This window comes from Nonomuraea cypriaca, assembly GCF_015645445.1.
Classification (GTDB): Bacteria; Actinomycetota; Actinomycetes; order Streptosporangiales; family Streptosporangiaceae; genus Nonomuraea; species Nonomuraea cypriaca.
The window spans coordinates 1-56999 of record NZ_JADOGI010000001.1; the positions used below are offsets into that span (position 1 = coordinate 1).

Genomic DNA, 56999 nt, shown 5'->3' on the forward strand with positions numbered 1-56999 from the left:
GTGCCCGCCCGTGCCGCCGGAGCTGCGGGGAGACCACCCGGCGCCCGCCCGCCCAGGCACCGCCGTGGACGAGCTGGCCACGCGGCTGGCCAGGCTCGGGCACCGGCCACTCGTGGTGCCCCTCGACCACGACCCGGCCGTGCACGCGGTCCTGCCCTTCGTCGTCCAGGTGGTGTGTTGATGGTGTGCGTACCGGATAACGGGGAGTTGAGTGTTGCGGTCGGGGAGGGGCCGGTGCTTCCGGTTCGGACCGAGTTGGGGCGGGTGGTTGTCGGGCCGTTGGAACGGCCGGACGGGCCTGGGTGCCGCGCCTGCGTACGCATCAGGGCCGCGCGTGTCCAGCCCGACGCCCGCAAGGCCGAGGCCGTACGCGCCCGGCACACGCCCGGCCCGAGCCAGTGGCTCACCCCGCTCGCCGCAGACCTGGTCGAGTCCCTGGTGGCGAGCGAGACCGCCGCGCTCGCGGGCGACGCGGAACCCCGCACCGCGAACGCCGTCCTGGAGATCGACCTGGCCACGCTGGAGGTCACCAGGCACCGGTTCCTGCCCGAACCCCTCTGCCCCGAGTGCGGCGACCTGCCGCCCGACGGCCCATGGGAGCCCGACCTGCGATCCCGGCGCAAGCTCGGCGACAGCCCCAGGACACGGGAGATCGAGCTCGACGCGCTGCTCGAAACCTACGTGGACGGCAGGACCGGCATGATCCGGCCGCTGAAGTCGGGGACGCAGGGCGGCCTCACGGTGGCCAGCGCGATGTTGCCGATCCGCGCGGGCACCGGCCTCGAACCGGGCGTCGGCCGTACCCGCAGCTACACCGCAAGCAAGCGCACCGCCGTGCTGGAGGCGTTGGAGCGCTACGGCGGCGTGAGCCCCGGCGGTCGGCGCACGGTCGTCACGTCCGCGTACCGTGACGTCGCCGGGCACGCCGTTCACCCCGACAGCTTCGGCACGCACCCGGAGGAGAACTACGACCGTCCCGGCTTCGCGTTCCGCCGGTTCACCGAGGACACCGTGTGCCGGTGGGTCTGGGGGTACTCCTTCGCCAAGGCGCAGCCCGTGCTGGTGCCGGAGAACCAGGTCTACTACTACGCCCGGCACCTGCCTGGCGGCGAGCAGCCGTTCGTCTTCGAGGTGTCCAACGGCTGCGCGCTCGGCTCGTGCCTGGAGGAGGCGATCCTGCACGGCCTGCTCGAGGTCGTCGAGCGGGACGCGTTCCTGCTCACCTGGCACGCCAGGCGCGAGGTCCCGCTGCTGGACCCGGCGCTCGCCCGCGACCCGGCGCTCGCGTTGCAGGCCGCCGCGATCACCGCCGAGACCGGGCACCGCGTGCTGTGCTTCGACACCACCGCCGAGCACGGCATCCCGAGCGTGTGGGTCATGGCCGTCGACGCCGAGGGCCGCGCGGACCGGCCCGCCACCGCCCACGCCGCAGGCTCGGCGCTCACTCTGGAGCAGGCCACGATGAACGCGCTCAGCGAGCTGGGCCCGCTGCTGGCCGACGTGATCCGGCGTTACCCGGAGGAACGGGACCGGGCCGAGGCCATGGTCCGCGACCCCGAGCAGGTCCTCACCATGCACGACCACTCGCTGCTCTACGCGGCGCCGGGGGCCGCCGGGCGGCTGGAGTTCCTCACCGGGCGTGCCGACGGCCCGAAGAGCGGGTTCGGCGCGAGCCGGTTCACCGGCGACGACCTCACCGCGGACCTGCGCGTCATGGCGGATGCGGTCATCGAGGCCGGGATGGACGTCGTAGCCGTCGACCAGACCACGCCCGAGCACCTGGCCGGCGGGTTCAGCTGTGTGAAGGTGCTGGTGCCTGGGGCATTGCCGATGACGTTCGGGCACCAGTACCGGCGGCTGGACAACCTGCCGCGGCTGCCCGCCGCGCGCACCACCGACCCGCACCCGTTCCCGTGAAGAGCCCGCACCCGCCCGTGAAGAGGCCCGCGCCCGTTCCGGTGAAGAGCCCGCACCCGCCCGTGAAGAGGCCCGCAGCCGCCAGTGAACAAGCCCGCATCCCGTGAAGAGGAAGGAGCCGCCGTGTACGTGGTGATCGTCGCGTTCGACCTGAAGGAGTCCGGCATCGACTTCGCCGAGTTGCGCGCCTGGGTGCACGACCGGGCGGCCGACGACTATTCGAGGCTGCCAGGGATGCGTTTCAAGGCGTGGTTCTCCGACGAGCGCAAACGGCTCTGGGGCGCGGTGTACCTGGTGGAGTCGATGTCGTCGTTCGACCGGGACAAGATCCCGCTGCTGCCCGATGGCGCGACCGGGCCGGTCGGCACCCGGCCGACATCGATCATGTTCATGGAGCTGGAGGCGTTCGTGGCCGGGCCGGACGGGATGGACGGGATCGAGGAGCTCACCCGGCAGGGGCTGAGCATGGCGGGAGGGCTGTCATGACCACATTGCCCGTACCGGCCGGCAAGGTCGGCAAGGTCGGCAAGGTCGGCAAGCTCGACGAGCCGCTGCTGCTCTACGTCAACGTGCCGTTCTGCAACTCCAAGTGCCACTTCTGCGACTGGGTCGTGGACGTGCCGATCTCCGATCTGCGGCTCACGCCCGTGTCACAGGGCCGGGTCGACTACCTGGACGCGATGCGTACGCAGATCCGTACGCACGCGCCCGTCCTGCGCGAGGCCGGATACCGCGGCGAGGTCATGTACTGGGGCGGCGGCACCGCCACCGTCCTGACCGAGCAGGAGATCGAGCGGATCCACGCGTGCCTGGCGGCGGAGTTCGACCTGTCCTCGCTGGCCGAGACGACCATCGAGGGCAGCCCGGAGTCGGTCGACCTGGGCAAGCTGAAGCTGCTGCGCGGCCTCGGGTTCGACCGGGTGAGCCTGGGAGTGCAGTCGTTCGACGAGCGGCGGCTGCGCAGGATCGGCCGCGCGCACTCAGTCGGCCAGGCCGTGAGCAGCGTCGAGGCCGCGCGGGACGCCGGGTTCGACAACATCAACATCGATCTGATCGTCGGCTTCCCCGACCAGTCGCTGGAGGAGGTCGAGGACACGGTCAGGCAGGCGCTCGAACTGCCGGTGAACCACTTCTCCGTCTACTCCTACCGGGCGACCGAGGGCACCGTGATGCGCAAGCAGATCGAGCGCAGCGGCACCGAGATCGTGCTGGAGCATCAGCTGCGCTCGTACCGGCTCGCGGCGGACATGCTGGAAGCGGCGGGGCATCCCGAGTACGCCGTCTCCTACTTCGGCGCGCCCCGGTGCCTCGCGGACGAGGCGTACTACCGGCTCAGCATGGACTGGATCGGCTTCGGCACGGGCGCCAACTCCCTGATCAACCAGCGCTACCTGCTGAACGGACGCGGCCGGATGCGCGACTTCACCAGCGACCCAGGCCGGTTCGAGGTGAACCTGCCGGCCGCGGCCGAGTCGCTCACCGTGCAGTGGCTGCCCAGGGCGCTGGGCACCGCCGAGGGCATCGACGCGGCGACCTTCCTGCGGCGTACCGGGGTGTCGTTGCGCGCGGCCTGCGAGGAGCCCGCGCTGAACGCGTTCCTGCGGCAGGTCAACCAATTCGGCGACCTCGTGGTCGACCGCGACGGCATCCGGCTGGCGAACGACGACCGTTCCGACGTGTTGTCCCGTACGTTCGCCGCCATGGGCTGGGTGTCCTGAGTCATGGACCCGATGCGTACGATGCTGGCCGCCACCGACCTGGTGACGCCCATGGCGGTACGGGTGGCGGCGACGTTGCGGGTCGCCGACCACATGGCGGCGGGCACGACGTCCGCGGCCGGGCTCGCCGACGCGGCGGGAGCCGACGCGGCGGCGCTGACGCGGTTGCTGCGCTACCTGGTCGCGCGCGGCATCTTCAGCGAGCCCGCGCCTGGCCGCTTCGGCCTGAACCCGGCCGCCGAGTTGCTGCGTGACGGCCGCCCCGACCGGTTGCGCGACTGGCTCGACCTGACCGGCCCGATCGGCCGCGCGGACCTGGCGTTCGGGTCGCTGCTCGACGTGGTGCGCACCGGTAAGCCGGGCTACCCGATGACGCACGGGCAGGGCTTCTGGGACGACCTCGCCGCCGATCCCGCGCTGGCGGGCGCGTACGACACCATGATGGGCGGCAAACGCGACTGGGCCGCGACCAGGCTCGCCGCGCTCGACTGGGGTCGTTCCCGGCATGTGGTCGACGTCGGCGGCGGCAACGGCACCCTGCTGTCCTGTGTGCTGGCCGCGCACCCGCACCTGCGCGGCACCGTCGTGGACCGCCCGGCGTCCGCGGCGGCCGCCGGGGCGGTGCTGGCGGCGGGGGGTGTCGCCGACCGCGGCGAGTTCCGCGCCGGGGACTTCTTCGAGCCGCTGCCGGTACGCGGCGCCGACACCTACCTGCTGAGCTCGATCGTGCACGACTGGGACGACTCCGCGGCCGTGGCGATCCTGCGACGCTGCGCGGAGGCCGCCGGTCCCGGCGGCCGGGTCCTGCTGTGCGAGCTGGTGTCCGGCGGGGGACGGGACCAGCGGGCGGTGACACAGATGGACCTGTGCATGCTCGTGTACTTCGGCGGCAGGGAACGCACCGAGGCCGAGTTCGCCGCGCTGGCGGGGCAGGCCGGGCTGGAGCTTCGCTCGGTGACACCGCTGCCGCCCCGGGAGTGGGGCAACTCGCTCATCGAGTGCGTACCCGCCTCCGTCGAATGAGACTCAACGAGTGACGCGCAGGGCCTACTCGACCGAGTCGGGGGCCTGGGTGCGTACCGTGAGGGTCTTCCTCTGTCCGAGGTCGAGCCGATTCATGATGGGGCTGATCAGGTCGTCGAGGCAGATGAAGGGCAGGTTGATGCCCGGCTCCAGCCTGATCTCCGCCTTGCCCGCCCCCGGCAGTTGAACAGCCTCCAGAGTTCGTCGTCGCCCGGTGGGATGTCGCCGGAAATAATCAGAAACGTCCCGTTTCTGCCTGCGGTGGGCTCAGCCGCGCCCGTACGTCAGCCGCCGTAGTGCGACCTCGGCCGGTCCCCTTCGCCCGCCGGGCGCCAGCAGCGCGGCGAGCAGTACGGTGGCCAGCCAGGTCGCCACGGCGATGCCGGACGCCGTGGCGTCGCCGACGCGCGTGCCGAGCCCTCCCGCGTACGGCGCGAACACCGCCACGAAGACGACCGACTGGAGGAGGTAGCAGGTCAGCGACCACTGACCGCAGGCGGCGAGGGCTCTGATGGCCGGGCCGGGATGCCCGTGCCGCATGCGGCCGGTGACGAGCCCGATGACGGCCGCGTAGGCGAGTCCGCCGGCGATGCCGGTCACGCTGTGGAGCGCGTACGCCGATACGGCCACCATGTCCGACGGCTCCCAGATCTGGGTGTCGACCAGCGTCAGCGGCACTCCTCCGACGACAGCCAGCCCGGTGCCCAGGACGGCGACCCGCATGAGCAGGTCCCGATGCGACACGGGGTCCTCCAGCACGCGGCGCCGGGCTGCCCAGATCCCGAACAGGAACGCCGGCACCACGCTGGCGGCGAAGTACGTGGGCGTCATCCCGGACCACCCGATCAGCCGCATCACCGTCGCCTCGATCGGGTCGGCCATGGCGGCGGGCGTGTCGCCCTTGGGCGCGGAGATGGTGAGCAGCCCGAAGCCGACCAACACCACGACGTGCAGCACGAGCCCGGCGACGGCGGCCCGTAACACGGCCCGGTCTGTGCGCCGGATGAACCCGGCGAGTACGAGCCCGACCAGCCCGTACGCGCCGAGGATGTCCCCGAAGAACAGGAGAAGCGCGTGGCAGAACCCGAACGCCAGCAGCCACAGGCTCCGGCGGCGCAGCACCCTGCGCACCTGCGGCCAGCCCGTGCCTGTGGCGAGCTTCCGGTTGGCGAGTTGCACCAGGCCGTAGCCGAACAGGACGGCGAACATGGGCAGAGCGCGCCCGTCCACCAGCAGGATCTGCACTCCGGCGACCAGCCGGTCGAGAGCGCCGCCGTCGAGAGCGTAGCCGCGGAAGCCCGCCTCGTGGCCTGACAGGTACATGTGCGCGTGCGCCAACGCGATGAGCAGCAGCATCAGCCCGCGCGCGAGATCGGGCGCGAGCGCGCGCTGGGCGATGGGGGTGGCTCCGTGAACCGGGGCCGGTGGGGCGATGGACATGGCTGTCCCCTCGAATTTAGATACAAGAATGTAGCTAATGCTTCAAGGTAAACTACACCCGTGTAGCTAATCAAGGGGGCGTCCATGGGCAACCACAACCCCAGGACACGCCGTCGGGGCGAAGAGCTGATCAAGGCCATCCACGACGCCGTGCTCGAAGAGGTGGTGGAGGTCGGCGTAGGGCGGCTGACCATGGACGGCATCGGCCGGCGCGCGGCCACGCCCCGCACCACGCTCTACCGCCGCTGGTCGGACCCGATCGAGGTGCTCCTTGACGCGCTCTACCACCAGCACCCGGTGGAGGAGCCGACCCCCCAGGCCGACGACCTGCGCGGCGACCTCATCCGTGCCCTGCGCCTTATGGCCGAGTGGGCCCTCAGCCCGGCGGGCCGCGCTGTCGCGGCCATCCTCACCGACCCGAGGAGCGCCGCGCTGATGTCCGAGGCGCTCTTCGAGCGGGTCTTCGCCAACCGGGGTGGCACGTTCACCCGCACCGTGCTGCAGCACTACGCCGACCAGGGCCGCTTCCCTGCCGAACTGCTCACCCCCGTCGTGGCCGACATCGGCGAGGCACTCGTCACCAAGCGCCTGATCGACACCGGAACACCACCCACAGAAGAGGACCTCGCGGCGATCGTCGACCAGGCGATTCTGCCCGCGATCGGACTCGGCCCGCGAGCATGAGCTTCGCGCCTCGCGAACGCACCCCGCAGCGCCTCAGAAATGCTGGAGCCCGGCCACCCGCAGCATGTCGAGTGCTGTGGCTTCGGGGGTGCCAGGTTCGGCCGAGTACACCAGCACGGTCTGGTCGGTGTCCGGGAACACGAAGGTGTCGCAGTCGAGCATGAACGTGCCCAGCTCGGGATGGTTGATGCTCTTGGTCGCGGTACGCCAGGGTGCGGAACGTCCCTCCCGCCAGAGCTCGTCGAACCGCAGGCTGCCACGACGCAGTTCGTTGATCAATCGCGCCAGGTCGGGATCACCGGAATAGCGGGCCTGGGCGGCGCGCAGCGTGCCGACGGAGGCGCGCGTGGCCGCGTCGTCCTCATCCGGGGTCGCGGCGACCTGGCAGCGGCTACTGCCGAGGAAGCGTTGCCAGATGAGGTTCCGTCGCGATGGCGGCCACGCGGACATGTCGCCTTGAAGTGCCGCCGCGAGGGGATTCCAGGCCAGCACGTCGCCCTTGGCCGACAGCACCAGCACGGGCAGGTCCGCCATGCGGTCCAGGAGCCGGAGCACGCTCGGTCGTACGACCATCGCGATGCGTCCGGTCTGGGGCGGCTCGTGGCCGGCGAGCCGGAATGCCAGGTCGCGGTCGTCGTCGTTGAGCCGCAAGGCCTGGGTCAACGCGGCGATGACCTGGCGCGATGGCCGCGGGCCGCGCCCCTGCTCGAGCCGGACGACGTAATCGACGCTCAGCCCCGCGAGCATGGCCACTTCCTCCCGCCGAAGGCCCGGCACCTGGCGGCGCGTTCCCGACGGCAGCCCGACGTCCTGCGGTCGCACGCGCGCCCGGGCGCTCCGCAGCACTTCGGCCAATTCAGCGCGGTTCACCCCTCCATGATGTCGCACGGGTCGCGCCGGTCGGGTGGTACCGCACGTCCTATGCGCCACCGGTCCTGGCGGGGGCCGGACGCGTTCACCGACGATCGACCCATGGCAGACGTGCGGACGGTGGCGATGGTCACCGGAGCGAACAAAGGGCTGGGCCGGGAGACGGTACGCCGCCTGGCCGGCAGAGGATGGCGGGTCTTCCTGACCGCCCGGGACAGGGAACGTGGCATGCGGGCGGTGGACACGCTGGCAGGGGAGGGGCTCGACGTCGAGTTCGTCGAGATCGACGTCACCTCGGAGGAGTCCGTGCCCGCAGCCGTGAAGGCCGTGGCCGGGCGGGTGGATCATCTGGATGTGCTGGTGAACAACGCCGGAGTCGGCGGCCCGTTGGTGGATCCGGCCGACATGGACGTCGACACGCTACGGGAGTTGTACGAGGTCAACGTGTTCGGTCCGGTGCGGGTCACGCACGCGTGCCTGCCGTTGCTCCGGAAGTCCGTACAGCCTCGCATCGTCATGGTGTCCAGCGCTCTCGCCTCGCTGACACACGCCGGCGACCCCGCCCGCCCCGAGTCCGGCTTCCTGAGCCTGGGCTACGCCTCGTCGAAAACGGCGCTCAACATGATCGTGTCGCAGTACGCCCGAGCGCTGCCCGCCTTCAAGGTCAACGCCGTGGATCCGGGCTTCCCCGCCACCGACATGAACCAGCACACCGGCATCCACACCCTCGCCGAGGGCACCGACGCGATCGTCCGGCTGGCCTCACTGGACTCGGACGGACCGACCGGGGGGTTCTTCGACAGTAACGGTCCCGTCCCTTGGTAGGAGCGATGAAAATGACAAAGATTCTGACGATCGGGCTGCATCCGGGCGCGATCGACTACAGCCGGCATCCCGGCCTTGACGAGGCGACGATCGCCGCACGGATCGAGCAGGGCCATGCGGCCGTCCGGGCGGCGGGCTTCGACGCCGTTCAGTGCCTGGTCGGCGCCGATCCGGACACCGCCGAGAAGACGGTCCGTGAACGGCTGTCAGAAGGACCCTTCGTGGTGGCCATGATCGGAGGCGGTGTGCGGACGGCGTCCGAGCACACTCTCCTGTTCGAACGGCTGATCAACGTGCTGGTCGCGACGACACCCGGGATCCGGTTCTGTTTCAACACCACTCCTGAGACGACGATCGATGCCATCCGCCGTTGGATACAGCCGTCGCCGGGTGAAGTGACCGGGGACCGAGACTAGGGACGTCACGGATGCGAGTGGGGGTGTGCCGGACGACACTCGCAGGAGTTCTGACCAAGAGCTCGGAAGCGAGACGGCATGACCACAACGGACAGCGCGGCACACCCCTACGACGAGGCGGTCCCGCACGTGGAGGTCACGCTCCACGTCAACGGCGCCCCACACCGACTGCGGCTCGACGCCCGTGTCACCTTGCTGGACGCCCTGCGCGACCACCTGGCGCTCACCGGGGCGAAGAAGGGATGCGACCAGGGCGCCTGCGGCGCGTGCACCGTGTTGGTGGACGGCAAACGCGTGGTGTCGTGCCTGGTGCTCGCCGCGCAGTGTGAGGGCCGCGAGGTCACGACCGTCGAGTCGTTGTCCGAGGGAGGGACGCCGCACCCCGTGCAGGCGGCCTTTGCCAGGCACGACGCGTTCCAGTGCGGCTACTGTACGCCGGGGCAGATCATGTCGGCGGTGGCGTTGCTGGCCGAGGGCCGGGCGGGCTCGGATGAGGACATCTGCGAGTTCATGAGCGGCAACATCTGCCGCTGCGGCGCCTATCCGAACATTCGGAAGGCGATCCGCGAAGTGGCGGCGGAGGGCTGAGGGATGCGTCCATTCGAATACGTCCGGGCTGTCGACGCCGGGCAGGCCGTGGCCCTGGTCAGCGCCGACCCGGACACCTCCTATCTCGCGGGCGGCACCACGCAGTTGGACCTGATGAAGGACGGCGTGCTGGGCCCCGCCCGGCTCGTCGACATCACCCGGCTCCCGCTGGGCGGCATCACGCACACCGGCTCGGCGATCCGCGTCGGCGCGCTGACCACGATGGAGGAACTCGCCGCCGATCCCGTCGTGGCCGCGCGCCTGCCCTTCGTACGGGAGGCGCTCCTGCTCGGAGCCTCCACCCAGTTGCGTAACCTGGCCACCATCGGCGGCAACCTGCTGCAACGGGCCCGGTGCCGGTACTTCAGGGACCCCACCGTCGCCGCGTGCAACAAGCGAGAGCCCGGATCCGGATGCGCCGCCATCACCGGTGCTGCCCGGATGCACGCCATCCTGGGCACCAGCGACCACTGCATCGCCCTGCACGCCTCCGACGTCGTCGTCCCGCTGACCGCTCTGGACGCGGTCGTCCATGTTCAGGGCGTGGAAGGCCAACGCAGCATCCCGCTGACCGGGTTCTACCTCCCGCCGGGCGACACCCCGCACATCGAGAACGTGTTGCAGCGGGGCGAACTGATCACCGCGATCGAGGTGCCGCTGCTCCCGGAAGCGGCGCGGTCGCACTACCTGAAGGTCCGTGACCGCGTGTCGTACGAGTTCGCGCTGACCTCGGCCGGCGTGGCCCTGGAGGTGGAGGACGGCGTCGTCCGGCAGGCCCGGGTGGCGCTGGGCGGTGTCGGCACGATCCCCTGGCGGGCGTGGGCCGCCGAGGACGTCCTGCGCGGGGCGCCCGCGGGCCGGGGCGCCTTCCGCGCCGCTGCGGACGCCGCCCTGGCGGGAGCCAGGACGCTGCCGGGCACGGCGTTCAAGGTGGAGCTGGCCAGACGCACCCTGATCCGTACGCTGGAGACCGCCGCGGGAGCCGCATCATGACCACGGAAACGCTGCCGATCGTGGGGGCGGGGCTGGACCGCGTGGACGCCCCCGCGAAGGTGACCGGCACGGCGCACTACCCCAACGACTTCGACTACCCCGGCATGACGCACGCCGCCCTGGTACGCAGCACCGTCGCCGCCGGGCGGATCCTCGCCATCGACACCGCGCAGGCCGAGGCCGCCCCGGGGGTGCTGACCGTCATCACGCACCTGACCGCGCCGAAGCTGGACCGCGGGCCGATGACCCTGCTGGGCGGGTCCCCGCCGGCCCCGCTGCAGGACGACCGGATCCTGCACCACGGTCAGCACGTCGCCATCGTGGTGGCCGCCACCGCGGAGCAGGCCAGGCACGCCGCCTCGCTCGTCCAGGTCGAGTACGACCGCGCCAAGGCCGTGCTCGACCTCGACGACCCGCGGGCGGAGATCATCACCAACCCGTGGAACCTGGACACCGAGCGCGGCGACGTGGCCGCCGGGTTCGCGACCGCCGCCGTCGTGGTCGAGGGCACCTACACCACCCCCGACAACACCAACAACCCGCTCGGCCTGATGGCGACGATCGCCATGTGGAACGGCGACTCGCTCACGGTGCACGACTCCACCCAGTGGCCGCGCAACGTCCGTACCACCCTCGCGGCCGTCTTCAAGGTCCCCGAGAGCGGCATCAGGGTCCTCGCCCCCTACGTCGGCGGCGGTTTCGGCGCCGGGCTGCGCGTGTGGCAGCACGTCATCCTGACCGTGCTGGCCGCCCGCGCGACCGCTCGACCGGTGAAGCTCGTGCTCACCAGGCCCGAGATGTTCACCTCGGTGGGCCATCGGCCGAACAGCGTCCAGCACATCAGGATCGGGGCCACGTCCGCCGGCGACCTCGTCGCCATCGAACACGACGGCACCTCGTCGGTGGCGATGCAGGACGACGACTACGAACCGGTCTCCCTCTGCTCGGCCGTCTCCTACGCCTGCCCCAACGTCAGGACCCGCGACCGGCAGGTACGGCTGAACATCCCCTGTCCGGGGTCCATGCGGGCACCCGCGGAGGGGCAGGGCAACTTCGTCCTGGAGACGGCCATCGACGAGGTCGCCCACGCCCTCGGCATGGACCCGCTCGACTTCCGCCTGCGCAATCACGCGGCCGTGCACCCGCTGTCCGGCCTGCCCTGGTCGAGCAACGCGCTGCTGGCGTGCTACACGCTGGGGGCCGAGCGGTTCGGCTGGTCGCGGCGCACCCCCGAGCCGGGGAGCATGCGCGAAGGACGCTGGCTGGTCGGCTACGGCCTGGCCGGCGCCGCCTATCCCGCCTACCAGGTGCCGTGCCAGGCCCGCGCCTCGGTGCACCGCGACGGGTCGGCGTTCGTCCGCAGCGCGGCCACCGACATCGGCACCGGCACCTACACGGTCATGACCCAGCTGGCGGCCGAACTCCTGGGCCTGGACACCTCACGGGTGCGCTTCGACCTCGGCGACTCCGACATGCCGTACGCGCCGCAGGCCGGCGGGTCGGGTCTCACCGGAGCGCTCGGCAACGCCGTGCACGCCGCCTGCCGGCGTCTCCTGCGCGAGTTCCTCGACCTGGTCCGCGACGACCCGGACTCACCGCTGCGCGGGGCCGGACTCGACGACGTCACGGTCAGCGGAGGGCGCATCCACCGCACCGGCGCGCCCGATCAGGGCGAGTCCTACACCGACATCCTGGCCAGGCACGGTCTGGAGGAGCTGGGCGCCGACGGCCGGAGCACCCCACCCCAGGCCGAGGAGCTGGGAATGGCCGTCGCTGGCGCGTTCGGAGCCAAGTTCGTCGAGGTCCGCATCGACCCCGATCTGGGGCTGCTGCGGGTGACCCGGGTGGTCTCGGCGATCGACGGCGGCCGCATACTCAACGAGAAGACGGCCACCAGCCAGATCGTCGGCGGCACGGTCGGCGGCATCGGCCAGGCGATGTTCGAAGACACCATCTCCGACAAGGAGACCGGCCGCATCGCCAACGCGACGTTCGGCGACTACCTGGTACCCGTCAACGCCGACATCCCCGACATGGACGTGATCTTCGTCGGCGGGCCCGACCGGGCCACTGCGATCGGCACCAAGGGAGTCGGCGAGGTCGGCCTGGTCGGGGTGGCGGCGGCCATCGCCAACGCCGTCCACCACGCCACGGGCCGGCGCATGCGCTCCCTGCCGATCACCATCGATCAGCTGACGCTCTGAATATGCTAGCTTTATCCATGTCGCTTCGATTTTAGAAGTAAATAGCCTAGCTGAGCGACCGTGAAGGAGCATGATGAAGATCGGATTCACGCTGCCGCAGACCGGAGCGGTCGCCTGGCAGGCCCCCCAGGTCGCGAGGTACGCCCGTGAGGCGGAAAGGCTGGGAGCCGACAGCCTGTGGGTGATCGACCGGCTGCTGTCCCCGGTCGACCCCAAGGTCGGCTACAGCGGCGGTGACACGTTCCCCGAGGAGTTCCGTGCCATCCTCGATCCGTTCGTCCTGCTGGCCGTGGCCGCCACCGCGACCGAACGGGTGACGATCGGCAGCAACATCCTGAACACGCCGTGGTATCCGCCCGCGGTCCTCGCCCGGACCCTCACCACGCTCGACGTGCTCAGCGGCGGCAGGCTCGTCCCCGGGCTCGGGGCCGGGTGGTCGCCCGAGGAGTTCGAGGCCGTGGGAGTGCCGATGAACGAGCGCGGGGCGCGGTTCGACGAGACCCTCGACGCGCTCGACCAGCTGTGGACCGCCGACCCCGCCGAATACCACGGGAAGCACTGGCAGGTGCCCGCCACCCACTCCGCGTTGAAGCCCGTCCGGCGGCCCCCCGTCTACCTCGCCGGGTTCGCACCCGCCGCCATGCGGCGGGTGGCCCGTCGTGCCGACGGATGGCTGCCCGCGGTCGTCCTGCCGGCGATGACCGACCTCGACGCCGCGGTGAACCAGCCGCTGGCCGCGATCCGGGGCATGGCCGCCGAGGCCGGGCGGGACCCCGGATCGCTGGACGTGATCCTGCGCATCTACCCCACGGTACGCAGCGAGTCCGTCGTTGACGACGTCGCGAAGGTCATCAAGCGGGTCCAGGACGAGACCGACGTGCGGCACGTGCTCGTCGACCTGATGTACCAGGCGGATGACGTCGACCAGCTGCTTGAGCAGGTCGACGGGATCCTGTCGGCGGCCAAGTAGTCAGCCAAGTAGTCAGTACGAGGAGTACATCGTCACCTCGTCGATGGACCACCACTGGACGGCGGTGCCCGTCTGGGTGATTCTCACGAATCGGGCGGTCTGCGGGGTGACGGCGATCGGCCGCTTCCAGCCGAAGCCGATTCCGGTGGCGGCCGTCGTCCAGGTGCCGCCATCGGTGGAGAGCTCCAGCCGGAAGCCGCGCGGGTAGTCCTGGTCGGCGGTCGCCGGCGTCTGCACGGTCACCTGGGCGATCGTCCGCGGGGTGCCGAGGTCGATCTGGTACCACTGGCCCGGGGTCTGGGCCGCGCCGGTGTTCCAGCGGGTGGCGGCGTTGCGGCCGCTCGCGGCCGGGAAGCTGATGTTCGTGGCCTTGTACGTCCCCGCGCCGGCGGCCACCTGCGTCCACGCCGATCCGTCGTCGGACAACTGGACGGTGTAGCCGCGGGGATAGTCGTTCGGGGAGTTCGAGGTCTCGTCCACATGCCTGTCCGTGTCGAGTGAGACGTTGTTGATCGTCATCCGCGCGCCCAGGTCGAGCTGGACCCACTGGCCGGGCACCTGACCGGCGCCGGTGGTCCATCGGGTGCCGAGGTCGCCGTCGATGACGGCGGAGGCCGTGCCGCCCGGCGCCGACGCCGTCCACTGCGTGCGATCGAACGACCCCGCGCCGTTGAACACGTTGACCTCGCCGACCGACCACCAGACTCCGGCGGCGCTGCCGGTCTGCCTGACGCGGACGTACCGGGCGGTCACCGGGCTGAAGCCGGCGGTCGTGACCGTTCCGGTGCCGCTCCCCGCGCCGGTGAACACGGTCGTCCACGCCGAGTCGTCGGTGGAGACGTCGACCTTGAAGCCGCGGGGGAAGTCCCCCGCGAACTCGGTGTGGTTGACGGCGACCCGGTCGAAGCGCGACATGGCGCCCAGGTCCAGCCGCAGCCACTCGCCGCCGTTCATGGGGACGCTCGTGGTCCAGCGGGTGGCGTCGTCGCCGTCGAGGGCGAGCGCGGCGTCGCCCGCCGAGGCGGTGGCCGTCCAGCCGGTCCTGTCGAGCGCGAACTCCCCAAGAGGTGACATCCAGTCCTCCTGCGTGAGCCACCCGCCGAGGTTGGTGCCCCGCAGGTTGATCGTCGCTCCCGCGCCGGAGTCCTTCTTCAGTACGGATCCGCTGACCTTGAGGAAGTCGGCGGTGCCGAGAGCGGCGGCCGCGGGTTGGGCCGTCGCCACCAGGGTCGCGGCACTGATCACCATCGTTAAGGCGGCGGCGGGCCATCGGCGGTTCATCTTGACCTCCTCGAACATCGACAGTTGCGATGTTCCGTCCTCGGGGGTTACTTTGTCTACGGCTTAGGCTAAGTCAATTAGAAATCACTGGGCGGATCACTGGGAGGTGTCATGGGAGGGAAACCCGGGACGAAGGGCTGTCCGTACACGGTGTCGCCGCGCACGGAAACGTTCATGGCCTGGACTCCTCTCCCGCGGCCTGAGAGGGACCACCCAGATGAGAAGACTCGTCATCGCGTGCTTATTCGCGCTCGCCGCCTGCGCCGGCCCGGCGCCGGCCGCCGACAAGGAACTGACCGTCTGGATCATGGGCGACAGCTCCGCCCGTTTCCAGCGACTCGTCGAGCCGTTCACCGACCGGACCGGCATCAGGGTCGACACGGTCGCGATCCCATGGGACTCCGTCGACCAGAAGTTCACCACTGCCGTGGCCTCGGGCAACGGCCCCGACATTCTCCAGATCGGCCTGTCGAAGCTGCGCACCTTCACCGACTCCGGGGCCCTGCTCGAACTCGACGACCAGACGTTGAAGGACCACCCCGGCCTCGCCTCGGCCGGCTTCGTCGACGGCATCGCCGAACACTCCACCCCGGCGAGCGGCGCACCGGTGAGCGTCCCGTGGGTCAGCGACACCCGCGTGCTGTTCTATCGGAGCGACATCCTCGCCGCTCAGGGCATCACCAAGCCGCCGGTGACCTGGGACGAGCTCCGCGCCTACGCCAAGATCCTGGCCGCCCGAGGCGAAGGCCAGTACGGATTCCACCTCCCGCAGTGGGACAACGCGCTGCCCGTCATCATGACCTGGACCCAGGGCGGCACGATCGTCGACGACAGCGGCCAGGTCGACTTCGACACCCCCGCGTTCCACCAGGTCGTCGACATCTACACCGGCCTGTACGCCGACAAGAGCGTGCCGCCCAACGCCGACTTCGACCAGGTCCAGGGCTTCGTCTCCGGCGCCACCCCCATGCTGGTCTCCGGCCCCTACCTGGCCGGTGCGCTCACCTCGGCGGCGCCGCAACTCAACGGCAAGTGGTCGATCGCCCCGATCCCGGGCGACGCCACGCACACCTCTCTGCTGGCCGGCTCGAACCTCGGCGTGTGGGGCAGTAGCGACAACCCGGACGGTGCCCTGCGACTCCTCGACTACCTCTCCCAGCCACGGACACAGCTGACCTGGTACCAGCTCGACGGCCAGCTCCCGGTGACGAAGGCCGCGCTCAGCGATCCGAAGCTCACCTCCGACCCGCTCGTCTCGACGTACGCCAAGCAACTGAGCGACGCCAGACCCCTCCCGCCGGTGCCCGACTGGGACGGCGAGACAGGAAAGGCACTCCTCGACACCCTGAACTCCATCGTCCTGACCGGCGCGAACCGCGAAACCGCTCTCCAGAGCCTGTACGCGGCCACCAAGGGCACGTCCGTCAACTGACCAGCGAACCGCGCGGAGGAGCCGCTGTGAAACAGCCTCTCGCCCCCTACGCCTTCATCGCGCCCGCGATGCTGCTGCTGCTCGCCTTCGGAGTCCTGCCGATCCTGGTCGCCCTGCCGGTCAGCGTCACCGACATGAACCTCGCCGGCCTGGCCGACTGGTCCAGGATCGAGTTCGTCGGCCTGGAGAACTACCGCAGGCTGTTCGCCGATCCCGATTTCTGGCAGGCCCTCGCCAACACCGGGATCTTCGCCGTGCTCGGCGTCCCCGCCGTGATCGTCGTCTCGTTCGTGGTCGCGCTCCTCCTCCACCGGAGCGAGAACCGCTTCTACCGCGCGCTCAGGGCGTTCTACTTCGTCCCCGCCATCACCGCGATCGTCGCGGTCTCGCTCGTGTGGGGATATCTGCTCAACACGCAGTTCGGCCTGGTCAACCACCTGCTGTCGGCCGCGGGGCTGCCGCCGGCGCACTGGCTCAGCGATCCCGTGCTGGTGAAGTTCTCCGTCACGCTCGTCGCCGTGTGGCGCGGCACGGGACTGAACATCATCATCTTCCTCGCCGCACTGAAGGGCATCCCCCGGGAGTATCTCGAGGCCGCGGAGCTCGACGGCGCCTCCGGGCTGCGCAAGGTCGTCTCGATCGTCATCCCGCTGCTGCGGTTCGCGTTCTTCTTCGTCGCCGTCACCACGGTCATCGCCTGGCTGCAGTTCTTCGACGAGCCGTACGTGCTGACCAAGGGCGGGCCGCTCGGCGAGTCGACGAGCATCTCCCTGTTCCTCTACCAGAAGGGCTTCTCCGCCAGCCAGTTCGGCTACGCGGGCGCGGGGACCATCGTGCTCTTCCTGATCATCGCCGGAGTGACCCTCATCCAGCTGCGCGCGCGGAGGCCCGATGCGTACCGTTAGCCGCCGCGGCCTGACCCTGACCATCGGGGTGGCCCTGAGCGTCGGGGCGCTGCTGACGGCGTTCCCGTTCCTGTGGATGATCTTCGGCTCGGTGAAGCCGCTCTCCGAGTCGGTCGCCGACCCGCCCCGGATACTGCCGCAGGCTCCCACGTTCGAGCACTTCGCGCGGCTGTTCGGAGAGATGGACTTCGGCCGCTACCTGGTCAACACCATCATGGTCGTGCTGATCAGCCTGGCGGGGGTGGTCCTCATGGCGATGGCCGGGTACGGGTTCGCGAAGTTCCGCTTCCGTGGCCGCGGGCTCATGTTCTTCCTCGTGCTCGCCACGATGATGATCCCGGTGCAGGTGACCATGATCCCCACCTATCTCATCCTCAACGGCATGAAACTGACCGACACCCTGATCGGCATCGCGCTCCCCGGGCTGGTGTCCGGATTCGGCGTCTTCCTGTTCAGGCAGTTCATGTCGACCGTCCCCACCGAGACGATCGAGGCCGCCCGCATCGACGGGGCCGGCGAGGCGCGCATCTTCTGGCGGATCATCCTGCCGCTGTCCAGGCCGATCATCGCCGTCCAGATCATCCTGACCTTCATCACCGCCTGGAACAGCTTCCTCTGGCCGCTGATCATCGCCGGCGACGAGCGGCTCTACACCCTGTCGGTCGGGGTGTCGCTGCTGAACCGGCAGATCGCGACCAACCCGTCACTCCAGATGGCCGGGTCGACCCTCATGGTCGTGCCCATCCTGGTCGTCTTCGTCGTCTTCCAGCGTCACATCGTGCAGGGCTTCACCCTGTCCGGCCTCAAGTAAGAAAGCAAGGAAAGTTCATGAACGATCGCTTCACCGGCTTCGTCCGCGCCGGCGGCTCCCGACTCGTCGACGGCTCGGGCGCCCCACTGCTGCCGCGCGGCGTCGGCCTCGGCAACTGGCTGCTCGCCGAGGGCTACATGTGGAAGTTCGGTGACGAGATGAGCTCGGCCCGCCAGATCGAGCGACGCGTGGAATCCCTCGTCGGCCCGGAGCGGGCCGCCGAGTTCTGGGCGCGCTTCCGCGCCACCTACGTCGCGGAGGAGGATGTCGCCGCCATCGCCCGGCTGGGCTTCGACCACGTCAGGCTCCCGCTCAACTCCCGCGACCTCGTCGACGGGGACGGCGTCTTCCTCGACGGCTTCGCCCACATCGACGACCTCCTGTGCTGGTGCCGGACCCACAACCTGTGGGTGCTGCTCGACCTGCACGGAGCGCCGGGCGGGCAGACGGGGACCAACATCGACGACTCCCCGAACGGCAAGCCGGAACTGTTCATGGACGACCGCAACCGGCGGCTGACGATCCACCTGTGGGAGGAGATCGCCCGTCGCTATCGGGACAGCACCGTCGTGCTCGGCTACGACCTGCTGAACGAGCCGCTGCCGAACGAGTGGCAGCACGTCTACCCCGCCGAACTCACCGCCCTCTATCGCGACCTCACCACCGCGATCCGCGCGATCGACCCGTACCACCTGATCGTCTACGAGGGCTCGCACTGGGCGACGAACTGGTCCATCTTCACGGAGATCCTCGACCCCAACTCCGCGCTGCAGTTCCACCGCTACTGGTGTCCGCCCGACCGCTCCAGCATCCAGGAGTACCTTGACGTGCGGGAACGCCTCGGCGTACCCATCTACATGGGGGAAGGCGGGGAGAACACGCCGGAATGGATCTACGCCGCGCACCGGTTGTACGAGCAGCACGAGATCGGCTGGAACTTCTGGCCGTGGAAGAAGCTCGACACCCGCACCTCTCCCGTCTCCGCCGACCTCCCCGCCGGCTGGGCGCTGATCGCCGACCCGCACGCGACGGTCGAACCCGCCCGTGCCTGGAAGATCCTCGAGGACCTCCTCGACTCCGTCGCGTTGCGGGCCTGCGGGGAGCGTCCGGAGATCGTCCGTGCCATGTTCGGCCGGGCGCCGCTGCGGATCCCCGCGTGGGGGTTCGTCGACGAGTCCCCGGAGTTCCGCGATCGGTTCGCCGGTTACGACCATGACTGGCACCGTTCCTCCGGCCGGCCGTACGCGGACGCGGAGCTGATGCCCATGACCGTCCGCGCAGGGGAGGAGCTGCACTTCCCGCTCGAAAGCCCCCCGTCCGGCTGGCAGGCCGACTCCGACCCGCGCGACGCGTTCGAGATCTCCTGGCAGGAGGGCCGGCTGGTCGCCCACGCGACCAGAGCGGCGCGGCTGCGGGCACTCGACGTCACCGCCGGCGACTGAAAGAAGCGAGAAATCATGAATGTCGAATCCGGAGGGAGGCGGCCCGTTCTCAGCCTTCCTGAGGTGTCCACGGTCACCACCCTGCGGCAGCGCAACCGGGCGCTGGTGCTCAAGCAGGTGATCCTCGCGCAGGAGACCACGCGGGCCGACATCGCGAAGGAGAGCGGCCTGTCCACTGCCTCGGCGGGCAACCTCGTCGCCGAACTGATCGCCGCGGGTCTCCTGGAGGAACGCGGCTCCGTGTCCTCGCGGGGAGGCCGTCCCATCACGCTGATCGGGCCCCGTACCGACAGTGCGATCACGATAGGCGCCGACATCGGCGAACGCGGCGTCGCGGTGGAGATGTTCGACCTGGCGATGAACCGGATCGACCGCGAGTTCCGCGGCGGCGCCGAGGAGGAGGGCCCGGAGCGGATCGGCGCCGACATCCACGAGGCCCTGGTCGCCCTGCGCGACCGCAACGCCGGCCGGTGGCCGACCCTGCTAGGCGTCGGTCTCGGCCTGCCCGGCGTGGTGGAGACCGCCCCCGACGGACGGCAGATGCTGTACGCGCAGAGCCTCGGCTGGCCGCCCGTACCCGTGCGGTCGCTGTGCGACGTCGGCAGCATCCCCGTCCTCGCAGAGAACGGCGCGAAGATGCAGGCCAGGGCGGAGCTGTGGTTCGGCAACGCCCGCGGCGCCGACCACGCCCTGGTCGCGCTCCTCGGCCGCGGCGTCGGCCTCGGCATCGTCACCGGAGGCCAGGTGGCGTACGGCGCCCGCTCCAGCGCCGGGGAGTGGGGCCACATGGTGATCGAACGCGGCGGCCGCGCGTGCAGATGCGGCAACCGGGGATGCGTCGAGGCCTACCTCGGCTCCGACGCCATCCTCTCGGCGTGGCGGGACACCGGGGCCGTCTTCGAGGGCACCGGCTGGCGAGCCGTCGGCGAGCTGATCGCCGCCGCGCACGGGGGCGACCCGGCCGCCGGGGCGATCGTCGAGGACGTCATCGACTGCCTGGGGGCCGCGCTGGGCGGCATGGTCAACCTGACCGGCCCAGAACGCATCGTCATCGGCGGCTGGGTCGGCCTGCGCCTGATGGAGTCGCTCGGCGACCGCATCACCGCCGCGATCAAGAACCACAGCCTGTCCAGGCCAGGCGACCAGTTCGAGCTGCTGGTCGCGAAGTTCGGGGGCGACGCCGTGGCCACCGGCTCGGCGCTGCTACCCCTCGAGGCGCTCATCGCCGCAGATCCAACGTCTGAAAGGGGACTCCGATGACCATCTTGCGAGAGCCGAACTTATCCCACGACGTTCCTGACGCACGCTCCGCGGGTGCTGGTTTCACAGGTGCCGAGCGTTCCGCGAGCGCCGAGCGTTTCGCAGGTGCCCAGCGTTCCGCGGGCGCCGAGCGTTTCGCGGGCGTCACCCCGATGCTGGATCCACGGCGGGCCGAGTGCGACAGGCTCGACCGGCTGATGACGGCGGTCCGCGCCGGTGAGAGCCAATGCCTGGTGTTGCGCGGAGAGCCGGGCGTGGGCAAGTCGGCCCTGCTCGACTACCTGGTCCGGCAGGCCGTGGGATGCCGCGTGGTGCGCGCCGCGGGCGTCCGGTCCGAGATGGAGCTTCCGTACGCGGCGGCGCACCAGCTCTGCGCGCCCATGCTGGAGCGGCTCGACCGGCTGCCTGAGCCGCAGCGAAACGCGCTCAGCACCGCGTTCGGCCTGAGCGCGGGGCCGTCGCCCGACCGGTTCCTCGTGGGCCTGGCGGTGCTGACCCTGCTCGCCGACGTGGCCGGCGAGCAGCCGCTGGTGTGCGTGATCGACGACGCGCAGTGGCTCGACAGCGCCTCGGCACAGGTGCTCGCCTTCGCCGCGCGGCGGCTGTTCGGCGAGTCGGTGGCGTGCGTGTTCGCGGCGGGCGGCGGCGGCCCGCACGACCTGTCCGGCCTCCCCGAACTGGTGATCGGCGGACTCCGGGACGAGGACGCGCACGCGTTGCTGCGCTCGGTGCTCCCCGTCCCCATGGATCAGCCGGTACGCGACCGCATCGTCGCCGAGGCACACGGCAACCCGCTGGCGCTGATGGAGCTGCCACGCATGATGACACCCGCCGAGCTGGCCGGCGGCTTCGGCCTGCCGGCCAGGCAGGCGCTGCCCGCACCGATCGAGGACGGCTTCCTGCGCCGCCTCGAACCACTGCCACCGGACACCCGTTGGCTCCTGCTGACCGCCGCCGCCGAACCGCTCGGGGACCCCGTCCTGGTCTGGCGGGCGGCGGCCCGGCTCGGCATCGGCACCGCCGCGGCGGGCCCTGCCACGGCGGCCGGCGTGTGCGAGTTCGGCGCCCGCGTACTGTTCAGCCATCCGCTCGTGCGTTCGGCGGTGTACCGGGCGGCCCTGCCGGACGAGCGCAGGCGCGTACACCACGCGCTGGCGGAGGCGACCGACGCCGGCACCGACCCGGATCGCCGGGCCTGGCACCGCGCCCACGCCGCCTCCGGGACCGACGAGGAGATCGCCGCCGAACTGGAACGCTCGGTCGCCCGAGCCCAGGCACGCGGCGGACTGGCCGCCGCGGGCGCGTTCCTCAAGAGGGCGACCGAGCTGACCCCCGAGCCGGCCCGCCGCGCAGTACGCGCGCTGGCCGCGGCCCAGGCCAAGCAGGGGGCGGGCGCCTCTGACGAGGCTTCCGGACTCCTCGGCGTGGCGCTGGCGGGCCCGCTCGACGAACGGCAGCAGGCCCGCGCGGCCGTGCTGCAGGCCGGAATCGCCTTGACCGCAAGCCGAGGGAACGCCTCCCCGCCGCCGCCGCTGCTCGACCTCGCGCGACGACTCCAGCCGCTGGATCCGGAACTGGCCCGCGACACGTACCTGGAGGCGTTGTCCGCGGCCATGTTCGCCGGCCGCCTGGAGGGCCGCGACGGCAGCCTGCGAGACACCGCCGCCATCGCCCGCACGGCACCGGCCGCCCCCGAGCCCGGCCGCGCCCAGGATCTCCTGCTCGACGGATTCGCGCTGCTCTTCACCACCGACCCGGGCGCGGCGGCACCGGCGCTGCGCCGCGCCGTGACCGCCTCCCTCGACCAGAGCGCCACCACCGAGGAACAGCTCCGGCGGATCTGGCTCGCGTACGTCGCCGCCGTGGCACTGTGGGACGCCGATGCCTGCCGCACATTGGCCGAGCGCCATGTCCACCTCGCCCGCGACACCGGCGCGCTCGCCGAGACGCCCCTCGCACTCAACTCGCGGATCACCGTACATCTCTTCGAGGGCGAACTGGCCGAGGCGGCGGCGCTGAGCGCGGAGGTCAGGGAGCTCACCATGGCGACCGGGCAGCCGATCATCGACTACGGCGCCTTCGCGCTCGCCGCCTGGCGCGGCCGCGCGGCCGAGGCCGAGGAACTGCTGCGCGTGAGCTCGATCGAGGCGGCCTCTCGCGGGGAGGGGGCCGCGATGACCGTCACCGACTGGGCAAGGGCCGTACTCTACAACGGTCTTGGCCGCTACGACGAGGCCCGAGCCGCCGCCCAGCGCGCCAGCGAGGACCCGCCAGCGCCCGGCGCCGCAGCACAATGGGCACCGGCTGAACTGGCCGAGGCCGCCGCCCGCGGCGGCGACCACGAGCTCGCCCGCTGGGCCGTCGAGCAGCTCGCGAAGACCGCGCACGCGAGCCCGACCGACTGGGCGCTCGGGATCGAGGCCCGTGCGCGCGCCCTGGTCAGCGAACCCGACAAGGCGGAAAGCCGTTACCTGGAGGCGATCGACCGGCTCGGCCGCACCCGGCTACGCCCCGACCTCGCCAGGGCCCACCTGCTCTACGGCGAATGGCTCCGCAGGGAACGGCGCAGGATCGAGGCGCGTCCGCATCTCCGCACCGCGTACCGATCGTTCACGGCGATGGGGATGGCCGGCTTCGCCGGGCGGGCGGCGCACGAACTACGGGCCACCGGGGAGACCGCGCAGCGGCGCGGCGTCCCGATGAGCGGCCACCTCACGCCTCGCGAAGGTCAGATCGCCCGGCTCGCCACCAAGGGCCTCACCAACTCGGAGATCGGCAGCCAGTTGTTCGTGAGCCCGCGTACCGTCGAATACCACCTCCGCAAGGTCTTCGCCAAGCTGAACATCACCTCACGCAGCCAGCTCAACCGCGTCCTGACGAGCGAGCGCAGCGTCGGCGCGGCGCCGAGCCGGCCTCGCGCGGAGTGGTGACGTGTGCTCTCGGAGCTTCACGGAGCTCTGTGGCAGTCCAGGAGCCGATGTACCTGGATCGGCGTGCGCACCTCGATGGCGTGCGGGGAGACTCCTGCTGTCTGCAGCGTGCTCGCGTGCGCTGGGAAGCCGTGGACGCCGGGCAACCGCACACGGGTGTGCGCGGCGATGTCCAGGTTCCATACGCTGGCCCGCAATGACAGTGAGTCCACCAGCCACATTTGGTACTCGTCGCGGTGTTCGGCCAGGTAGGTGATGTAGCGCCCGAGTACGGTGGGTGCGACTGTCTCTGCCGCGTGGGCCGACAGTTCGACGCCTTCGGTGTTCTCACCAGGCGCTTGACTCCAGCCTTTGGCGTACTTCTCGGTGTATTCCACGAGATAGGCGAACCGATAGCGGATGTCGTCGAGGTCCTCGTCCGGTTCGCCGAGCTGCTCGGCTGCCTGAACCGACAGCTGAGCCCAGTCCGCGATCCGGGCGTACAGTGCCGCCTGCTGTCTCGTCTGGGAAGCGCCGTCGCTGGTGGTGGCCGCCTCGTCCAGGCACGGCATGTTGAGCAGAGCCGCCACCTGGAGGAGCTGGTCAGGAGGGAGCAGGCGGTTCCGCGCGTCGGTGAGGTTGTCCATCACGGCTCTCAGTCTGAGACCCACCAAACGACTCAGGAGGGCGGAACTGCGAAAGTGACACCTACGCCACTGTTGTCCGTTTCCAGCCGAAGACAGCCACTATCCGCTGCGTGATGTCCCCAGGCCACGGCACTTCACCGCGGTGTCCGCCAGCTCGTCATGTGTCCGAGCGCCAGGGGGTCAGACGAACACCGCGTGACGATGAGAAGGACGGCCGTCAGCCGGTGGCGTCGAGGACCTCGCGCAGTTTGCGGGAGAAGGCCTCAGGCTGCCCGGCGTAGCCGAACTCGCCACCGAGGAAGCCGCCGTGGTGGCTCGGGAAGACCGTCGCCTGCTGACCGAGCAGTTCGGCCGCCGCCACCGAGGTGCGTCCGGTGAAGACGTCCTGGGATTCCTCGCCCACCGCGATCACGACCCGCGTTGGCGCCGCGGTGAGCGCGTCGACGTCGGGCCGGTAGCTGCTGACCGCCCAGGATGCGTCGGAGAGCAGCGGATCGTCACGGGAGCCGTCGTCCTCGGTCGGCATCCCGAACGCGGCGGGATCCGGCGCGGGCTGGGCGAAGTAGTCGTCGATGTACTCGCCCTTCCACGAGGTCATCACGATGAATGCCGCCATGCCGGCACCCCAGCCCTTGCTCTCGTACGCCTCCCGGATGCCGGCCCGGGCGCGCTCGGCGGCCTGGGCGTCGGGGAGTACCGGGATGAGCGGCGGCTCGTGCGCCACCAGGGTGACGACGTCATTGGGGTAGGCCGCGACGAGGGCGAGCGCGGTCACCGCACCGCCGCTGCTCGCGAACATCTCGACCGGGCCCGCGCCGAGCGCCTCGATGACGGCGTGCACGTCGGCGGCCTGGGTCGCGGGCTCATGGTCGGTCCGGCCGTCCTTGCGGGTGCTGCGGCCGAGGCCGCGCGGGTCGTAGGTGACCACGGTGCGGTCGGTGAAGTACGACGCCAGCACGGTGAAGCCGCTGGCGTCCATGGGCTGGCCGATCATGACCAGCGGTGGGCGTCCGCCGGCGGTCGGCAGCGGGCCGTGGACGTCGTAGGCGAGGTCGGCCTCGGGAGTCTTGAGGATCTGTGTAGTCATAACGGTGTAGACCCCTTCCGTATCGAGAACTCATCGGACCCTACGCCCACACTCCGACATCTAACGGCCGAGACTCGTCCGGGCATCGACGAGGGTCTGGTCGGCAGGCGGCCATCGCGGTCCGCCACCGTTACCATCAGGTGCGCCGTCGCAATACAGCTGCCGAAGAAGTCATAAATATAGCCACTGAGCCATCTCAAGGTGGCAATCCGAGTACTATTCCTGAGGCCACATCGCCCCGTATCAGAGTAACTAGCGACGAGTGAAGATTGAAGTCGGACGGCCGATATCCTCATTAGGGCGGTGTCATATGGTCATTTTCAACGGGACTCTCGAGTGCCCTTTCTGTGTCCTGCTGGCGGAGGGACGATCACCCGTTTGGGACCATTTCTTTCACGCCGAAAATGGCAATGAGGTCATCTTTCGAAGCGAACCCTTCTCAGTCGTCCTCGACACCGCGCCGCTCGCCGAAGGGCACGTGCTCATCATCACCGATCGTCATATGCCCTCACTTGCGGGCCTCTCGAAAGCCGAACGCGACGAACTCCAAGTGGTCAAGCGCGAAACCGAATCGAAACTCAGGGATGTGTACGGTCCGATCACCTACTTCGAACATGGCGCGGAGAGCTTCGCGCGGCATGCGGGAGCGTGCATCGACCATGCCCACCTGCACTTGGTTCCAGGAGACATCGACATCTTCCCGCACGTCGCTCACGATTACCCAAATGTCGAGTCGTTCACTTCATATGAGGGCGCGCTCGAAAGCCTTGCCGGCCGCGCCTACCTCATGTTCGGACGGGATAAAGGCCCGGCTTACGGAGTGCACGCTCCCGCCTGCGTCACGCAATACCTCCGACGTCTGGTCTCCCAAGCGGCCGGGTCCAAGGCTGTATGGAACTGGCGTGACTGCGTTCGTTGGGCCGATGCCCTCTCCGTACGGGACCAGTTGCTCAAGGCTAAGAACAAACTACGTTCTTAGCCTTGCGAGCGGTGTGCGAAGCCTTGCACCACGCTGGCATGATGATTGTAGACGAGCTCGTCGCGCAGTATAAGACTGTCAATGGTGAAGCGCTCCTCGGCTAGGACGTTGCGAGTGTATTCTTCGCTGAAGAAATGCCTGATCTGGCCTTCGCTCCGAAAGAGGTCAGGACCGAGTTCATCGCCTTCGCCGTAGAGCGGGTCCTCGGTAGATCTACAGGTGAACAGAATTCTGCCGGCAGGGCGTAGCACGCGGTGTATCTCGCGGAAGATGCCCCGGGTGACCGTGTCGGAGAAATAATGCAAGGAAAGTCGTGCGTAGACCGCGTCAAAAGCACTGTCCGGAAAAGCCAGGGAGGTTCGCAGGTCCTGGACGAAAAAGATGACTCCGGATGCTCCCCGAAAGCGCACGTTCTCATCGATGGCGAACTCTGAGAAGTCTGTCGCGGTGACCGCGTGCCCCTGTCCCTGCAGGAAGACGGCATCTCTCCCGCTGCCACACCCCAGTTCGAGAATCCGGTGGCCACGGCTGACACTGTCGGCGAGGAGGCGGGCGAGCGGAGCTGGGCTCATTCGTTCCTGGTTGTTCCAGTATTTGCGATGATGCCCATTCCACAGTTGCAACTGGTCGACCTCGTCGCCCGATGAAACTGGTGTTCTATTAGATGCATTGATGTCGTCGATGCCTCGAATGCCTGCCGCTTGGTCCTTGATCGGGAAGGCCATAGCTGAGCTTATCAAGGCAAGCCAAGTCCAAGCGAGGTCGGATGTTAATTTTCTGCTCCGCTTTACACATACCGGTCGGTTGCTACACTCAAGCCTGAATGTGTAGTCATAGGTGAAGCCAGGCGGGCCGTGAGGCGTGAAGGCTGAGGGCGACGCATGTCTAGCGAACCAACGGCGACGTGGAGTCCTGTTGAGCATGAGTGGCTCTTTCACGTGCCAGGCCGCCGTGAGCTGACGCCGCAGGTCGATATTCGCTCCCATGCCGACTTAATTGCCAAATGTCCATTCTGTCCCAGTAGGGGAGACGTGGCAGCGGCGAGCGTCGCCCGCCTGGTGCCGAGCAAACATCCCATGATCGCCCTGGGAGAGCCGGATTCCCCTGCGCAGGAGCAGTTGCATTGGGTGCTCGTGTACGGCAGTTCCCATTCCCAGAGGCTGGGTGATCTCCCGGCCGAGGTAACCCGGGAGTTCCTGGAGCTGGTCTCTACCAAGACCTCGCGCCTTTTCGACCGTCCTTCGGTGAAGGCGGTCTTCGCCTTTGAGTCTGTGGGGGACCACTTCGGTCCCACAGTCGCCCATCCGCACGGTCAGCTCATCGGACTACCCTTCGTCCCGAGGCGCCTGACTCTCGCGCCAACCGCTGATTCGTGCCCCGTGTGCGAATCCGTCATCAGGCGAGACCTGACGGTGATGATCACGAACCATGCACTCGTTCAGGTGCCTCCGTGGTCGCGGCTGCCCTTCGAGATGATCATCATGCCGGTGGCGCACCGGCCGGATCTCGCGTCGCTGTCTGCCAAGGAGATCACGTCGATGGCCGACTGCCTGCACACCGGCCTGCAACTGTGTCGGTTGACCCACCGTGGCGAGATGCCGCCTTATCTGATCAACGTGATGCAGGCCCCCAAGGGCGACACCTCTCACCACCTGCGGGTAGAGCTCGTCCCGCTGCACAAGGACGAGAGAACGCTCAAGCGGCCGGGTGGCATGGAGTTGGGCCTGGGCATCTACCTCAACCCGCTTCTTCCGGAGGTCGCTGCCGGGATTCTCCGCGAGGTGTTGCCGGACGTACGGAGGTGCCCGGCATGAGACGTGTCCAGATCGTCGGGACCCAGCGCTCCGGATCCAACCTGCTTCGCCTGCTGCTGGGGTCACTCCCTGGCGTCTTCGCGCCGCCTTCGGCGCACAAGCTGAGGGACTTCCAAGACCTGACCGGCAGGTACGGCTCCTTGCGCGCGCCCTCGAACCAGGGACGCCTGGCTGAGGATATGGGCCGGCTTGTCGATGTGAATGCTCTCGCGTGGCCTCGTATCCCGGATCGGAGGCGGGCGATCCTGGCCGAGATGGGCGGATCCATGCTTGCTCATGCAGTTTTAGCCTTTTACGATGCGCACGCCCGACATTTCGGCAAGCAGGTATGGGTCAGCAAGTGTCTGGAGAATGTCCACTTCATTGATCAGCTTTTCAACTCCGGCCTGCCAATTCTTTATCTGCACCTCGTAAGAGATCCACGCGACGTGGCCGCCTCGTTTTCCCGGGCCCCCATCGGTCCAAAGGAGCCCAAAGCGATCGCTTTGCGCTGGTTGGAGGACCAGAAAGCAGCCATGACCGCACGCGGGATGGTCGGCGAAGATCATTGGCTTACCGTACGTTACGAAGATCTGGTCACAGATCCGGAGGCTGCTCTGGCCCCGCTGTGCGATCGCGCAGGGTTGAGGTGGTCGGCTACCGCCCTCGAGTTCTACCGCCAAGAAGAGGCCCGATCGGCTGCGTCGATATCCGAGCTGTGGAACAATCTCGACCGACCGATTCGGCGCGATCGCGTGTCCGCGTACAAGAGATCGGCGAATACCGAGCTGGTGACGGCTGTCGAGGGCATCACGTGTGATCTGATGTCCGCATTTGACTATGCCGCTGAATATATATTTGTGCCGACCGGAATCAGCGCCGGCGAGAACGAGGACATTCTGAATCGTGATCGTGAGATGCGTGCAGAATCGGCGGCCGCCCGCGATCCGGAGGCAGAGGCCGTGCACCTCAGGAGACTGCGTTTCCTGGAGGATCTCAAGGCCATGAGGTCACCCAAAGGTTTTGAGGAGGATCTTATGTATGTGCAGTTCGCGCAGAAAGCCGTGATCGAGTGGCAAGGAAGACTGCTTCTGATCAGGAAGAGTCAGGATGACCCATACCAGCCAGGGAAATGGGAGCTGCCGGGCGGACGCATGAAACCTGATGAATCGCCGGATGACGCGCTTGTCCGCGAGGTACGCGAGGAGGTGGGGCTGGATGTGTCTCCTGGGCGTCCGTTGGCTCTGTGGTCATGGCGGCTGGGCAGCGAACAGGACGCCCCAACCGTCATCGCCGTAGCCCGGCTCTGTAAGACAAGCGCTGGGGATGTGGACATGAGCCGGAACGACGAGGACGATTTCATCGAGAAGTACGGTTGGTTCGAGAGAGACGAGGTCCTCGATCTAGATCTCATTCCAAGCGCTAGAGGCCCCATCGCGACTGTTCTCGCAAATCTCTAGCAATTCGGTTCAAACGGATGAGGCGCGTATGAGCATGTGTGAATCAAGGACGAGCTAGTTGCTGACGCGCCAGATCCTGAGGGATGCTCAGTCTGAGATCGAGCGGCGGATCGCGTTGCGTTTACAAATCGAGGCCGGGCGACTGCCGGACTATGCCCTGGCTTCGGGGCAGTATCTCGACCATCCTCGCTACGAGCAGCGCGGGCTCTACGGCACCGCGGCCACGATCCACATCCTCGCCCGTCGCGCCACAACGGACCCCGCAGTCAAGGAGCAGGTGGCGAAGTTAATCTATTACGTCGTCAACCGCAGCCAGGTGGAAAGGGTCTCGGTAAGTTCCGCCGTGTACCGGGACCTGGTTGCGCGGAGAATCCGGCTGCAGAAGACGGACATCTTTCGGATGGCCGATATCGGCTTCGCCCTCTCCTATGTGAGCCCCGTCATCGCGCTGAGGTCCGAGGCGTTGGCCCCGGTGCAGAGGGCCTTCGAGAGCGCGCGGGCCGACCCGGCGGGATATGCGGTGGGCAGCGAAGGCGGAGAGCCCGATCCGCTGGCCACGGCGCATGCCGTGCGCTGCCTGGCGGCGAACAATCTGCCCGTCAGGCCGGAGGACTGGCGGTATCTTCGCGAGTACCTGCGTAGCGGTGACAATAATTTCGTTCGCTGCTTCGTGCTTCTCGTGCTCACTACCTATGACTCCCAGGTGGAGCGGAGGCAACTACAGGTCTCCTGGAAGGGTCTCTTCTCGGCACTTTCAGCCGCATTCGGCGGCCAGTCGGAGGCTAACTATGAGTACACTCGGTCCGGCGCACAGGACTATGTCCGGATACCCTGGCAGATCTACCTGGTCCAATCGTGCGCCAAACTGTTCCCCCTGACGAGATTCAACGGGTTCGCGATCCAGCGGAAGATGCTGGATGCGGTCCAGCAGATTTCCGCTCCCACCGGGTTCAGGTACGAAGCCTCAGGTAGCTATCTTTCTACTCGTACCTATGCGTGCGTTTGGCAGGCGATCGAGGAGATCTTAGCCTTCAACTTCAGGCAGCCCATTCCACGCATCGTCGTCCGCACGGTGTCCGGGATGACCCGTCTGCTGTCTAGTCGGCTCGTCGGAGTACTCACGTACCTGCTGCTCTTCGCCGTTGCGGTCGGATCGCTGGTCGAGTGGCTCAACAGTTCTCACCGCTCCGTAGGTGACCTGGCTCCCAATCTGCTGGCCGAGGTCATGCTCATCATCGCTGCGAGGCTGGAGCTTCAGGTGAGGCGGGCGAAGTATCGCCGCTGAGCCATCGAGCGGGGCATGACGCTGACGTGGGCCTGGCAGGACCGCCATGAAGCCACAGCCAAGACGAACAACGTCCCTCCCGACCAGGTGCGTCGGCGGCAAGAGCGCCTATACCCCCGCTGGGGTCCATGGGCTGGCCGATCATGATCAGCGGCGGGCGTCAGCCGACGCCCGCATTAGGAGAGCGCGCGCTTCTCTGGCTCCTTAGGCACGTTGAGCTAGGCGGACGTCCTCATAAGAGTCCATGTCGATGAAGATCATCCCCTGTATATCCCCAGTCCGAATGGGAGAGCGCCACATCATCCAGTGGCAGGGGGCCCACACAGCAGGATACTCGGCGCGAACCGGCATGATCTTCGGGGTCCCGGGCCAGCAAGTGGTAAATTCGTCCGCTGCGTTTGAGGGCTGCCCGGATCTGTAGCCAGCTCCGCCGGCCGAGCTGCGGGGGATGAACAGGATCGCGCGGGTCTCCAGACAGCTCACGCCACCTTCCTGGACGGCGAACAGCTCCGACGACCTACCATCACCACGGGCCTCGCCTCTATCAGCGCAGGCCAAATGAGTGGTTGATACTCACAAGAGTGCGTCAAACTGGGAGCATGAGGCTGATCCTCGACACCATGCTCTGGGGTTATATCGGGCAGACCGGCTCCCGCGAAAAGTTTGAACGATGCGCGCTCGCGCATGGCTGGAAGGTGTGCACACCGCCAGCCACCCTGATGGAGACGTTCCGCGACACGAATGCGGAGCGTCGTACCGCTGGCATCCTCGCACTGATGTCACCTCACTGGGTAAGGCTGCACACTGAGGCCGACATGGAATGCATGGAGATCGTAGCGGAGGCGAAGCGCCTCCGGCCGAAGTGGGTGCGTCAGCTGCCTCGACCCGGTCGGCCTGCGGCACTACGAGACTTCTGGAAGCACCAGATCTGGCGGGCTACGGCGAGAGACCCAGACTACATGGCGTTATTCCGCTCCCCGGGAAAAGAACAACAGGAGCGCGAAGAAGTCAAACTCGTCGATGCTATGCGTTGGAATCGCCGTGAACGCCTCCGCGTCAATCGCTCGTCATGGAGACTCGACGACATTACTGTGACGCCCACAGATGATGCGCTTGTCGAAGACCTATACGGCTGGGAGGCTGGTGTTCCTGTTGAGCCCTGGAGACTCCAAGGTCGTGATGTCTTGAGGTATGCGCTCCGCAACCGCCATGGGGTGGATCGCCCTGACGTGGATACAACAGTGGCGGACTGGCTTGACCCCTACCTGCATCTGAATAATATGGTCAAAGATAAAGATGACTTTGGACGCTTCTGGCTATTCGAGGTCGAGAGAACTCGCATGCCTCGACACTGGATGCGCTGGGCTATCCAGGAGTCTCAGACGATGGCAAAGGTGAGGAGTAGTGACGGCCGGGACGGTCAAATCGCCTCCTACCTCTTTGATGCCGAAGTGTTTCTAACAGAGGATGGAAACTTCTTCGATGCACTCGAGCGCGTTAAGGAAGTTAGCCTGACTCCCTTCGCCGATGTTCGACGTGTCAGGATTCATCCCAATGATGCTGACGTTGTCGAGATTATCGAAAGTGCCCTTACGTAGTTTCGTGAGGACATTTATGGATATCTTTCTATGGCGAGAAGCAAGCACGAAAGTGGCACTGCACTGATAGACGGGCGGACACGCGGATGGCCTGATGCTGGGGCTCCTACTCAAACAGGTCCTTGATGGGCAACCAACGGCGTGAGATTGTTGCTCAGCATCTATGACACGTGTCTAACTGACCACGACGAGCGTTCGATCAATCGCACAGAAAGAGCCCTGAATCAAACGGAGTAACATCACACGAAGGACTGGCCCGATACAGAAAAGCCTTCACCCTACAAAATTGCCACGTGGTATACTCGGTTCAGCTAGAAAAGCGTGGGCTGTGATTCCGGTCTACGCTGCTGAATCACTTGCTGTAATTGCCGCGGCAGAGCAGGGCGATGAACGGCGTAAGCCCGCCTGGCTATCTGCTTATGTATGTCACCATCGCCAGTTTTGGCGACTCTGCCCCATGCTACCTTCCACTGATCAGATTCCTGCTCATGGCGGGCGAGCGAGGCGCTCGATATATTGTCAAGGACTACGGCAGCGGCTGCGTTTTCGACAAGGCTCAGGCGGTTTACGAAACAACCGAGATCCAGCCTGGTTCCCCATGGAGCGACGAAGGCGACCCCGACAATGTTAACAAAGCTTACAGAAGCGTTCCGGCTCATATCTGGACGGCTCAACACAAAAAAGAGCTGACAATTCCAAGCCGTACGGACAAGACGATTCCAGGCCACTGGCTAGGCGGCGGAGCTCCGCTTTCACGACGAATAGCGCAACCTGGAAAAGAAAGAACAATGAAAAGAGTCGCAACATGTGTCGGCTGCTTTTCAAGGACTACGACCGCAAGGACGAGGTGCTGGGAGACAAGAGATGGCATAAGGTTTACAATTGCGACGAGTTCCCGTTCCAGTCCACCATGCAAGGGACCTGGGTGTCGGTTGAGCGAGTGAACAGTCCCGACGCCTACGCGTACTCGATCAGGCCCGTTTGGCACAAGCATAATACGGACGACGGAGTGCGACTCGGCACCTTCTACGGCACCCAACGCATCCTCGCCGAGAACGGTGGCACAAGACAAAACACCTATGACTACTGGCACGTAGAGGCGCACGTGCCGGCGCAGAATCCGCACCCTGACCTAGAGTAAACTCTCCGATGCCTCCCAGGGCCGCGGGTCACGTCCTCGCCTTGGGGGGCATCCTTGCTTCCCGAAAGGTTGACAGACTCGTGTTCGATGAGATCGTCGCCCGTTACCAAGACATACTGGGCGACCTTGACGCCTTCGCCTACACAGTGACGCTTCCCGACTCCGGGGTTCTCGCGACCGAGGACGCGGTGCGCCGTCTCGGCTTCGACCCGAGCGCCCTGAGGGGCCACGGGAAGGTGCACAGCCCTGGAACCCTCCACCTCTATCAAACCGGCGCCGGCATCGTCACTCTAGATTGGACCAATCCAGGAGAAGATCGTCAGGAGGTCACCAACAGGTTGGCCGGAACGGGATTTCAACACTGGTATGTCTCTTTCGATATCGAAGGCAACACCAGCATGTACGTCCGATACGGAGAGACTGAGGGAGATCTGGACCATCCAGGACCGAGCGATATACCCTTCAGCCAGCGGGCAGACCGCCTCGGCCCGCTGAGCAAATATAGGGACTGCCCGCGTCCGGTTACGACAGCGAGATGGCAGAGGCCGAGGTAGATATTACTGCGGCCTGCCTGGCCGTGGTCGAGTTGGAAAGCGGTATCCGCCTGGACTATGACCTGATAGATACTTCTCATTCAGCGTTGCCGATAACCACGTAGTTCGCAACGCGATGCCCCCCGAACAGCGCCGCCTGGTGGACTTTGCGCTTTTAATCCGTAGGTTCCGGGTTCGAGCCCCGGGCGCCCTACCACTCTGAACAGGCATAACGCCTGGCAGCAGAAACGAGCCGGTGTGAGCCCGCCCTGAGACACAGATGAGCCGGGTCGGCAGCCGGAACCGTACGTCCACAGGGACGAGAACTCTCAGCAGAAACAGGGGGTCCTGGCCAGGCACGACACGGGGTCATCGCTCACGACATATCGACAGAGCGTTCGCTGTGGCGGCACCAAACCCCTTACGGGTAGGGAGAGAGGATCTCGATACTGTATGCGTCCAAGGCGCCCTGCGTGAAGCCGCTTAACGCTGATAAAGAGCGCCTTCGAGTTCTCGCCGAACCGCGCCAAGCGCTCTCGAGCGTTGGTCTGAGCCTCAGCAGGCGAAGAACCCGCTCGGTACCGTCCCGGTGATCCCCCTGTCGAACCGGACCAGGCTTCGGATGTAGCCCTTCTCGGTGCGCCAGACCTCCTCATAGATTGCGGCGTCATCGGCGACAGCTGTCGCCGCCTCCGGCTGTTCTCTGGCAGGCGAAGTGGCTGCGTCGTAGCCTGAGGCTGTCACCTTCCAGGAGGCGGGGCTGTGGACGACGGCACCAGCGGTTCCAGTGCACCGGTACGCACTATCGGCCAGCGCATCCAATACCTGCGTGAGCGTCGCGGCATGACCCGTGGGCTCGTTCCATCCTGAAAGCGCTGGTCAACGGGGTAATGTGATCGCGCAGGCCGTGGCCCGGGTTCTGATCTGAAGATCATTGGACCGGTGGACGTACCGGTCAAGGACCGCGGCATCCTCGGCTAACGTCAGGTTGCGGGCTCCCGTACCGGGTCAGCCGTCGGGCAGTCGGACGACGATCATTGCGATGTCATCCTTCTTGGCCGGGGGCATCTGGGCGAGCAGTTCGTCGGCGAAGACGTCGAGAGGCTCGCGGGACAGTGCGGCGGCGTGCCGGCGCAGGCGTTCGAGTCCCACGTCGAGGTGCTCACCGGGCACCTCGACGAGCCCGTCGGTGTAGAGCAGTAGGGTGCCACGCGCGGGCAGCGCCGTCACAGCGCTGGTGCGTGGCTCGTCGTCGGCGAGGCCGAGCAGCGGGCTGGCGCCGTCTTCCAGGTAGGCGGCCTCGCCCTCGTGGGTGACCAGCAGCGGCGGCGGGTGCCCGGCCACGGAGTAGTTGAGCCGCCACTCGCCGTCGCCGCAGTCTTCCAGGCGGGCCAGGACGCAGGTCGCCGTGCCTTCGTAGTGGAAGACCTCGGTGGCGATGTTGAGGCGGCGCAGGATGTCCCCGGGGGGTTCGCGCCGGTCCATGGCGAGCCCGCGGAGCATGTTGCGCAACTGGCTCATGGTGACCGCGGCGGCGAGGTCGTGTCCGGCGACGTCGCCGATGGTCAGGATGGCGGCGCCGTCGGGGTGCAGGAAAGAGTCGTACCAGTCTCCACCGATCTCGGAGGTGGTCACGCTGGGCCGGTAGCGGGCGGTGATCTCCAGCCCGGGCAGTTTGGGCGGCTCGGGGAGGAGGTAGTGCTGTAGCGCCAGGGCCACCCGTTGGGTGCGCTGGAACCGCAGCGCGTTGCTGAGGTGGGCGTGCGCGTGCTCGAACATCCGCCCCAATAGGTCGACGTCGGCGGCGCTGATCGGCTCGCGGTCTCCGGCGACCGTGGCGTCGACGATCGCGGCCATGGCGCCGTCCACGAACACCGGCACGAGGGCCATGCTGTTGACTCCGGCGCGGATGAACCACTCCTCGGCCCCGGCCGGCGCCGCGCCGGGTGGGGGCGCGCCGCTGGGAAAGGTATGCCGGATCGGGCGGCGGCTCCTGATCACATCGGCGAAACCGCTGTCCGGTTCAAAGCGCTCGGTACGCTGCATCCGGGGCGGAGGCATCCCTTCCCGATTGGTGGTCACCACCCGTTCGGCTATGAACGGCCGGGAGATCGACTGGTCGTCCTCGAACTGGGGAAGCAGGTAGATGCCGCATCCGTCCGCCAGGGTAGGGACGAGCACCTTGGAGAGCATGCCCAGCACCTCCTCCAGGTCGGCGACGTCCTCGGTCGCGGCCGCCGCCTGGTCGAGCAGCGTCCTGCGCCGGGTCTCCTGCCACTCCTGCTCGATGTCGGCACAGGCGCCGACCCACTCGACGACTTCGCCGTTCTCGATGACGGGTACGGCCCGCGAGCGGATGTGCCGGTACGTGCCGTCGGGCATCGCCAGCCGGTAGACCTGCACCAGGCGGCTCTGCCGCCGCATCGCCTGGTACGCCGCGTGCACCGACGGCACGCGGTCGTCGGGATGGATGACCTGCAGCCAGCCGTCACCGCGGTACTCCTCCCAGGTCTGCCCGCTCAGCCGCTCCCACCCGGGGCTCGGCTCGGTGATCCGGCCCAGGAGGTCACCGACCCACAGCGCCTGCGTCTCGATCTGCAGGAGGCTCTCGTAGCGCTTGAGCGCCCTGCTCTCGACGTCGGGAACCACGCGCTCGGGGACCTCGGCGATCACGATCAGCACGCCCTCCTCGCCGGACGCCAGCGAGATCTTCGACATGCTCGTCGAGGCACGGCGCTCGCGCCTCAGCGGGCCGTCCCCGCGGAGGTCGAACGGCAGCGCGCGCAGGCTGATCGCCTCCCCCGTCGCCAGCACCTGGTCGAGTCTCGTGATGTAGCCCAGCCGACGCAGGTCGCTGAACGCCTCGCGGGCGGGCAGGCCGAGCGGGCGCTCGCCGAGGATCTCCCGGTGCGCGCGGTTGGCATAGATGAGCCGGTGGTCGGGGCCGCTGGTCGCGGCGATCCCCGCGGGGGCGAGATCGAAGACGTCCAGCGGCAGGCCGCCGGACATCCAGGCTTCCGCCTCGCTCATCCTCGGTTTCCCCGGCATCAAGGGCCGCCCCTCCAGCGTGGTTCGTGCTCCTCCGATCGATGACCGTTAGGTCACCGACAGTCCCCTTAATCACGAAATTATCCATTCAACCGGGTAAACGAATGCCAATGCGCAAGGCATCAGCTCATACGTTTGCCGGGATCACGCGGATCAGGCCCGAGGACCGCTGTTCACGTCGGTCAAGGTCACCGTCGAACGCCGCGTTCACAGCGGACGGCAAAAAGCAATGGCAAGGAGGTTACCCACTCCTTGCCGCTCTCAACGTATAGCGCCCCGGGGGATGCGGGACGTGGAGCTGAACCGAGGTGGTGGCAGATCATGCGGGGCGAAGCGAGGTGACGACTGCACACAGGGCGCTGGCGGTCGAGGGGACCTGGCGGTCGGGGGCGGGCTATCCTGAGGCCGCCTGATCGCGTGATGATCATCGGAGGTTGTGAGCCCCAGGCGGCGATGTTTTTAGCTCATGTACGCGGTACGGGCCGGGCGCGGGAGGTGAGACGTGCAAGAAGAGCGGGAGCAGGGCGACCGAGCCAGAGCGCGCCAGGTGCGGATGATCGACGTGGCCAACTCGCTCGGTCTGTCCAGGGCCACCGTCTCGCTGGTGATGCGGAACAGCCCGTTGGTGTCGGCGGCGACCCGGAGCGCTGTCCTGGCCGAGGCCGAGCGGCTGGGGTACATCTACAACCAGGCCGCCGCGAACCTGCGGACCCAGCGCAACGACCTGGTCGGGCTGGTGATGCCGGACGTGATGAACCCGTTCGTCGGCGAGGTGTCGCTGGGCGTGCAGGAGGTGCTCGGGGAGGTCGGCTTCTTCGTCATGATCGCTAACACGGTCGATCGAGTGGACCTGCAACGACAGATCCTGCAGTCCCTGGTCGGGCATCGGGCGGCCGGTGTGGTCACCATCCCCGCGCTGACGGCGACCGCGGACGACTTCTCCGGCATACGCCGTAGCGGTCTGCCGACGGTGTTGCTGCTGCGGCATATCGACGGCGTGGATCTGCCGTTCGTCGGCACTGATGAGGAGGCCATCGGGCGGCTCGGCGCCGAGCATCTGATCAGCGTGCATGGCTGCCGCCGGGTGGCCTACTTCGGCGGCGACCCGCTGGCCTCGCCGCGCGTAGGCCGGATGGAGACCTTCCGTCAGGCGGTAGCCGAAGCCGAAGTCGAAGCCGGTGAAGGTGCAGGTGTCGAGTGGGACGCGGTCTGGTCGGAGCCGCTGGAGGCGACGGCGGACGCCGCGTACCGCCGCGCCTCCGAGTTGCTCGCGGCCGGGCCGCCGCCTGACGGGGTGCTGTGTCACAGCGACAACGTGGCCTACGGCCTGGTCAAGGCATTGCGTACGCACGACGCGCCGCCCTGCGCGGTGCTGGGCATCGACGACCTCCACCAGTCGGCGATGTGGAACCCGCCGATCAGCAGCATCGCCACCGATCCGGTCGAGCTGGGCCGGGTCTGCGGCCGGGTGCTGCTGGACGAGATGGGGATGCCGGTCAAGGGCAGGCGTACGCCTCCGGCGCCCGAGATTCACGCTCGCGCGTCCTGCGGGTGCCACTGAGCGATCTTGGCGGACTGCCGGGCCTCGATCGAAGCCTGAAGCTCGATGGTTGACGACTCGGCGTCAAATAAACCCACTTGACCTACAGGTTTTTATCGATATGGTTGACCCGCCTGTTTAGATCGATCTAAGGTCCATACCCAGCAGGCGCACCAAGGAGGCGCACGGATGTCCGCAGTTGTCCGCTCTCCACGGCAGCCGCGTCGCGCGCGGTGGCATCGGCGCGAGGACGGCGTCGGCCGGCTGATGTTGCTGCCGAGCCTGTTGCCGTATCTCGCCTTCGCGTTGCTGCCGATCGGCTGGCTGTTCTGGTTCAGCTTCCAGCGCTGGAACGGGTTCACGGCCCCGCGGTTCACCGGTCTGGCCAATTACCAGCGGATGATCGGCGACGAGCAGTGGTGGCTGGCGGTGCTGAACACGGCGAAGTTCGGGTTCGGCCGATTGGTCATCGAGATCCCGCTGGCGCTGGTCCTGGCCTATGTGTTCTTCCGTGGGGTTCGCGGGGGCACGGTGTACCGGACGATCCTGTTTCTGCCGCACGTGCTGTCGCCGGCGATCGTCGGCATCATCTTCGTCTTCCTGCTGCGGGAGACCGGCGGGCCGGTCAACCAGCTGCTCACCGGATCGGGCCTGGTGGAGGCGCCGATCCGGTTCCTGGGTGAGGCCGGCAGCGCGCTCGCCAGCCTCATCGGCGTCGGTGTGTGGGCCCACCTCGGGATCAATCTGCTGCTCTTCTTCGCGGGCATGATGACGATCCCGAACGAGCTGCTGGAGAGCGCGTCGCTGGAAGGCGCCGGTCACTGGTCAACGCTGCGGCACATCGTCCTGCCGCTGCTTGCCCCGGTGACGCGGGTGGTGATCCTGATCTCGATCATCGGTACGTTGCGCAGCTTCGACCTGGTCAAGACGCTCACCGACGGCGGCCCGGCCGGCGGCACCGAGGTGATGTTCACGTACCTCTACCGGTTCTTCTTCGAACCGGAGTCGGTGCCGCAGATCGGGTACGCCGCCGCGCTCGGCATCACCGCGAGCGTGATCGTCGGCATCATCTCCGTGGCCTATCTGCGGATCAACCGGAGCGGGAGGTCAGCGGTATGAGCGCACCAACCATCACCGAATCCACCAGCCAGACGGTCACCCATGCCGCACCGGTCCGGCGCAGAAGCCCCAGGGCTGTGCTGCTCCACGTGATCCTGATCGCGGCGGCTTTGATCATGCTGTCGCCCCTGGTCTTCGGGCTGTTCGCCTCGGTGTCGCCGCTCGACCAGATCCTCAGCAGGAACGGTGGCATCCTGCCCCGGGTCTGGGAGTGGGGCACCTACCTCCAGGCCTGGACCACGGCCAACTTCTCCCGCTACTTCGTCAACAGCCTGATCGTCACCGCCCTGGTCGTGCTGCTGGACACGCTCGCCTCCAGCATGACCGGGTACGTGCTGGCGCGCCGAAGGCTCCGTGGCCAGCGGTTCCTCGAGGGCCTGTACGTCGGCACCCTGTTCGTCGGCCTGACCACGGCGACGCTCTACCCGCAGTACGTGATCGCCGAGGCCCTGGGCCTGGACAACCTGCTCGGGATCGCCCTCGTCCAGCTGGCCGGGATCATGCTCGTGCACATCTTCCTGATCAAGGCGTTCGTGCTCGGCCTCGGCACCGAGATGGAGGACGCGGCCCGGGTCGACGGGTGCGGGCTGTTCGGCACCTACTGGCGGATCGCCTTCCCGCTGATGCGGCCGATCCTCGCCACCACGGTGATCCTCGGCTTCCAGGCCTCCTGGAACAACTACCAGGTGCCGCTGGTGTTCTCGCTCGCCGCGCCCGACCTGCGCACTCTGGTCGTGGGCGTGAGCGCGCTGCAGTACGACGCCGCCGAGGGGATGACGCCGTACAACACGGTGCTGGCCGGCGCGAACATGGCGCTGGTCCCGATCGTGGTGATCTTCATCGTGCTCCAGCGGTACTTCGTCCGCGGCTGGACGGACGGGTCGGTGAAGGGATGACCTTGTTCGCTCCGGACGGCGCCCTGCTCCGCGGCTGGTCCCGCTGGTGGTTCTGGGCCTGGACCAGTTGCTGCTGGTTGCTGCTGTGCCTCCCGATGATCACCGCGCCCGCGGCCACGCTGTGGCTGATCGCGCAGCAGCGCCGGTACGCGGGCGGCGAGGCCGCGCTCGGGCCGGGGGAGACGCTGCGGTTCGTGGTTCGGCGGCTGCTGCCGGCGCTGCCGCTGGCCGGGTGTCATCTCGGCGTCGCCGTCCTGGTGCTCATCGGCCTGCTCGGACCGTCGCCCGGCGGGCCTTACGGCTGGCTGGTGTTGATCACCAGTGTGGTGGCCGGGGTGACCTGGCTGCTGGTCGCGCCGTGGTCGGTGGTGATCTTCGAGCGCACCGGCCGTACCGTCGTGGCGCTGCGGATGGCGTACGTGCTGGCGCTGTCCCGCGTCGAGCTGGCGGTGACCGCGACCGCGGTCGTGATCGCGGCCGCCGTCGCCGGTCCTTTTCTGGCGACCCAGGTGCCGTACGCCGGTCCGCTGCTGGTGATCGCGCTGCCGGCGGCCACGGCCGGGCTCGTGCTCAAGCTCCGCGACCGAGCCGCCGCGGTTCGGGACACCATCCCCGCCCTTGTTGAGAAAGGCCCCCGATGATTGATTCATCCCTGACCCGCCGCGGCTTCCTCGGCACACTCGCCGCCGGGGCGTCGGCCGCCCTCGTCGGCTGCGGCGGCTCCTCGACCGGTTCCACCGATCCGAACGAGCTGACCACGATCGTGGTCTGGGACCGGGCCGGCGCGCACGCCAAGGCCCGGCAGGAGTTCTTCCACACCTGGAACGAGCAGAAGGGCAGGTCTCTCGGCATCGCCGTGCGGTACGAGCCGCAGGCGACGGACAAGTACGAAGAGATCGTCCGGCTCAGTTTCCAGACCAAGCGGGCGCCCGACCTGTTCCACAGCCCCTCGGCGCAGCTGGGCGCGTTCGTCGCGGCCGGGTGGGTTCAGCCGCTGCCTGACCTGGTCGACAAGGCCGTGCTGGACAAGGCCGCGCCGTACCACCAGAAGAACAGCGAGCTGGTCTGGGGCGGCGTGCCGTACGCCGTGCCGACCACCGCGTCCACCAACCGGATGCTGATCAACACCGACCTGTTCGAGAAGGCCGGGCTGGACCCGGACTCGCCGCCTGCGACATTCTCCGAGGTACGGCGGGCGGCGGCCGCGATCACCAAGAGCGGCGACGGTGACGCGTTCGGCATGCTGATCCCGATCAAGGCGACCGGGTTCCGGCAGTGGAGCGTCGACATCCTGCTGATGGCGGGTGACCCGGCGGTGGCGCAGTTCGGGCTGTTCAACGCGGCCACGCAGAAGTACGAGTCGGCCAAGTACGCGCCGCTGCTGGAGCTCTACCGGAGCATGATCACCGACAAGACCGCCTACCCGGGCGCCGCGACCCTGACGGGCGACGTCGCGAACAACGCCTTCGGCCAGGGCGAGGCCGGTATGTACGTCGCCAGCAGCGTGGTCGTGTCCGTGCTGGCCGACCTGGGCAGCAAGGTCAAGGTGGTCGCGGCCCCGCTGCCGGTGCCGGACGGGCAGAAGCTGGTGCGGTCGCCCATGAACGCCGGCTACCCGTACGCGATCTCGTCGACCACCGAGAACCCGGAGAAGGCCGCCGCGGTGTTCGAGGTGATGGTCGGCGACGGAGTTCAGGAGGCGCTGGCGGCGAAGGCCGCGCCGCCGCTGAGCGCCGCCGTCTGGGACTCGGCCGCGGTCAAGGACAACGCGTTCCTCCAGCAGTTCCGGCCCGCCGAACTCGATCAGCAGTGGCCGAAGACGCCCGGCGGCCTGCTGCAGGTGGATGGGGAGAGCGTCGATCAGACCGTGGAGAAGCTGCTGCTCGACCCGTCGGCTCCGCTCGAACCGGCGCTCGCCGCGATGCAACAGCGGATGCAGGCGGCCTACGACGCCGCGGTGCAGAACGGCGAGGTCGACCCGAAGGAGTTCCAGGCGTGACGGCTCCGAACGTCGTCGTGCTGATCGCCGATCAGTGGCGGGGGCAGGACCAGGGCTGGCTCGACGGGCGATCTTCCGGGGTACGCACCCCGAACCTGGATCGGCTGGCGGCAGGCGGCGCCGCGATCGCCGGCGGATGCTCCAGTTCGCCGGTCTGCGGGCCGAGCCGGGCGAGCCTGCTCACCGGTCGCCTGCCCCACCAGCACGGCGTGGTCGCCAACGACCTGCCGCTGTCGCCGCGGCTGGAGACTTTGGGTACGGCGCTGGCGGGCGCCGGGTACCGGACCGGCTGGATCGGCAAGTGGCATCTGGCCGGGCTGCCCAGGGACAAGTGGGTGCCGCCGGCCGCGCGGCCGGGGATCGAGCACTGGGTCGGGGTCGACTGCTCTCATGATCACGTCGATGGTCATTACTACGTCGGCGCCGAGAGCCCGACCAGGGTTGAATTCACCGGATACGAGCCCGAGGTGCAGACCGATCTTGCCTTGGAGTTCCTCGGCGAGCAGAATGCGCCGTTCTTTCTCACGGTCTCCTACAACCCGCCGCACGACCCCTACGACTCGGTGCCGATGCACCTTCGTACCGGCTATCCGATCGAGCGGATGACGGTGCCGCCGAACACGCCCGACGGCGACGAGCAGCGGGAGGTGCAGCGGCTCTACTGGAGCGCGATCACGGCGGTGGACACGCAGATCGGCCGGATCGTGGCGGAGTTGGACCGGCTCGGGCTACGCGGGAACACGATCGTCGTGGTCACCTCCGACCATGGCGACATGCTCGGAGCCCACGGCCTGCGGGCCAAGCAGAGCCCGTACGCGGAGGCCGTGCGGGTGCCGATGGTGATCAACGGACCCGGCGTTCCCGCGTATCGCCCGGCCGGTCTTCTCGGCCTGGTCGATCTTGCTCCGACGCTGCTCGGGCTGTTCGGGCTGCCGCCGATCGGGGCGTACGGGCGCGATCTGAGCGATCGGCTCAGAGTCGGCGGGTCGCTGCGGCAGGAGCTGGTGGTCGGCAACTGGGTCAGCTTCGACAACGGCTACGACCAGGGGATCGGCGAATGGCGGGGCTTCGTCACCGACGAGCTGACCTACGCGCGTACCGTCGATGGCCGGCCCTGGCTGCTGTTCGACGACCGCGAAGACCCGTGGCAGCTGGACAACCTGGTCGCCGACCCGGCGTCGTCCGGCCGGGTCGCCGAGGCCGACGCCCGGCTGACCGCTCTGCTGGCGGAAGCCGGGGACGCGTTCCTGCCGGCCGACCGGCTGCTGACCGAGTTGGGCCAGGTCGATGACTGGAACGCCCGCGAGTCCGCCCTGCGGGGCGACCGGGCCCGGTTGCTGCCGACGCCGACCGCTTCGTGAGGAGAGACCCGTTCATGCCCACCCGCCCGAACGTGCTGTTCGTGATGACCGACCAGCAGCGGTTCGACACCATCGGCAACACTCGTCTCGCGACGCCCAACCTCGATCGGCTGGTCGCCCGCGGGACCGTCTTCGACAACGCGTACTCCACCTCCCCGGTCTGCGTCCCTGCTCGTTACACGCTGCGCAGCGGATGCGAGCCGACCAGGACCGGGGTGTACGACAACACCGTCCCGGACGGGGGGCACGCCGCGATCCGGGATCGCTGCGGGCCGTACCTGGCCGAGGCGATGGGCCTGCGCGGGTATCGCACGTGGGGAGTCGGCAAGTTCCACACCACGCCCTGGGACGCGCCGGTCGGCTACGAGACGCAGCGGCACAGCGAGGAGTTCTACGTCAGCCCGGAGCAGCGGGCCGGGGACGCGTACGCGTCGTGGATCGCGGCCGAACATCCCGAGTACGACTGGATCGAGGCGCTGATGGGGGAGCGAACCGACATGTACTACATGCCGCAGCTCAGTCCCTTGCCGGCGGACTGCACCGTCGAGTCCTGGGCCACCAGGGAGGCGATCGGGCTGATGAGCGCCGACGACGACCGTCCCTGGTTCGGGTTCGTGTCCTACATCGGGCCGCATCCTCCGTTCGCGCCGCCGCTGCCGTACAACCGGATGTACGACCCGGACCAGATGCCCGACCCGGTGTGCGGCGATCGCGACACCGATCATCTCGACCAGCACATCCCCTGGATGAACCACCTGGTCTACGCCGAGGACGTCGATCCGCACCGCGCCCGTACGCTCAAGGCCAGGTACTACGGCGAGATCAGCTACATCGACGGCTGCATCGGCGACCTGCTGGACGCGGTGGAGCGTAGACCGGACGCGGACAACACCGTGATCTGTTTCTACGCCGATCACGGTGACCTGCTCGGTGACCATCATGGCTGGCAGAAGGAGAGCTTCTTCGAGGCGTCCGCCCGGGTCCCGTTCATGATCTCCTGGCCGGGGCGGATCGCGGCCGGTGATCGTCGATCCGAGCTGGTCTGTCTGACCGACCTGTTCGGCCTGGCCACCTCCGCCGCCGGGCAACCTGAGCTGCGGCAGGGCAGCGACCTGCTCGGCCTGCTGACCAGCGCGGCGCCACCCAGGGAGACGCTGTTCGGCTACCACGGGCGACCCGGCACCCGGCGTTTCAAGGCGATGGTCAGGCAAAGGGAGCTGAAGCTGATCTGGCTGGCCAACGGCGGGCACCGGCTGCTGTTCGATCTCGCCGCCGACCCGCACGAGATCAAGCCGGTACAGGCTGAACGGCCGGAGGACGCCGATCGGCTGACCGCGCTGTTGGCTGAGCACCTCCGGTCCGAGGACGTGGCCGAGGCGTTCGACGACGAGGAGCTGCGGACCTTCCCGTACGAGGAATGGCCGCTGACCCGGATCCACCAGTTCGACCTGTCGCGAGGGGTGACCGGCTTCGGCGCGTGAGATCAGCGTGAGATCAGCGGGCCGTCATGGCGCCGTCCACGGCCATCGGCGTGCTCGCGACGACCCCGCCGCCCGCGAGCAGCGCCCAGGAGCAGATTCTGCGGGTCCTCGTCAACGAGGTCAGCAGGGAGGCACGGGTACGTGCCGCCACCACGTCCGCGTGCGCCAGCGCCGCGGGACGGGTTCAGGCGCTGGCCACGAGCATGCTGGCCGACCTGCGTGAGATGGAGGACAGGGCCGACCGGGTCGGCCTCGGCGACCTGCTGAAGCTGGACCACACGACCGCGCAGGCCGGCCGGCTCGCCGACAGCATCGCCCTGCTGACCGGGGCGCGGTCGGGACGCCGCTGGACCAAGCCGATCGTGATGGAGAGCATCCTGCGCGGCGCGATCGGCAGGATCAGCGCCTACCAGCGGGTACGCGTGCACTCCGTCAGCACCGTCGCGATCGCGGGACACGCCGCGGAAGGCGTCATGCACGCCCTCGCCGAGCTGATGGACAACGCCGCGAGCTTCTCCCCGCCCACCGAAGAGGTGCACGTCTACGTGGAGGAGGTCAGCACCGGAATCGTGATCACGATCGAGGACTGCGGGCTGGTGATGAGCCAGGCCGCGCTGGCCCGCGCGGAGCGCGCCGTCTCCGCCGAGCCGCTGGACTTCACGAAGCTGTCCGGTTCCAGGCTCGGACTGGCGGTCGTCGGCTCCCTGGCCCGCAAGCACGGGCTGACCGTCTCCTTCCGCCCGTCCTCGCGGGGCGGTACCGGCGTGGTGGTCATGATTCCGTTGCAGCTCATCAGCCAGAGTGTCCCGGTGCCGCAGGCGGCGCAGCCTCCCGGCAGCAGGCCATGCCCGTCCAGCGATCCGTACCGCAGCAGGCGGGCCCCGAGCCGGACGGGGAGCTGCACGGGCTGCCGCGCCGCCGCCGGGGGCAGACGCTCGCGGCCGCCTCGTCCGCCACGCAGACCCCGCCGCGCCCTGCGGCCGGCCAGGAGCCCAGATCCGCGCGGACGCCTTCCGACGCCGGAGCCAAGTTCACCGCCTTCCATCAGGCGAGCAGAGCACGACAGATTGGTGAGGACGGAACTCGATGAGAACCAATGATCAGGAACTCGCCTGGTTGCTCGAGAACCTCCTGAAAGGCACTCCCCACACCAGGCACGCGCTGGTGCTGTCGAGGGACGGCCTGCGGCTCTCCCACACCGCCGGGCTCTCCATCGACCGCGCCGACCAGCTCGCCGCGATCGCCTCCGGCATCCAGAGCCTCTCGTACGGCGCCTCCATCGAGTTCGGCGACGGCACGGGAGGACTGCGGCAGTCCATGACCGAGTTCCACGGCGGGCTGCTGTTCATCGTGGAGGCGGGGGAGGGCGCGCACCTCGCCGTGGTGGCCGGCGACGACGCCGATCCGGGTCTCATCGGCCACAAGATGAACGAGTTGGTGGAGCAGATCGGTGAGTACCTGAGCGCACCACCCCGAGCCCCTCAACAGAGCCAGGTCTGATGTCGCCGCGCCTGGAGGACGAGAACCCGGACCGCCTTTACATGGTGACCGGCGGGCGCAGCGACGCCACAGACGATGGACTCGACCTGGTCACGCTGATCGTGAGCGAGTGCGATCCCACTCCGGGCATGCAGTCCGAGCATGCCCGGATCCTGCGGCTCTGCGTGAGCCCGATGGCGGTCGTGGAGGTCGCGGCGGAGCTGCGGCTGCCGGTCGGCGTCGCGCGCATCCTGCTGCGCGACCTGCTCGACATGGGACGCATCACCGCCAGAAACCCGCGTCCGGTGCCTGCCGCGGCGCGTCTGCCCGAACCCGAAATGCTGAAGCAGGTGCTCGTTGGACTCCAGAAGCTCTGAACAGGTCGCACGCGCCCCGCTGCCGAGCTCCGCGACCACCGGACTCAAGATCGTGATCGTCGGCGGGTTCGGCGTGGGGAAGACGACCATGGTCAGATCGGTCAGCGAGATCCGCCCGCTGAGCACCGAGGAGACCCTGACGCGGGCGGGGGCCGGGGTCGACGACGCGCGCGGCGTGGAGACGAAGTCCACGACCACGGTCGCGTTCGACTTCGGCCGGATCAGCCTGAACGAGGAGCTGGTGCTCTACCTGTTCGGCGCGCCGGGTCAGGAACGGTTCTGGTTCGTGTGGGACCGCCTGTTCACCGGGACGCTCGGCGCCGTCGTCATGGTGGACAGGCGCCGCCTGGCCGACTCGTGGTACGCCATCGACAGGCTCGAACACCACGGCATGCCGTTCATCGTGGCCCACAACCAGTTCGGCGGGCCCGCGCACTCGCTCGACCAGATACGTGACGCGCTCGACCTCGGGGCCGACGTGCCGCTGGTCGCCTGTGACGCGCGGCAGCGGGAGTCCAGCAAGTCCGTGCTGATCACCCTCGTCAACCATCTCCATGCTCTGTCCACCGCCCGGCAGGTGACCTCATGACCGACGCCACGCATTCCTCCGACCCCATCTCCTGGTTCGCCTCCCGGGCCAGGGCGCCGGAGCACGACGCATTCGCGGGCGCCTTCCCGATGTACGGCAGGACATACCACCAGAATCCCGCCCGAGCCTTCGAGGAGATGCGGCGGCACGGTCCCGTGGTGCCGATCCTGCTCGAGGGCGACGTGCCCGGCTGGCTGGTGCTCGGCTACCGCGAGCTGCGTTACGTGCTCAGCAATCCCAAGCTGTTCACCCGCGACTCGCGCCAGTGGAACCAGTGGGACAACATCCCGCCCGACTGGCCCCTCATGGCGTACGTCGGTTACCAGCCGTCGATGCTGTTCGAGGTGGGTGCGGCGCACGAGCGCCGGGCGGGCGCGCTCAGCGAGGCGCTGGCCGCGGCCGACCAGTTCGAGCTGCGCGCGCACTGCGAGCGGGTCGTCGAGGGCTTGATCAACGCGTTCATCGGCTCAGGACGGGCGGATCTGATAGCGCAGTACGCCGTCCCCATCCCGCTGCTCGCCCTCGGGTCGATGCTCGGCCTGCCCGACCAGGACACCCGCGCGTTGCTCGGAGAGGTGGCCACCGCCCTGAACGGCGGGCCGGCCGCGATGGAGGCGTACCAGCGGATACAGGCGATCATGACCCGGCTGCTGGAGTCGAAACGGCAGCGCCCGGGGCCCGACCTCCCCTCCCGGCTGCTGGCCCATCCCGCCAAGCTCACCGACGAGGAGCTCACCCAGGACCTGCTCCTGACCCTGACCGCGGGCGACGATCCGACGGCCACCTGGATCGGGAACACGCTCCAGCTCATGCTGACGGACGACCGGTTCGCCATGACGCTGTCGGGTGGCCGGAGCAGCATCGGCCAGGCGCTGAACGAGGTGCTGTGGAAGGAGGCGCCCGGGCAGATCGCCATCGGACGGTGGCCCGTGATGGACACCCAGCTCAGCGGCCGCCGCATCCGGGCGGGTGACCTGCTCGTCTGCGGTCTGGCCGCCGCCAACCTCGATCCCGCGGTGCATCCTGACTTCTACCGGGACTCCATGGGCAATCACGCGCACATGACGTTCGGGTACGGCGCGCACGGCTGCCCGCATCCCGCGCCGGAGCTCGCGGAGATCATCGCGCACATCGCGGTGGAGATGCTGCTCGACCGGCTGCCTGACGTGGTGCTCGCGGTGCCGCCCGAGACGCTGGAGTGGCGTACGTCGATCCAGATGCGCAGCCTCAAGACGCTGCCCGTCGAGTTCACCCCCGGCTACCCGACCTGACCCACGCCCCCGCCGTAAACTGCGGATATGCGGCGTTTGGTCAGTACGGTGGTCGTGGTGGTGGGGGACGGTGCCGGAGAGGTGGTCGCTGACCTGGACGGCCTGCACAACGTGCGGGCGATCCCCCGGGGGGAGCGCGGGCCGGCCGAGGTGATGGAGATCGCGGGGCGGTCGGCGGCTACGTACGTGGTGCACGACGCCGATCCGCTGGCCGCTGTGGCGGAGGCGTGGACGGAGTTCTTCGACGGCACGGGGGTGGTCGGCGCCCTGGAGGTGGCGATCGAGGCCGCGCTGGGCGAGCTGCGCGCCGATCGGCTGGTGCTGCCCGACTACTACCTGGTGCTGGATCCGGACGGGATGACGGAGACGTGGCGGCACTGGTGGTTCGGGGTGCTGGCCGGGGTCGCGCCCGTGCGGGTGGTGCCCGTACACGCCTCGGCGTCGGCGGTCTCCTTCGAGCTGGGACGGCTGACGGCTGGGCGGTGGTGGCCCGCGGACCTGGAGACGTGGCTGCGCGGCCTGCCCCGCGTGGTGCCCGACCACGCCGGCCTGCCGGGCGCCGGCGTACCGTCGGTCTAACACCGGCTGGCGCCGGCGTGTTGTCGGCCCAGCGCCGCGCGGGAGTGGTGCGGGGCAGGTCCTGCAGGACGGGGTTGAGATGGCTGAGCACGAGCGCTCTGCTCAGCGAGGGACCGATGACCCCGGTAGCCGTGCGGCGGATCTCGGTCAGGCCGCCTCGCCGAGGTCGGTGCAGTGTGCGAACGTCGCATCGTCCGCCGCCACCGCGTGGCGCGCCTCCGAGATCCTCTTGAACGACGACCTGTTCCTCCGCCATCCCGATGCGGTAGTGCGGTAACTCAGGCGTCACCGTTGTTTCCACGCAGAGCCGCCGCAAAGCGCCGGCCCGGGCCCGGGTCCACCCCGAAGCGCTGGGCGTAGTGTTCGTGGAGCTCCTCCCACGGCTCGTGCGCCACCTCTTCGGAGATGAACTGGCCGGCGAGATGCGGCCCGAGCCGCCAGAAGTAGGCCTCCCAGCCGGTGGCGGTCTGCGCCGCGGAGTCCAGGTCGTCGATGACGTGGGTGAAGATCAAACGGCAGCCGTCTCCCTCGGGGACCAGCTCGAAGCTGTGCGGCTGGCCTGCGTAGGTCCACGCCAGGCGGCGGGGTGGATCGACCTCGGTCACCTCCAGGGTCTGTCCGGCGGCCTCGAAGGTCTCACCCTTCGCCGGCGTCCAGTCGACGGCTGCGGGGAACCAGCGCTCCAGCTCCGCCGGCACGCTGACGGCTCGCCACACGCGCTCGATCGGGTGGGCGAGCGTGCGCTCGAAGCGCAGCGCCGGGCGACCGTCGATGGTCTCCAGGGTTCCGTGAATCATGGGTTCTCCTCCAGGTGCCGTTCCAGGGCGTCGAGGCGCCTCGACCAGAACACCCGATAGGGCTCCAGCCACTGGTCGACCTCGGCAAGGGGTTCTGGGCGCAGCGCGTACACACGCTGCTTGCCCTCGATGCGCACCGCGACGAGTCCGGCCTCGCGCAATGTCTTGAGGTGCTTGGACACGCCCGGCTGACTGAGATCAAGGCGTTTCACCAGCTCCCCGACGGACCGCTCACCAGCACGCAGCAGGTCGAGAATCTGCCTGCGGTGCGGCTCCGCCAGGGCTGCGTAGGCGCTCACGTGCTCATATTGCCAAATGGAAATATGATTCTGCAACCCTTGGCTGAGTCAGTCCTCCGATGGGCCGCCACAAGCCGCTCCGAGTCAGCCGATCCCTGCGCTCGGCCGCCCCCATTAAGTCGGTCCAAACGATCGGCCCATCCTCACCACGTGCCGCCGCGCGGCGGAGACCGGGGCCGCGGTCAGGTCCCGCGCGGCACGAGACGAGGAGTGAAGCACGCCAGATGATCGCCGCCGCTCATGGCGGGTTCGGTCAGAACTTGAGCGTGTGCCCGTCACCGGGAGCCGCCGGCGACGGTCAGACCGCCTCGCCGAGGTCGGTGCAGTGTGCGATCGTCGCATCGTCCGCCGCCACCGCGTGGCGCGCCTCCGCCAGCCGGACACCACGGATGATCTCGGCGGGTCCGCTCGACGCCAGGACGTCCATGACCCCTGGCCAGTCGGTGAGCCCGAACCGGTCCACGATGCGGCTGGCTCCGTTGCTGAGCAGTACGGCGCCGGTCACCTCGGAGATCGGACAGCTTCCGGTGATCGCCTCGTCCGCCGCCCGCGGGTCGTCCTTGGCCAGCCAGAAGCCGCCCGGCTGGTTCCGGTTGGCGCGCAACTCTTCCCACGCGGGCGTGACCGGATTGGCCGCCTCTTCCGAGGACGGCGCGCACCCGAGCACGGGCATCCAGTTCATCATCACGTCACTCAGCACCAGGGGCACCACCGTCAGCGCGTCATTTGGCGCGGGCGAGTAGGCTGGCGAGTGTGGTCTGCAGGATTTCGCCGTACATGGTGGCGAAGTCCACCCGGGAGCCCGCGAGCCGGGGGTCGGCCGTGGCCTCGACGACGGCCGGGGCCGGGTTGCTGAACGGCCACAGGCCCACCAGCGAGACGACGGCGTGCCGCGTCAGAGTGAGCGCGTCGTCCGCGCCCAGTGCCGGTATCCGGTCGCTGATCAGGTTCGCCAGCGTGGTGCGGTGTTCCAGGTCGATGAGTTTGTACGCGCGCACGGTGCCGGCGGAGACGTTCCGCTCCAGGACGCTCGGCAGCAGACTCCACAGCTGGCACAGGACCGGCCGGGCGGCGAGGGAGTCGGCCCAGGCCTGCATCACCCCGTCGGGTTCGCAGGGCGGGGCCGGCCACTCGCTCGCCAGGGCGGCTTCCAGCCAGGACAGCCGCAGCCGGTTGAGCAGCTCCAGGAAGACGCCCTCGCGGCTCTCGAAGTAGCGCACCACATGCGTCTTCGACACACCCAGCCGGCGCCCGAGCTCGCGGAGGCTGATCTCCTCCGCCGGCATCTCGGCCAGCAGCGCCTCCGCGGCGTCCAGGATCTCCTGCCTGCGCAGTTCTCGCTGCTCGGGCCGCCTGGCCCGTTGGAAGGCCGGCACCTCCACGTCGTCCATCAAATCTCCTCAGGCGCTGCGGGCGCTGGCAGCCCCAGGATAGCGGTCCGCTGGACACTTGATAGGTGTCCGCCGGACCGCTAAAGTCATCATCGTAAAGGTCCATCGGACACCTATTGAGAGACGCGGGCCTCGCCCAGTACATCGAGCCGCGCTGGCCGGCCGCTTCACCAGCGGCACCTCGTTCTCCAGCGGCGACTTCCGCTCCACTCTGCCCAAGTTCCAGCCAGAGAACTTCGCGGAGAACCTCCGCCTCGTCGAGGGACTGTTCGACCCCGCACGGGTGCGCGGCGGCCAGTACGGCACCCTCAATGTCCGCTGACCATTGGGTCCTTCAGCGGCAGACGGTGTCGTGCCGGGGGCGGGAGCCGTCCGCCAGGAACCGGGAGACGGTACGGTCTCCGCAGGCATTGCCGTTGGCCAGGTAGGCGCCGTGGCCTCCGGAGTCGACGGCGACCATGACGGCCCGGTCGCCCAGTGCCCGGCGCATCTCCAGCGCACCGCTGTACGGGGTGGATGGGTCGCGCAGGTTGTTGATCAGCAGGATGTTCGACGGGCCATGCGAGGTGACGCGTACGGCCGGTTCCTCGGGGGCCGGCCAGAAGGAGCACGGGCTCATGGCGACGGGCATCCCCGCGGTCAGCGGATACTCGGCGCGGTTCTTGAGCACCCGGCTCTGGTGCCAGGAGACGGAACGCGGCCACTCGACGTCGTTGCAGATGGTGCCCATGACCACCGCGAGCGTGTTCTGCAGCGCAGCCTCGGGGACCTGCTGCGGCTCGGGCAGCGGGCTCTTCCCGAGCCCCGCCTTCATCAGCCCGGCCAGCGCGGGGAAGGTGGTGTCGGAGTACAGCGCGTTGAGCATGGTTTCCCGCAGGACGTTGCCGTTGAGCTCGGGCGGGTTGCTGCCGGGCCAGGGCAGCGGATGCTCGTCGAGTCGCTCGGCGAGGCCGAGGAAGGTCTTCCGCACGGCTTCTGACGTGTCGCCGAGGCCGTAGGTGTCGGCGCGGGCGGCGGCCCAGGCGGCGAACTCGGGGAAGCGGTCCTCCACGGCGACGCCGTAGTTCTCCAGCCAGCCACGGGCGACCCGACGGTGGTCGGGGTCGTCGTTGCTGTCCAGCACCACCCGATCGGTGCGCTGCGGGAACATGGTCGCGTAAACCGCCCCCACGTAGGTGCCGTACGAGACGCCCCAGTAGGACAGCTTCCGCTCGCCCAGCGCGGCGCGGAGGCTGTCGATGTCCCTGGCCTCGGTGCGCGTGCTCATGCCGCGCAGCACGTCCCCGCCGTTGTCGGCGCACGCCTGCGCGGCCCGACGCGCCCAGGCGACGTTTCCGGTGATGTCGCCGTCCTTGCCAGGCCAGCCCTTCATCAACGAGGGCGAGAGGTCGGCCGGATCCATGTCGCACGACACGGGACTGCTGCCGCCGACACCCCGGGGGTCGAAGCCCACCAGGTCGTACTGCTCCGACACCTCCTTGGGCAACCGCTTCACGTGGGCGCTCGGTTTGTTGATGGACGAGCCGCCGGGCCCGCCCGGAATCAGGAGCAGCACCCCGCGCCGCCTGCCCGGTGACGCGGTGGCGATCCGGGAGACGGCCAGCGTGATCTGCTCCCCATGAGGATTGTCATGGTCCAGCGGCACCTTCACGCTGGCGCACTCCTGCCGGGGATCGACTCCCTGCCCCTGCGCGCACGGCTTCCAGTCGATCTTCTTCTCCGCCGCCTGCGCGCCGTGCGGAACGGCGGCGAACAGCAGGCCGGCGATGGCCATAGGAATCACAATCCGTTTCATGGGGTACACGCTGCCGGTCCGGGGCCCACGACCACGATCAGGTACACCGGCGGGAAAGGGGTAGGGCATGCCCTACCCCAGCGCCCTGACCTGTGGCTTCATGGCTGCGAAGATTTGGGCGTCCACGCGGGGTCGCGGCCTGCGAAGCCGAGTGCGCGGTCGAACGCCGCCGCGTCCTCGGGGACGTCGACCACCGGTCCGAAAAGCCCTTCCCTGCCGGCTGCCTGCTCCGGTTGCGCCGACGCGCTGGTGAACGCGAGGACGGCCGCCGTGTCGGCCGGGGTGCACGTGAACGGCTGGCCGGTCGCGCGGGCCAGGTCCCAGCCGTGCAGGACCAGCTCGTCCAGCGCGACCACGCCGATCTGCTCGGCGGGCAGCGTCACGCCGCCGGCCTCGGTCATCCCCTCCCAGGCGCTCGGGTCGCGCCAGGCCTCCACCAGTTCATCGAGCCGCCGTGGAAGCAGCGTGCGCCACTGCGGATCGAGGTGCCCGGCACTCTGCGCTCCCGGCCCTGGCCCGTCTTCGGGTGGGGTGACCTTGCGGGCCGCCCAGGTGAACGCCAGCGACAAGCCCATGAAGTGGTCGAGCAGCGCCGCGACCGACGTGTCAGCGCACGGCGTCGGATCGTCCAACCGGTCCTCGGTCACGCCGTCCAGCAGGCGTACCACCTGGTGGGCAGCGGATTCCAGGTCGATCATGGGCATGGCGATTCCTCTCCGTCGGTCGTCGCTCTACCGTGTTGACTCCCCAGCATCGAAGAAGTCATCGGCCGGCGCGGGCGTGGCGGCGTGGTCAGGCGCCGGTTGCCGCTGCGGCCAGGAGCCGGGCGAGTTCGAGCGGCTTGGTCAGCATGGGCCAATGGCCGGAGTCGATGTCGACGAAGTCAAGGTGCTTGGCCTTGGCGAGTTCGGGCACGTCGCCGGCGTCGATCCACTGCTGAGCCTGGGCGGGGGTGTATTCGGGGCACACGAGTACGGCAGGGACGTCGAAGCGTCGCTCGTCCGTCAGACGTACCACACCCTTGGCCACTCCCTCAGGCACGGGGATCGCGGCGGAGGTGAAGGTCCGCTTGGCCTCCTCGTCGAGGTCGGCGGAGTCAGGCCCCTCGAACGGGCCCCAGCCGGGGAAGGGCATGACGCCGTCCTTCAGCTCGAAGAAGTCGGCGTAGCGGCTCCCGTCGGCGCACGGGAAGCCGCCGATGAGGGCGACCTTGGCGACCCACTCAGGTCGCGCGTCGGCGGCCAGCCAAGCCAGCGTGCAGGCGGCGGAATGCCCCACCACCATGGGCTTTTCCGACGCCGAGTCAACGGCGGCGAGCACCGCCGCCACCTGGTCGTCGAGCGTGGCCGAGGCCTGAGCGGGGAGGGTGATCGGTACGGGGCGGTGGCCGCGCGCCTCGAGCGCGGGTGCGACGTCGTCCCATGCGGATCCGTCGAGCCACAGGCCGGCAATGAGCAGGATGTCCATGATCAGTCTTCTTTCTCCAGTGCGGTCAGATCACGTTCGGCATAGAGCCGGTGTTCCCATTCCTCGTTGAGGACGATGTGGAGGCATTCCTTGAAGGGGAAGCCCTCCATTTGAGGCCAGCCGGGCTCGGTGCGGGTCACGTCGGAGGCGAGTTGCTCGTCGGTGAGCGACTCCATGACGTGGCGGACCATCGCCTGGCGTTCGCGCCGGACGGTGAGCACCTCGTCGAGCGAGGGCCGCGCCTCGCGGTCCCACGGGATGCCGTCCCACCCGGGCGCCTCGTCCCACGGGAGGTCCAACGGGTGCCACGGCGAGGCGTCGCCGAGGATCATCCGGCCCACCCAGGCGGCGCCGGCGAAGTTGAGGTGCCGCAGGGTCTGGATGAAGGACCACTCCTCGTCGACTCCGCGGTGGAGCGCCACCTCCGGGAACGTCCTCGCACGCGCGACGGTGCCCTCCCACAGCCGCTCCAGGATCGCCCACGCCGCACGGAATCCCTCGGCGTCGTCGGGACGCATCCTCGCCCGGTCGGGCATCCGACGGTTGAGTTCGGCGTCGATGAGCGGCGCGATGTCGACGCCGTTCACGACGACGTTCTTCAGCTCGCCGCTGATCTCGACGTCGACCAGCTCGACGCCGCGCATGCGGCTCCGGTTGAACAGGGCGGCGCGGATCCGCGCGCCGGTGAAGTCGACTTCCCGCATGCGGGCGTCGTTGAGGTACACCTGGGTGAAGGCGGCGTCACGGAGGCTCACGCGTTCGAAGCGTGCTCCGGTGAGGTCCTGCCGTCGGAACTCGGTCATGGGACGTCATGCTAGGAGGGGTTCCGGACGATCTACTTCCGGTTCATCTAGTCTGCTCGTGTGCCGACCGATCTCAGCCCCACCGCACGAGCCCTGCGCACCATGGAGATCCTCCAGAACCGTCCCGGCGTGACGGCCGGCGAACTCGCCGAGAGTCTCGGCGTCACCGAGCGGGCCGCGCGCCGGTACGTCGGCATCCTCCGGGAGGCGGGCATCCCCGTCACGTCATCCCGGGGCCCCTACGGCGGCTACCGGCTCGGCCGCGGTACGCGACTGCCTCCGGTCGCCTTCACGGAACCCGAGGCCCTTGGCCTGGTCATGGCGGTGCTCGACGGCAGACCCGCGGCCACCGACGTCGACGACCTCGTCGGCGCCGCCCTGGGCAAGGTCATCCGGGCGCTGCCCGAGAGCGTCGGCCGGCAGGCGGCGGCGCTGCGCGAGCACGCCTCGGCCGCGCCCGACCGGTACTCGGCCCGCCCAGACCCCGCCACCACCAG

The 56999-nt window shown here is 68.4% G+C and carries 54 protein-coding genes (1 of these 54 running past the window's edge); 39 read left to right on the forward strand and 15 right to left on the reverse strand.

All coding sequences use genetic code 11. The annotated features are described in order from the left end of the window. The 5 genes from ITP53_RS00005 to ITP53_RS00025 all read left to right on the forward strand — a co-directional run. Nucleotides 1-181 (forward strand): hypothetical protein (locus ITP53_RS00005; RefSeq protein ID WP_195893147.1); only part of this gene is annotated, 181 nt, incomplete at its 5' end. Between the two features lie 53 nt (nt 182-234). Next, on the forward strand, nt 235-1917 hold the full coding sequence (locus ITP53_RS00010; protein ID WP_195893148.1) for a TOMM precursor leader peptide-binding protein: 1683 nt from the start codon (nt 235-237) through the stop codon (nt 1915-1917). Between the two features lie 123 nt (nt 1918-2040). Further along, on the forward strand, nt 2041-2403 hold the full coding sequence (locus tag ITP53_RS00015; RefSeq protein WP_195893149.1) for a hypothetical protein: 363 nt from the start codon (nt 2041-2043) through the stop codon (nt 2401-2403). Next, entirely contained in the window at nt 2400-3635 is a 1236-nt protein-coding gene (locus tag ITP53_RS00020) for a coproporphyrinogen-III oxidase family protein (protein ID WP_195893150.1), read from the forward strand. The genes ITP53_RS00015 and ITP53_RS00020 overlap by 4 nt, the downstream gene beginning before the upstream one ends. A 3-nt stretch (nt 3636-3638) precedes the next feature. Beyond that, nucleotides 3639-4658 carry a methyltransferase gene (locus ITP53_RS00025; RefSeq protein ID WP_195893151.1) on the forward strand — a complete coding sequence of 340 codons (1020 nt, stop codon included), beginning with the start codon at nt 3639-3641 and terminating at the stop codon, nt 4656-4658. 267 nt (nt 4659-4925) lie between these two features. On the opposite strand, the gene ITP53_RS00030 is transcribed toward ITP53_RS00025, so the two are convergent. Continuing rightward, nucleotides 4926-6098 carry a DUF418 domain-containing protein gene (locus ITP53_RS00030; protein ID WP_195893152.1) on the reverse strand — a complete coding sequence of 391 codons (1173 nt, stop codon included), beginning with the start codon at nt 6096-6098 and terminating at the stop codon, nt 4926-4928. A gap of 84 nt (nt 6099-6182) precedes the next feature. Between ITP53_RS00030 and ITP53_RS00035 the strand changes: the two genes are divergently transcribed. Beyond that, entirely contained in the window at nt 6183-6782 is a 600-nt protein-coding gene (locus tag ITP53_RS00035) for a TetR-like C-terminal domain-containing protein (RefSeq protein WP_195893153.1), read from the forward strand. Between the two features lie 33 nt (nt 6783-6815). On the opposite strand, the gene ITP53_RS00040 is transcribed toward ITP53_RS00035, so the two are convergent. Next, nucleotides 6816-7652 carry a helix-turn-helix transcriptional regulator gene (locus tag ITP53_RS00040; RefSeq protein WP_195893154.1) on the reverse strand — a complete coding sequence of 279 codons (837 nt, stop codon included), beginning with the start codon at nt 7650-7652 and terminating at the stop codon, nt 6816-6818. A gap of 102 nt (nt 7653-7754) precedes the next feature. On the opposite strand from ITP53_RS00040, the gene ITP53_RS00045 reads away from it, so the two are divergent. From ITP53_RS00045 to ITP53_RS00070, 6 genes are all read left to right on the forward strand, one after another. Beyond that, complete coding sequence (locus ITP53_RS00045) at nt 7755-8477, forward strand: SDR family oxidoreductase (protein ID WP_195893155.1); 723 nt, start codon at nt 7755-7757, stop codon at nt 8475-8477. Nucleotides 8478-8488: 11 nt separating this feature from the next. Beyond that, nucleotides 8489-8893 carry a hypothetical protein gene (locus tag ITP53_RS00050; RefSeq protein ID WP_195893156.1) on the forward strand — a complete coding sequence of 135 codons (405 nt, stop codon included), beginning with the start codon at nt 8489-8491 and terminating at the stop codon, nt 8891-8893. 78 nt (nt 8894-8971) lie between these two features. Next, nucleotides 8972-9481, forward strand: coding sequence for a (2Fe-2S)-binding protein (locus ITP53_RS00055; protein WP_195893157.1), 510 nt, complete (start codon nt 8972-8974; stop codon nt 9479-9481). A 3-nt stretch (nt 9482-9484) separates the two neighbouring features. Beyond that, on the forward strand, nt 9485-10474 hold the full coding sequence (locus tag ITP53_RS00060) for an FAD binding domain-containing protein (RefSeq protein WP_195893158.1): 990 nt from the start codon (nt 9485-9487) through the stop codon (nt 10472-10474). Continuing rightward, nucleotides 10471-12678 (forward strand): xanthine dehydrogenase family protein molybdopterin-binding subunit, encoded by a 2208-nt coding sequence (locus tag ITP53_RS00065; protein ID WP_195893159.1) that lies wholly within the window; start codon nt 10471-10473, stop codon nt 12676-12678. Before ITP53_RS00060 ends, ITP53_RS00065 begins: the two co-directional genes overlap by 4 nt. A 73-nt stretch (nt 12679-12751) precedes the next feature. Beyond that, entirely contained in the window at nt 12752-13648 is an 897-nt protein-coding gene (locus ITP53_RS00070) for a TIGR03619 family F420-dependent LLM class oxidoreductase (RefSeq protein ID WP_195893160.1), read from the forward strand. A 12-nt stretch (nt 13649-13660) separates the two neighbouring features. On the opposite strand, the gene ITP53_RS00075 is transcribed toward ITP53_RS00070, so the two are convergent. Continuing rightward, nucleotides 13661-14929, reverse strand: coding sequence for a discoidin domain-containing protein (locus ITP53_RS00075; protein WP_195893161.1), 1269 nt, complete (start codon nt 14927-14929; stop codon nt 13661-13663). Nucleotides 14930-15146: 217 nt separating this feature from the next. On the opposite strand from ITP53_RS00075, the gene ITP53_RS00080 reads away from it, so the two are divergent. From ITP53_RS00080 to ITP53_RS00105, 6 genes are all read left to right on the forward strand, one after another. After that, on the forward strand, nt 15147-16361 hold the full coding sequence (locus tag ITP53_RS00080) for an extracellular solute-binding protein (protein ID WP_195893162.1): 1215 nt from the start codon (nt 15147-15149) through the stop codon (nt 16359-16361). A gap of 26 nt (nt 16362-16387) precedes the next feature. After that, the gene (locus ITP53_RS00085; protein ID WP_195893163.1) at nt 16388-17266 is read left to right on the forward strand and encodes a carbohydrate ABC transporter permease; all 879 of its coding nucleotides are present in this window, start codon (nt 16388-16390) and stop codon (nt 17264-17266) included. Beyond that, nucleotides 17253-18077 carry a carbohydrate ABC transporter permease gene (locus ITP53_RS00090; protein WP_195893164.1) on the forward strand — a complete coding sequence of 275 codons (825 nt, stop codon included), beginning with the start codon at nt 17253-17255 and terminating at the stop codon, nt 18075-18077. Before ITP53_RS00085 ends, ITP53_RS00090 begins: the two co-directional genes overlap by 14 nt. Nucleotides 18078-18094: 17 nt before the next feature. Further along, nucleotides 18095-19519 (forward strand): glycoside hydrolase family 5 protein, encoded by a 1425-nt coding sequence (locus tag ITP53_RS00095; RefSeq protein WP_195893165.1) that lies wholly within the window; start codon nt 18095-18097, stop codon nt 19517-19519. A 63-nt stretch (nt 19520-19582) separates the two neighbouring features. Then, on the forward strand, nt 19583-20779 hold the full coding sequence (locus tag ITP53_RS00100) for an ROK family transcriptional regulator (RefSeq protein WP_207755363.1): 1197 nt from the start codon (nt 19583-19585) through the stop codon (nt 20777-20779). Beyond that, on the forward strand, nt 20776-23709 hold the full coding sequence (locus tag ITP53_RS00105) for a helix-turn-helix transcriptional regulator (protein WP_207755364.1): 2934 nt from the start codon (nt 20776-20778) through the stop codon (nt 23707-23709). Before ITP53_RS00100 ends, ITP53_RS00105 begins: the two co-directional genes overlap by 4 nt. A gap of 17 nt (nt 23710-23726) precedes the next feature. Here the strand turns inward: ITP53_RS00105 and ITP53_RS00110 are convergent, their stop codons facing one another. Together ITP53_RS00110 and ITP53_RS00115 are read right to left on the reverse strand one after the other, a co-directional pair. Beyond that, entirely contained in the window at nt 23727-24338 is a 612-nt protein-coding gene (locus ITP53_RS00110; RefSeq protein ID WP_195893167.1) for a hypothetical protein, read from the reverse strand. Between the two features lie 214 nt (nt 24339-24552). Further along, on the reverse strand, nt 24553-25422 hold the full coding sequence (locus ITP53_RS00115; RefSeq protein ID WP_195893168.1) for an alpha/beta fold hydrolase: 870 nt from the start codon (nt 25420-25422) through the stop codon (nt 24553-24555). A 310-nt stretch (nt 25423-25732) separates the two neighbouring features. Between ITP53_RS00115 and ITP53_RS00120 the strand changes: the two genes are divergently transcribed. Further along, complete coding sequence (locus tag ITP53_RS00120; RefSeq protein WP_195893169.1) at nt 25733-26401, forward strand: HIT family protein; 669 nt, start codon at nt 25733-25735, stop codon at nt 26399-26401. Here the strand turns inward: ITP53_RS00120 and ITP53_RS00125 are convergent. After that, entirely contained in the window at nt 26398-27126 is a 729-nt protein-coding gene (locus ITP53_RS00125) for a class I SAM-dependent methyltransferase (protein ID WP_195893170.1), read from the reverse strand. The two genes, ITP53_RS00120 and ITP53_RS00125, sit on opposite strands and share 4 nt — an antisense overlap. A 306-nt stretch (nt 27127-27432) precedes the next feature. Here ITP53_RS00125 and ITP53_RS00130 point away from each other — a divergent pair, with 306 nt between their 5' ends. The 6 genes from ITP53_RS00130 to ITP53_RS00155 all read left to right on the forward strand — a co-directional run bounded on the left by ITP53_RS00130 (nt 27433) and on the right by ITP53_RS00155 (nt 34232). Continuing rightward, nucleotides 27433-28215, forward strand: a complete 783-nt coding sequence (locus tag ITP53_RS00130; RefSeq protein WP_195893171.1) for a hypothetical protein — start codon at nt 27433-27435, stop codon at nt 28213-28215. After that, a complete protein-coding gene (locus tag ITP53_RS00135; protein ID WP_195893172.1) occupies nt 28212-29654 on the forward strand; it encodes a sulfotransferase in 1443 nt (480 codons plus the stop codon). The genes ITP53_RS00130 and ITP53_RS00135 overlap by 4 nt, the downstream gene beginning before the upstream one ends. Before the next feature lie 58 nt (nt 29655-29712). Then, a complete protein-coding gene (locus tag ITP53_RS00140) occupies nt 29713-30939 on the forward strand; it encodes a hypothetical protein (protein WP_195893173.1) in 1227 nt (408 codons plus the stop codon). Between the two features lie 599 nt (nt 30940-31538). Further along, a complete protein-coding gene (locus ITP53_RS00145) occupies nt 31539-32537 on the forward strand; it encodes a hypothetical protein (protein ID WP_195893174.1) in 999 nt (332 codons plus the stop codon). A 727-nt stretch (nt 32538-33264) separates the two neighbouring features. Continuing rightward, nucleotides 33265-33678: a NucA/NucB deoxyribonuclease domain-containing protein gene (locus ITP53_RS00150; protein WP_456238088.1), complete on the forward strand. Its 414-nt coding sequence runs from the start codon at nt 33265-33267 to the stop codon at nt 33676-33678. A gap of 80 nt (nt 33679-33758) precedes the next feature. Next, on the forward strand, nt 33759-34232 hold the full coding sequence (locus ITP53_RS00155; protein WP_195893176.1) for a hypothetical protein: 474 nt from the start codon (nt 33759-33761) through the stop codon (nt 34230-34232). Between the two features lie 987 nt (nt 34233-35219). Here the strand turns inward: ITP53_RS00155 and ITP53_RS00160 are convergent. Beyond that, a complete protein-coding gene (locus tag ITP53_RS00160) occupies nt 35220-37241 on the reverse strand; it encodes a SpoIIE family protein phosphatase (RefSeq protein ID WP_195893177.1) in 2022 nt (673 codons plus the stop codon). 520 nt (nt 37242-37761) lie between these two features. On the opposite strand from ITP53_RS00160, the gene ITP53_RS00165 reads away from it, so the two are divergent. From ITP53_RS00165 to ITP53_RS00225, 13 genes are all read left to right on the forward strand, one after another. After that, nucleotides 37762-38820 (forward strand): LacI family DNA-binding transcriptional regulator, encoded by a 1059-nt coding sequence (locus tag ITP53_RS00165; protein WP_195893178.1) that lies wholly within the window; start codon nt 37762-37764, stop codon nt 38818-38820. Between the two features lie 168 nt (nt 38821-38988). Beyond that, nucleotides 38989-39918, forward strand: coding sequence for a carbohydrate ABC transporter permease (locus ITP53_RS00170; protein WP_195893179.1), 930 nt, complete (start codon nt 38989-38991; stop codon nt 39916-39918). Continuing rightward, the gene (locus ITP53_RS00175) at nt 39915-40814 is read left to right on the forward strand and encodes a carbohydrate ABC transporter permease (protein ID WP_195893180.1); all 900 of its coding nucleotides are present in this window, start codon (nt 39915-39917) and stop codon (nt 40812-40814) included. Before ITP53_RS00170 ends, ITP53_RS00175 begins: the two co-directional genes overlap by 4 nt. Further along, nucleotides 40811-41455, forward strand: coding sequence for a hypothetical protein (locus tag ITP53_RS00180; protein ID WP_195893181.1), 645 nt, complete (start codon nt 40811-40813; stop codon nt 41453-41455). The genes ITP53_RS00175 and ITP53_RS00180 overlap by 4 nt, the downstream gene beginning before the upstream one ends. After that, entirely contained in the window at nt 41452-42813 is a 1362-nt protein-coding gene (locus tag ITP53_RS00185; protein ID WP_195893182.1) for an ABC transporter substrate-binding protein, read from the forward strand. The genes ITP53_RS00180 and ITP53_RS00185 overlap by 4 nt, the downstream gene beginning before the upstream one ends. Continuing rightward, entirely contained in the window at nt 42810-44174 is a 1365-nt protein-coding gene (locus ITP53_RS00190) for a sulfatase family protein (protein WP_195893183.1), read from the forward strand. Before ITP53_RS00185 ends, ITP53_RS00190 begins: the two co-directional genes overlap by 4 nt. Before the next feature lie 14 nt (nt 44175-44188). Continuing rightward, entirely contained in the window at nt 44189-45655 is a 1467-nt protein-coding gene (locus ITP53_RS00195) for a sulfatase family protein (protein WP_195893184.1), read from the forward strand. Nucleotides 45656-45681: 26 nt separating this feature from the next. Next, nucleotides 45682-46755 carry an ATP-binding protein gene (locus tag ITP53_RS00200; RefSeq protein ID WP_195893185.1) on the forward strand — a complete coding sequence of 358 codons (1074 nt, stop codon included), beginning with the start codon at nt 45682-45684 and terminating at the stop codon, nt 46753-46755. Continuing rightward, entirely contained in the window at nt 46742-47155 is a 414-nt protein-coding gene (locus ITP53_RS00205; protein WP_195893186.1) for a roadblock/LC7 domain-containing protein, read from the forward strand. The genes ITP53_RS00200 and ITP53_RS00205 overlap by 14 nt, the downstream gene beginning before the upstream one ends. After that, nucleotides 47155-47511 (forward strand): DUF742 domain-containing protein, encoded by a 357-nt coding sequence (locus ITP53_RS00210; RefSeq protein WP_195893187.1) that lies wholly within the window; start codon nt 47155-47157, stop codon nt 47509-47511. Before ITP53_RS00205 ends, ITP53_RS00210 begins: the two co-directional genes overlap by 1 nt. After that, nucleotides 47492-48100, forward strand: a complete 609-nt coding sequence (locus ITP53_RS00215) for a GTP-binding protein (RefSeq protein ID WP_195893188.1) — start codon at nt 47492-47494, stop codon at nt 48098-48100. Before ITP53_RS00210 ends, ITP53_RS00215 begins: the two co-directional genes overlap by 20 nt. Then, nucleotides 48097-49371: a cytochrome P450 gene (locus ITP53_RS00220; protein WP_236050194.1), complete on the forward strand. Its 1275-nt coding sequence runs from the start codon at nt 48097-48099 to the stop codon at nt 49369-49371. Before ITP53_RS00215 ends, ITP53_RS00220 begins: the two co-directional genes overlap by 4 nt. A 27-nt stretch (nt 49372-49398) precedes the next feature. Next, entirely contained in the window at nt 49399-49950 is a 552-nt protein-coding gene (locus ITP53_RS00225; RefSeq protein ID WP_195893189.1) for a hypothetical protein, read from the forward strand. Between the two features lie 278 nt (nt 49951-50228). Here the strand turns inward: ITP53_RS00225 and ITP53_RS00230 are convergent, their stop codons facing one another. The 8 genes from ITP53_RS00230 to ITP53_RS00265 all read right to left on the reverse strand — a co-directional run bounded on the left by ITP53_RS00230 (nt 50229) and on the right by ITP53_RS00265 (nt 56502). Then, the gene (locus ITP53_RS00230) at nt 50229-50747 is read right to left on the reverse strand and encodes an SRPBCC domain-containing protein (protein WP_195893190.1); all 519 of its coding nucleotides are present in this window, start codon (nt 50745-50747) and stop codon (nt 50229-50231) included. Then, the gene (locus tag ITP53_RS00235) at nt 50744-51046 is read right to left on the reverse strand and encodes an ArsR/SmtB family transcription factor (RefSeq protein ID WP_195893191.1); all 303 of its coding nucleotides are present in this window, start codon (nt 51044-51046) and stop codon (nt 50744-50746) included. Before ITP53_RS00235 ends, ITP53_RS00230 begins: the two co-directional genes overlap by 4 nt. Before the next feature lie 298 nt (nt 51047-51344). Then, a complete protein-coding gene (locus ITP53_RS00240) occupies nt 51345-51746 on the reverse strand; it encodes a hypothetical protein (RefSeq protein ID WP_195893192.1) in 402 nt (133 codons plus the stop codon). Nucleotides 51747-51768: 22 nt separating this feature from the next. After that, the gene (locus ITP53_RS00245) at nt 51769-52437 is read right to left on the reverse strand and encodes a TetR/AcrR family transcriptional regulator (RefSeq protein ID WP_195893193.1); all 669 of its coding nucleotides are present in this window, start codon (nt 52435-52437) and stop codon (nt 51769-51771) included. 334 nt (nt 52438-52771) lie between these two features. Further along, nucleotides 52772-54232, reverse strand: a complete 1461-nt coding sequence (locus ITP53_RS00250; protein WP_195893194.1) for an alpha/beta hydrolase — start codon at nt 54230-54232, stop codon at nt 52772-52774. 98 nt (nt 54233-54330) lie between these two features. Next, on the reverse strand, nt 54331-54936 hold the full coding sequence (locus ITP53_RS00255; protein ID WP_195893195.1) for a TIGR03086 family metal-binding protein: 606 nt from the start codon (nt 54934-54936) through the stop codon (nt 54331-54333). An 88-nt stretch (nt 54937-55024) separates the two neighbouring features. Beyond that, complete coding sequence (locus ITP53_RS00260; protein WP_195893196.1) at nt 55025-55699, reverse strand: alpha/beta fold hydrolase; 675 nt, start codon at nt 55697-55699, stop codon at nt 55025-55027. A 2-nt stretch (nt 55700-55701) separates the two neighbouring features. Continuing rightward, a complete protein-coding gene (locus ITP53_RS00265; protein WP_195893197.1) occupies nt 55702-56502 on the reverse strand; it encodes a DinB family protein in 801 nt (266 codons plus the stop codon). 60 nt (nt 56503-56562) lie between these two features. Here ITP53_RS00265 and ITP53_RS00270 point away from each other — a divergent pair, with 60 nt between their 5' ends. Further along, nucleotides 56563-56999 carry the beginning of a helix-turn-helix transcriptional regulator gene (locus tag ITP53_RS00270; protein WP_195893198.1) on the forward strand. The gene runs 526 nt beyond the window's last position, so the window shows 437 of its 963 coding nt (coding positions 1-437); it begins with the start codon at nt 56563-56565; its stop codon lies beyond the right edge, outside the window.

What these genes read in the sequence shown, in the direction of transcription:
- ITP53_RS00020 (WP_195893150.1), top strand. Translation starts at nt 2,400, where the DNA reads ATGACCACATTGCCCGTACCGGCCGGCAAGGTCGGCAAGGTCGGCAAG.
- ITP53_RS00025 (WP_195893151.1), top strand. Translation starts at nt 3,639, where the DNA reads ATGGACCCGATGCGTACGATGCTGGCCGCCACCGACCTGGTGACGCCC.
- ITP53_RS00030 (WP_195893152.1), bottom strand. Translation starts at nt 6,098, where the DNA reads ATGTCCATCGCCCCACCGGCCCCGGTTCACGGAGCCACCCCCATCGCC.
- ITP53_RS00035 (WP_195893153.1), top strand. Translation starts at nt 6,183, where the DNA reads ATGGGCAACCACAACCCCAGGACACGCCGTCGGGGCGAAGAGCTGATC.
- ITP53_RS00045 (WP_195893155.1), top strand. Translation starts at nt 7,755, where the DNA reads ATGGCAGACGTGCGGACGGTGGCGATGGTCACCGGAGCGAACAAAGGG.
- ITP53_RS00050 (WP_195893156.1), top strand. Translation starts at nt 8,489, where the DNA reads ATGACAAAGATTCTGACGATCGGGCTGCATCCGGGCGCGATCGACTAC.
- ITP53_RS00055 (WP_195893157.1), top strand. Translation starts at nt 8,972, where the DNA reads ATGACCACAACGGACAGCGCGGCACACCCCTACGACGAGGCGGTCCCG.
- ITP53_RS00060 (WP_195893158.1), top strand. Translation starts at nt 9,485, where the DNA reads ATGCGTCCATTCGAATACGTCCGGGCTGTCGACGCCGGGCAGGCCGTG.
- ITP53_RS00065 (WP_195893159.1), top strand. Translation starts at nt 10,471, where the DNA reads ATGACCACGGAAACGCTGCCGATCGTGGGGGCGGGGCTGGACCGCGTG.
- ITP53_RS00070 (WP_195893160.1), top strand. Translation starts at nt 12,752, where the DNA reads ATGAAGATCGGATTCACGCTGCCGCAGACCGGAGCGGTCGCCTGGCAG.
- ITP53_RS00075 (WP_195893161.1), bottom strand. Translation starts at nt 14,929, where the DNA reads ATGAACCGCCGATGGCCCGCCGCCGCCTTAACGATGGTGATCAGTGCC.
- ITP53_RS00080 (WP_195893162.1), top strand. Translation starts at nt 15,147, where the DNA reads ATGAGAAGACTCGTCATCGCGTGCTTATTCGCGCTCGCCGCCTGCGCC.
- ITP53_RS00090 (WP_195893164.1), top strand. Translation starts at nt 17,253, where the DNA reads ATGCGTACCGTTAGCCGCCGCGGCCTGACCCTGACCATCGGGGTGGCC.
- ITP53_RS00095 (WP_195893165.1), top strand. Translation starts at nt 18,095, where the DNA reads ATGAACGATCGCTTCACCGGCTTCGTCCGCGCCGGCGGCTCCCGACTC.
- ITP53_RS00105 (WP_207755364.1), top strand. Translation starts at nt 20,776, where the DNA reads ATGACCATCTTGCGAGAGCCGAACTTATCCCACGACGTTCCTGACGCA.
- ITP53_RS00115 (WP_195893168.1), bottom strand. Translation starts at nt 25,422, where the DNA reads ATGACTACACAGATCCTCAAGACTCCCGAGGCCGACCTCGCCTACGAC.
- ITP53_RS00120 (WP_195893169.1), top strand. Translation starts at nt 25,733, where the DNA reads ATGGTCATTTTCAACGGGACTCTCGAGTGCCCTTTCTGTGTCCTGCTG.
- ITP53_RS00125 (WP_195893170.1), bottom strand. Translation starts at nt 27,126, where the DNA reads ATGGCCTTCCCGATCAAGGACCAAGCGGCAGGCATTCGAGGCATCGAC.
- ITP53_RS00135 (WP_195893172.1), top strand. Translation starts at nt 28,212, where the DNA reads ATGAGACGTGTCCAGATCGTCGGGACCCAGCGCTCCGGATCCAACCTG.
- ITP53_RS00145 (WP_195893174.1), top strand. Translation starts at nt 31,539, where the DNA reads ATGAGGCTGATCCTCGACACCATGCTCTGGGGTTATATCGGGCAGACC.
- ITP53_RS00160 (WP_195893177.1), bottom strand. Translation starts at nt 37,241, where the DNA reads ATGAGCGAGGCGGAAGCCTGGATGTCCGGCGGCCTGCCGCTGGACGTC.
- ITP53_RS00170 (WP_195893179.1), top strand. Translation starts at nt 38,989, where the DNA reads ATGTCCGCAGTTGTCCGCTCTCCACGGCAGCCGCGTCGCGCGCGGTGG.
- ITP53_RS00175 (WP_195893180.1), top strand. Translation starts at nt 39,915, where the DNA reads ATGAGCGCACCAACCATCACCGAATCCACCAGCCAGACGGTCACCCAT.
- ITP53_RS00180 (WP_195893181.1), top strand. Translation starts at nt 40,811, where the DNA reads ATGACCTTGTTCGCTCCGGACGGCGCCCTGCTCCGCGGCTGGTCCCGC.
- ITP53_RS00185 (WP_195893182.1), top strand. Translation starts at nt 41,452, where the DNA reads ATGATTGATTCATCCCTGACCCGCCGCGGCTTCCTCGGCACACTCGCC.
- ITP53_RS00195 (WP_195893184.1), top strand. Translation starts at nt 44,189, where the DNA reads ATGCCCACCCGCCCGAACGTGCTGTTCGTGATGACCGACCAGCAGCGG.
- ITP53_RS00200 (WP_195893185.1), top strand. Translation starts at nt 45,682, where the DNA reads ATGGCGCCGTCCACGGCCATCGGCGTGCTCGCGACGACCCCGCCGCCC.
- ITP53_RS00205 (WP_195893186.1), top strand. Translation starts at nt 46,742, where the DNA reads ATGAGAACCAATGATCAGGAACTCGCCTGGTTGCTCGAGAACCTCCTG.
- ITP53_RS00210 (WP_195893187.1), top strand. Translation starts at nt 47,155, where the DNA reads ATGTCGCCGCGCCTGGAGGACGAGAACCCGGACCGCCTTTACATGGTG.
- ITP53_RS00220 (WP_236050194.1), top strand. Translation starts at nt 48,097, where the DNA reads ATGACCGACGCCACGCATTCCTCCGACCCCATCTCCTGGTTCGCCTCC.
- ITP53_RS00225 (WP_195893189.1), top strand. Translation starts at nt 49,399, where the DNA reads ATGCGGCGTTTGGTCAGTACGGTGGTCGTGGTGGTGGGGGACGGTGCC.
- ITP53_RS00230 (WP_195893190.1), bottom strand. Translation starts at nt 50,747, where the DNA reads ATGATTCACGGAACCCTGGAGACCATCGACGGTCGCCCGGCGCTGCGC.
- ITP53_RS00245 (WP_195893193.1), bottom strand. Translation starts at nt 52,437, where the DNA reads ATGGACGACGTGGAGGTGCCGGCCTTCCAACGGGCCAGGCGGCCCGAG.
- ITP53_RS00250 (WP_195893194.1), bottom strand. Translation starts at nt 54,232, where the DNA reads ATGAAACGGATTGTGATTCCTATGGCCATCGCCGGCCTGCTGTTCGCC.
- ITP53_RS00255 (WP_195893195.1), bottom strand. Translation starts at nt 54,936, where the DNA reads ATGCCCATGATCGACCTGGAATCCGCTGCCCACCAGGTGGTACGCCTG.
- ITP53_RS00260 (WP_195893196.1), bottom strand. Translation starts at nt 55,699, where the DNA reads ATGGACATCCTGCTCATTGCCGGCCTGTGGCTCGACGGATCCGCATGG.
- ITP53_RS00265 (WP_195893197.1), bottom strand. Translation starts at nt 56,502, where the DNA reads ATGACCGAGTTCCGACGGCAGGACCTCACCGGAGCACGCTTCGAACGC.